This is a genomic window from Herbaspirillum sp. SJZ107 (assembly GCF_006715485.1).
Taxonomy (GTDB): Bacteria; Pseudomonadota; Gammaproteobacteria; order Burkholderiales; family Burkholderiaceae_D; genus Telluria.
Genome location: NZ_VFNH01000002.1, coordinates 914,999 through 972,669, shown reverse-complemented (window position 1 = coordinate 972,669; position 57,671 = coordinate 914,999). Strand labels below are relative to the sequence as shown.

Genomic DNA, 57,671 nt, shown 5'->3' with positions numbered 1-57,671 from the left:
GGATTAACTCTCTATCTTTACGTCGTTGACGGCAAAATCCGCCAAAACTTTACGATCAGGCCAGCGAATGCTTGATGATGCGCGACAGCTTGGCCGCGTACTGGGGGTCGGTCGCATAGCCGGCGCGCTGCAGTCCATGGGCGAACGTGGTGGCGTCGCCGCCGTGGTTCAGCACTTTTTCGTAGCGCGGGTTATTGCTGAGCATCTTGGCGTAATCCTTGAACGCGTCGGCATGGCTGTCGTAGGCGCGGAACTTCTCGACGCGCTGGTGCGGCTTGCCGTGCACGTATTCGGTGGTGACCGCGGTGGCAACCTTGCCTTTCCAGCCAGGGCCGGCCTTGATGCCGAACAGGTTGTTGCTCGAGCTGCCATCCTGGTTGCGGATCACGCGCCGGCCCCAGCCGGTTTCCAGTGCGGCCTGGCCCATCATGAACTTGGCCGGCACGCCGGTTGCCGCTTCGGCTTCCTCGGCCGCGTCGGCCATCTTGTCCTGGAAGGCGCGCACGTGGGCCGGCTTGCCGGCGTTCGTGCTGCTGGCGGCGCTGCCGACGCCGGATGCCGCGCTGGTGGCCGGACGGTCGGTCGACAGCGTGTCGGCCGAGCGGCCGCTGCGCAGCGCTTCCAGGCTGCTCATGATGCTGTCGGCGCTGCTGGTGGCAGCCTGACCGCCGCCGATGGCCAGCGCCTGCTGGCTCATCGGATCACTGAGCTGCTGGGCCAGTGCCGCCTGGCCCTGGGCCTGGGTGTTCAGCTGGCGCACCAGCACGTCGGCCAGGCCGACGCCGCGCTTGGCCAGCTTCTGGCTCATCTGCTGGTCGAGCATCGAGGTGAAGGTTTTGGTCTCCTGGCTGTCCATCGGCCCGTCCTGGGGCGTGGCTGCGCGCATGCTCTTCATCATCATGTTGATGAACATGGATTCGAATTGCGTCGCCGCGCCCTTCAGGGCTTCGGGCGAGCCGGTCTTGGCCGACTGTTTGAGGTCGCCGAGGCCCTTGGTATCGAGCGCGAACTTGCCGGACAGGTCTTGGGTGGAACCGAGCATGGAGGCCGTATCCTTCTAACTTAGATGATCTCGAGTTCGGCGCGCAGCGAGCCTGCGGCCTTGAGTGCCTGCAGGATCGCCAGCAGGTCTTGCGGGGTCGCGCCGATCGCGTTCATGGCTTTCACCACTTCGGCCAGCGAGGCGCCGCCGTTCAGCATGATGACCTTGCCGGCATCCTTCTTCACCGAGACCGACGGGTTCTGGGTGATGGCGGTGGCGCCGCGCGAACCGGCCGGAGGCTGGCTGACCTGCGTATCGGCGCCGATCGACACCGACAGGTTGCCGTGCGAGATGGCGCAGGTTTCCAGCGTCACCGCGCGGTTCATGACGATCGAACCGGTGCGCGCGTTCAGGATCACCTTGGCCGCGGCTTCGGACGGCTTGACGTCCATGTTTTCCAGGATGCCGAGGAAGGCCACGCGCTGGTCGCTCGACGACGGCACGCGCACGCGGATCACGCGGCCATCGAGGGCGGTAGCGATGCCGGGGCCGAACTTGTCGTTGACCGCTTCGACCACGCGGCTGGCGGTGGCGAAGTCGGTGGTGTTCAGTTCGAGCTTGACCTGGCTGTCGGCGCCCAGGTTGGAGGCGACCGCGCGTTCCACGGTGGCGCCGGCCGAGATGCGGCCGACCGCCAGCTGGTTGACCTGGGTCGAGGCGCCGCCGCCGGATGCGCCGGCGCCGCCGACCAGCACGTTGCCCTGGGCCATGGCATACACCTGGCCGTCGGCGCCGTGCAGCGGCGTCATGATCAGGGTGCCGCCGCGCAGGCTTTTGGCGTTACCCATCGACGACACCGTGATGTCCAGGGTCTGGCCCGGCTGGGCGAAGGCCGGCAGCGAAGCGGTGACCATCACCGCCGCCACGTTCTTCAGCTGCAGCTGGGTGCCCTGCGGCAGGCTGACGCCCTTCTGCTGCAGCATCGCGGCGATCGACTGCACGGTGAACGGGGTCTGGGTGGTCTGGTCGCCGGTACCGTCCAGGCCGACGACGATGCCGTAGCCGGACAACTGGTTTTGACGGACGCCGCCGATGCTGGCGAGGTCCTTCAGGCGTTCGGCGTGGGCCGGGGTCGCAACGACGGGGCCCAGCAGGGCGGCACACAGGGCGATCAGTTTCAGGTTCATGGTAGTCGGAAGATCAGAACGGCAGCATCGATTGGAAGAAACGCGACATCATCGAGGTGAACTCGGCCTTGTCGATCTGGCTGTTGGTGCGGTATTCGACGCGCGCATCGGCCACCAGGGTCGACTGCACGATATTGCCGGCCTGGATGCTGTCCGGATTCACCATGCCCGAGAAGCGGATGAACTCGATACCCTTGTTCATCGCGATCTGCTTCTCGCCGACCACCACCAGGTTGCCGTTCGAGAGCACCTCCGAGACGGTCACGCCGATCGTGCCGGTAAACGCGTTCGAGGCGGTCTGGGTGTCGCCGTCGGCGTACTTGGTCGCGCCGCTGGTGCTGACGCTGGCGCCGATCTTGCTCGCCAGCGGGCCAGGCACGCCGAAACTGGCGCTGCCCGACTTGTTGCCGGTGCTGGCGCCGCTCTTGTTGGCGGCGGTCTTCTCGACGATGTTGACCGTCAGGATGTCGCCGATGTGGCGCGCGCGGCGGTCTTCGAACATCGGGCGGAAGGTGTTGGCGTTGTAGATCGCGCCTTCGCTCGGGGTGCCGGCATCGGCCAGCATCGGGCGCACGCTGGTCGGGCTCTTGACGATCGAGGTCGGGGTCGCAGCACAACCCGTCAGCATCGCCAGCATCGCCCCTGCGAAGGCAGGGGTCCAATTTCGCTTGAACATGTTCATCACAGTTGTGCCAGTTTCTGCAGCATCTGGTCGGAGGTGGTGATCGCCTTGCTGTTGATCTCGTAGGCGCGCTGGGTCTCGATCATGTTGACCATTTCCTCGACCACGTTGACGTTCGAGGTCTCGACGAAGCCCTGCATGATGTAGCCGCTACCGTTGGTGCCCGGCACGTTGGCCTGGGCGGTGCCCGAGGCGCTGGTCTCGACGTACAGGTTCTCGCCGCGCGACTCGAGGCCGGCCGGGTTGATGAAGTTCGAGACCTGCAGCGCGCCGATCTGGGTGGTGGCGGTGGTGCCCGGGGTGGTCACGGACACGGTGCCGTCGCGGCCGACGGTGATCGACACCGCATTGTTCGGCACCGTGATCGGCGGCTGGATGACGTAGCCGCTGGAAGTGACCAGCTGGCCCTGGTTATCGGTCTGGAAGGAACCGTCGCGGGTGTAGGCCTGGGTACCGTCCGGCAGCAGCACCGAGAAGAAGCCGTCGCCATTGATCATGACGTCCTTGGCATTGCCGGTCTGCTGCGGATTGCCCTGGGTGTGGATGCGCTCGGTGGCGACGGTGCGCACACCGGTACCGATCTGCAGGCCCGACGGCAGCTGGGTCTGTTGGGAGGATTGGGCGCCGGGCTGGCGCACGTTCTGGTACAGCAGGTCCTCGAACACGGCACGCGACTTCTTGAAGCCGTTGGTGCTGACGTTGGCGAGGTTGTTGCTGATGACGTCGAGGTTGGTCTGCTGGGCTTCGAGGCCGGTTTTGGCGATATGCAGCGAACGGATCATGGTGTTCTCCTAACGGTAACGAGAACATCCCGTCACCCACCATGAAATTATGTCCCAGCGGCAATCAATTCAAAGCAAGGATCTGGGCGGCTTTCGCCGCGTTATTCTCCGCGTTCTTCAACAGACTCATCTGTGTCTCGAAGGAACGTGCCAGACTGATCATGTTGACCATCGAGTCTACCGCCGACACGTTGGAGCCTTCGAGCGCGCCGCCGACCAGGCCCACCGCCGGGTCGGACGGGGCGCTGCTACCATCCTTGAGGCGGAACAGGCCATCGTCGCCGCGCACCAGGTCGGCATCGTTCGGACTGACCAGCTTGATGCGGCCGAGCACGGTCGAGGTGGCCGGCACGGTCGTGGTCGACAATGCGGAAATGCTGCCGTCGCGGCCCACCGAGACCCGGGAATCGGGCGGAATCGTGATCGGACCGTTCTCGCCGGCGATGCTCAAGCCGTTTGCCGTCTGCAGGATGCCGTTGGCGCTGACTTCGAGCGCACCGTTGCGCGTGTACGACTCGGTGCCGTCCGCCATCTGCACCGCGATCCAGCCCTTTCCTTTCACGGCGACGTCGAGGTCGCGCCCGGTGACCTGCAGCGCGCCGGCCGAGAAATCGCTGCCGACCGTGTTGTCGACCACGAAGGCACGGGTCGGCAAGCCCTCGCTCTGGACCGGCACCGCCCGGAAACTGTCGAGCTGGGCACGAAAACCCGTGGTGCTGACGTTGGCCAGGTTGTTCGACGTGGTGGCCTGCTGCTCCAGGATGTGCTTGGTGCCGCTGGCGACTGTGTAGATTAGGCGATCCATTTTTGTTTCCTAAAGTTGACTGGACACCACCGGGGCCCGCGTATCCTCACCGTCGCCCCTGCGAAGGCAGGGGTCCAAGTTGGAGGCGAGTCGTTAGCGCAAACAGTACTTGGGTCCCTGCCTTCGCAGGGACGACGTTGATAACCTGCGCGGCGACTCACATGTTACTTAAACTTATTAACGCAGGTTCACCAGCGTCTGCAGCACCGAATCCTGGGTCTTGATGGTCTGCGCATTCGCCTGGTACACGCGCTGGGCCGTGATCATGTTGACCAGTTCCGCGGTCAGGTCGACGTTCGAGCTTTCCGTGGCCGAGGATTGCAGCACGCCCATGCTGCCGGTGTCGGGCGCGCCGACCACCGGGTTGCCGGAGGACGAGGTTTCGGCCCAGGCGTTGTTGCCCAGCGGCTCGAGACCGTTCGGGTTGGTGAAGTTGGCGAGCACGATCTGGCCCAGCGGCTTGGTCTGGCCGTTGCTGTACTGGCCCAGCAGGATGCCGTCCTGGCCGGCCGAGAAGCGCTGCAGGTGGCCGGCGGTGTAGCCGTCCTGGGTGGTTTTCTTTTCGCTGGTGTCGGCACCGTACTGGGTGCTGCCGTTGAAGCCGAGCTTGATCGGGATGGTTTCGCGGGCGCCGGTGGCCGGGTAGACCGGGAAGTTCACGGTCAGCGGCAGCGTCTGCGGGGCCATCAGCGAGGCCGACAGCGCGCCGTTCGAGTCGAAGCGCAGCGTGCCGACCGGGACCGACGGCACCTGGACCGCGGCGGCGATGTCGGCATCGACCTTTTCCGGGGTGTAGCCCGGCGTGCCGCCGGCGCTGGTGGCGGCGGCGCGGATGGCGTCGAGGGTGGCCTGGCTGGCGCCGGCGGCAGTGGCGGCGGCGACCACCGCGTCGGCGGACTTGCTGGCGTAGTCGGCCAGCGCGCTGCTGACGGCGGCGGCGTCGGCCGGCACCGCCTTGGTGGCGGCGGTCCAGCCGGCGCGCGCGGCGACCGCGGTCGGATCGGCCTGGCTGGCGCCGGCGACGTCGGTGTTGGTCATTTCGGTGCCGTCGCTGCCGACGTACACGTCCCAGCTGCCGGTTTCGGCGTTCTTGACGTAGTACATCGACATCACGTGGGCATTGCCCAGGGTGTCATAGACGTCGATCGGGACCTGCTTGTTGTAGGTGGTCGGGTCGGTCGCGCTGAACGGGAAGTTGGCCGGCGGGCTTTCGCGCGAATCGAGGTTGATCGAGGTGTCGACCTTGGTGGTGGCGACCGGCTTGATGTCGGCGGTGTTGATCTGCAGCGGCTGCGGGGTGCCGGCCAGGATCTGGCCGCCGTTGCCGACGCCATAGCCGGTCAGGTTGGCGCCCTGCGGGGTCACGATGAAGCCGTTCTTGTCGAGCGAGAACTGGCCGTTGCGGGTGTACTGGGTCAGGCCCGAGCTCTGGGTGCGGAAGAAGCCGGCGCCGTTGATGGCGATGTCGAGCGGGTTGTTCGAGGTCTCGATGTTACCCTGGGTGAACTGCTGGGCGATACCGGCCACGGCCACGCCGATGCCGGCCTGGTTGCCGCCGGCGCCGTTCAGCGAACGCGCATAGACGTCGGCGAACTGGGTGGTCGACCCCTTGAAGCCGACCGTGCTCGAGTTGGCGATGTTGTTACCGATGACGTCCAGCGATTTGGCTGCGCCGTTCAAGCCGCTCAGGCCCTGTTGGAAAGACATGCTTTACTCCTGGATATGCGTATGAAATAGGACGGATGCAAGCGTGCCGCTTACAGGACTTGCTTGACGTCGGCCATGGTGACCGCGCCCTTCGAAGGCAGGTTGAGCTTGACGCCGTCGGTGCCGCCGGTCGTCACGCTGGCAACGCTGTCGAACTGCAGGCCCTTGACGCCGGTCAGGGGCTGGCCGCCGGCGGTCGCCGTCACCGTGAACTTGTAGTTGCCGTCGGCCAGCGTCACCGGATTGCCGTTGCTGTCGAGGCTGGAGGCATCCGGCACGCCGTCCCAGGCCAGCGGCAGCACGCCCGCCTTTTGCGCGCCCAGGTCCATGGTCTGCACCGTGTTGCCCTTGCTGTCGGTAATCACCACCTGCACGGCATCGGCGTCGGTGTCGAGTTCCACGCCGAGGATGCCCTTGCTGCCGGACAGGGCCACGCCATCGCCTTCGACCAGCACGCCATGGCCGATCAGGTTGGTCGCCGAAATCGATTCCGAGCTCTGGTAGCTGGCCTTCAGCGATTCCAGCGTGTCGTTCAGCTTGTTCACGCCGGTGACGGTCTGCAGCTGGGCCAGCTGGCTGGTCATCTGCGAATTGTCCATCGGGTTCATCGGATCCTGGTTCTGCAGCTGGGTCACCAGCAGGGTCATGAACTTGTCGGTGTCGGCCTTGACGCTGTCGGTGCCGGCCGCGCCGGCCTTTTGCGCGTTCATGGTCGACATCAGGTTGTTGATGGTCGTCGGGGAGCCGGTGGTGGAATTTACGGTAGCCATGGAAAGAAGGATAAGTGTGGGATTACTGGCCGATGGTCAGGGTTTTCAACAGCATGGTCTTGGCTGCGTTCATGGTTTCGACGTTGTTCTGGTAGGAACGCGAAGCCGACAGCATGTTGACCATCTCGTCGACCACGTTCACGTTGGGCATCGATACATAGCCCTTGTCGTCTGCCAGCGGATTCTTGGGGTCGTACATCTGTTTCAGCGGCGACGGGTCCTCGATCACTTCGCGCACCTTGACGGCGGTGGCGCCGGCGGCGACCGGCACCGCCTCGAACACGACCTGCTTGGCGCGGTAGGCTTCGCCGCTGGCGCTGGTGGCACTGTCGGCGTTGGCCAGGTTGCTGGCGGTGGTGTTCAGGCGCTGCGACTGGGCCGTCATCGCCGAACCGGCGACGTTGAAGACATTAAAGAGCGACATTACTGGCCTCCCTGGATCGCCGCCATCAGGTCGCGGATCTGGTGGTTGATCATGCTGATGCCGGCCTCGTAGCGCAGGCCGTTGTCGGCAAACTGGGTGCGTTCGGTATCCATCTCGACCGTGTTGCCGTCGACCGCGCCCTGGGTCACGGTGCGGTACAGGACCGGGGTGCCGTCCGTCAGCGTCTTGCCGTCCGCCGCGGCGCCGATGTGGGCGGCATTGGTGGTTGCCAGCGCGTTGCCGCCCTTGCCATCGCCGCCGGCGCGGGCAAGAGCGCCCTGCAGCGCGCTCGAAAAGTCGATGTCGCGTGCTTTATAGTTGGGCGTGTCCGCGTTGGCGATGTTCGACGCCAGCAATTCCTGGCGCTGGGCACGCAGGCTCAGCGCGGTTTCATTGAAACGCAGATAGTCGTCGAGTTTGCCGATCATGTGTGACTCCTTGGCTTACCTTAGAGCAAGTTTTGTTGGAACAGGATGGATCATACGGACCTGTACGCTCTTTCAATCGGGCAATAAGGGGTCCCAAAACCGGGCTATTCCGAGTTTCACTGTAGAATCAACAGGCCTAAGATGGCAGCCTTGAAGAAATCCACTTGTCCCTGGATCCCATGAAACGCATTCTTGTTAGTGTTGCGCTGGTGCTGGTGTCCCAGCTGGCCCAGTCCCAGCAGGCGCAGGCGCCGGCGGCGGGCCGCCAGAACCTGGCGGCCCTGCGCACGGTCGCCGAACAGTTCCTGAAGACCGAAACCGCCGGCCTGCCCGGCGAGGTCAGCGTCAAGGTCGGCGCGATCGACGCACGCACCGCGCTGGCTGCCTGCCCGGCCCCGGAAGCCTTCCTGCAGCCGGGCGCGCGCGCCTGGGGCAAGACCACGGTCGGCATCCGCTGCATCGCACCGTCGAACTGGACCCTCTTCGTACAGGCCCAGGTCAACGTCAAGGCCGAGTACGTGGCGGCCGCGCTGCCGCTGGCGCAGGGCCAGCCGATCGAACAGGGCCAGCTGGTGTTGGTGAAAGGCGACATCGCCGCCATGCCGAACGGCATCGTCACCGACATGGCGCAGGCGATCGGGCGCACCCCGACGGTGTCGCTGGCGGCCGGCACGCCGCTGCGCCTGGACAGCCTGCGCAGCCGGCCGGTGGTGCAGCAGGGCCAGGCAGTACGGCTGGTATCGAACGGCAGCGGTTTTTCGGTGTCGGGCGAAGGCAAGGCGATCGGCAACGCCGGCGAAGGCCAGGTGGTGCAGGTGCGTACGGCGGGCGGTTCGGTGGTCAGCGGTACCGCGAAAGCCGGGGGCATGGTCGAAGTGGCATTTTGATTTAACAATCGCAGCGTATCTGGCCTAAAGTTTTCGGCCAGGCCTCCGATAACGACAGCAGATCCCGGACGTTCGGCTCCGACCTGAGAAGGATGATGCTGTGAAAATCAACGATACACTCAAAGGCAATGCAGGCATTCCGGCCCCCACCACGCCGGCCACGAATGCCAGGACCAGCGACACCGCGGCTGCGGCCACGGGCGCAACCGGCGCTGCCGCCACCGAGACCGTGCGCCTGTCTTCGCAAGGACAGGCGCTGGCGGCGACCGGCAGTGCAAACCAGGTGTTTGACACCAAGAAAGTAGAACGCATCAAGGCGGCCATCGCGGATGGCCAATTTCAAGTGAACTCGGAGAAAGTGGCGGACGGCCTGCTGGAAACGGTGCGCGGCCTGCTGCACTCCCGCAAACAATAGCTCATTTACTAAATTTAACCATGGCCATCGCATCTCCAAGCGCTACCCTGCGCGACGAACAGCAACTGATCGCTTCCATCGTGGAAGTCATGAAACAGGAACAGCAGCTGCTGGTCAGTGCGGATGCCGATGGCCTGGCCACCCTCACCCCCGAAAAACTGAAGCTGGCGCAGCAACTGGGCGAACGCTCGCTGCTGCGCCACAAGGCGCTGGCCGCCGCCGGTTTCGCGGCCGGCGAAGCCGGCATGGAGCCCTGGCTGGCCGTCGGCGGCAACGGCGGCGCGCGTGCCGACTGGGATCGCCTGCTGGACCTGACGCGCCAGGCCAAGGAACTGAACCGGGTGAACGGGATGCTGCTCAACAAGCAGCTGGCGAATACGACCGGCGTGCTGAATGCCCTGCGCGGGAACAGCGGTGCCGGTACCGGCGGCGTATATGGGGCCAGCGGGCAGACGCTGGCGACCGGGCCGTCGCGGCGCTTCGTGGTCGGTTAAGTACGCTGGAATGCATCTTCCGCCATCATCGCCTCCAGTTGCGCCGGCCACACCGGCGGGCTGAAATAATATCCCTGGATCTCGTCGCAGCCGTTATCGCGCAGGAATGCCGCCTGCTCGGCCGTCTCCACTCCTTCCGCCACCGCTTCCAGGTTGAGGCCGTGCGCCAGCGCGATGATCGCGCGCGTGATCGCGGCCCCGTTCGGGTCCTCGGTGACGTCCTTGACGAACGACCGGTCGATCTTCAGCACGTCGATCGGGAAGCGCTTCAGGTAGCTCAGCGACGAGTACCCGGTGCCGAAGTCGTCGATCGACAGCGCCACCCCGAGTGCCTTCAGCGAATGCAGCACCTCGGCCGCTTCCTCGGTATCGCGCATCACCGTGCTTTCCGTGATCTCGAGTTCGAGGCAGGCCGGGTGCAGGCCGCTGTCTTCCAGCACCGTGCGCACCCGCTGCGCCAGGCCGACCTGCTGGAACTGGCGCGCCGACAGGTTCACCGAGACCCGCCCCGGATCCAGGCCATCGGCGCGCCAGCGCGCGGCGCGGCTGCAGGCTTCGCGCAGCACCCACATGTCGAGTTCCACGATCAGGCCGGTCTCCTCGGCCAGCGGAATGAAGTAGGCCGGCGGCACCAGGCCCAGCGTCGGATGGCGCCAGCGCACCAGCGCCTCGATGCCGGCCATGCGCGTGGCGGCTGCCGGATCCGCGAGGCTGATGCGCGGCTGGTACTGCAGGGTCAGCTCGCCGCGCGCGATCGCATGGCGCAGCAGCGCCTCCAGCTCGACACGTTCGCGGATCACGCGCGCCATCTCGGCGGTGTGGAAACGCAGGCGCCCCGGACCGTCGGCGCGGGCGCCGCTCATCGCCAGCTGGGCCGACTGCAACAGCTCGGCCGACGACAACGGTGCTGAATCCGCCGGTAGCAGTGCGATGCCGGCGCTGGCCGACAGGAACACGTGCTGGCCACCCAGCACGAAGGGGTCGCGCATGCAGCCGAGCAGGCGCTCGCCCAGCGCCAGCGCCGCCGCGCGCCCCGACTGCTTCTGCACCACGATGAATTCGTTGCCGCCCTGGCGCGCCAGGGTGTCGCCGGCGCGCAGCTGGCGCGACAGGCGCGCCACGCATTCGCGCAGCACTTCGTCGCCGCCGGACCAGCCGTAGCCGCTGTTGATCTTGCGGAAGGCGTTCAGGTCGAACACCAGCACCGCCAGCGTGCGCCCGTCCTGGCGCGCCGCAAGCGTGGCCTCGTCCAGGGTCTCCAGGATGCGGCGCCGGTTCGGCAGCCCGGTCAGGGCGTCGTAGGTCAGCTGCTGCAGCAGCGCGCGCTCCAGGCCGCGGCGTTCGGACACGTCGCGCACGATGGCGATGTGCTGGCCGGCCGGGGTGGCGCCGCGGCGCACCTCGGCCGGGAACGGCGCGCCGTGCAGGCGCCGGCATTCGGTCTCGCCGTCCCCCGCGCTACCCGTCGGCACCAGCACCTCGAGCGCCATGCCGGCGGCCTCCGCGCGCGCGACCCCGAACAGCTCTTCGGCGCGCGCGTTCATCATGGCGATGCGCCCGTCCGGAGTAGCCAGCAGGATCGCGTCCGGCGCGCATTCCATCAGGCTGCGGAACTTGTTCTCGCTCTCCAGCAGCGAGCGCTCCGAGCGCATCAGGCGCAGATACGGCGCCTGCACCGCGCCCACGTGGACCGCGCCGTACAGGAACAGGTAGGCGGCCAGTTTATAGACGTGGCCGCTCACCGACAGTACGTCGTTGTGCTGCCCATACAAGACAAAGCCGCAGCCGCCCAGGGCCATTGCCGCGGCCGCCACCGCCAGGTAGCGGTCGGTGCGCAGCCGGCTGTCGCGCGCGCGCGCCGCGAGCAGCAAGGCGGCCACCAGATTGATGGCGATGAGGACAGATTCCCAGCCGATCTTGAATGGCGTCGGTCCCTGTCCCGGTACCCGCACCGCGCGCAGCAACCACGGCGCATCGAGCGCCAGCCAGTACCCGGCGGCCGTCGCAACCAGCCCGGCCAGCAGCGCCAGCGTACGCGCCTGCCGCTCGACCACGCGCTCGCGCGGCACCAGCGCGGCCGTGAACAGCGCCAGCGTGGCGTGGGTCCGCGACAGCAGCGAAAACACGGTGGCGCCGGCCTCCGTTGCGGCATCGGGCATTCCAGGCAGGCCGCGCGCCAGCAGCAGGTGGCCGACGTCGAACAGGCCGATCGCCAGCGCCACCGGTGCCAGCAGTGCCACCCGTACCGGGACCTGGCGGCCGGTGCCGTGCCAGCCGGTGGAAAAGGCCAGCACCGTGACCACCACCGAAAACACTTCGAGCACGGTATGCACCGGCCCGTACCAGCGCGGCGCCCACGGCAGCAGCGCGCCGCCGCCGAGCACCAGCCAGGCCATGACGGCGGCCAGCAGGCAGACCAGCAGCGCCGGCGGTCCCAGCGGCAGGCGCAGGTCCGGCCTCATGCCGCCGCGTCCTCCAGCTGGGCGTGCAGCATGGACTCGAGTGCGGGTGCGGCCAGCGGCCGGCTGAAGCGGTAGCCCTGCATCCGGTGGCAGCCGTGGGCGCCGAGGAAGGCTTGCTGGCCGGCGGTTTCGACGCCTTCGGCGATCACGTCCAGCTTTATCGAGCGTGCCAGCGCGATCACGGCGGTGACGATGGCGGCATTGTCGAGATGGGCGTCATCGCCGCCGATGCCGGCGACGAAGGAGCGGTCGATCTTGAGGCTGTGGATCGGGAAGCGGCGCAGCGAGGACAGGCTCGAATAGCCGGTACCGAAATCGTCGATCGCCAGCTGCACGCCCATCGCCGCCAGGCGCGCCATGGTCTCGGCGGCGGCCGGATTGTCCATCAGCACGCTTTCGGTGATCTCCAGCGTCAGGCAGGACGCTTCGCAGCCGGCCTCCGCCAGCAGGCGCGCGACCCGGCCGGCCAGATCCGGCTGGCGGAACTGGCGCGCCGACATGTTGACGCTCATGCGCAGCGGCGCAAAGCCGCGCCGCGCCAGCAATGCCTGCTGGCGCAGCGCCGTCATCAATACCCACTCCCCGATCGGCACGATCAGCCCGGTCTCCTCGGCCAGCGCGATGAAGTCGGACGGCGCCACCAGCGCCCCGCCCTGCGGCTGCCAGCGCAGCAGCGCTTCCAGGCCGACGATGCGGCCGCTGGCGGTGTCCACCTGCGGCTGGTAATGCAGCACGAACTCGTCGTTCAGCAGGGCGCGCTGCAGCCCGGTCTCGAGACGCAGGTGGGCCTGGGTCTGGATGCCCATGTCGGCGGCATAGAAGTGATAGTGGTTGCCGCCGATCGCCTTGGCGCGGTACATCGCGCTGTCGGCTGCCTTCAGCAGCGCGGCGCTGTCCTCGCCGTCGTGCGGGTACATGGCGATGCCGATGCTCCCGGTCGGGAACACTTCCTGGCCGCACAGCACCAGCGGCTGGAACAGGCGGTCGAGCACCTTCTGGGCCACCAGCGCGGCGTCTTCCGGCGCCGCCAGGTCGTCCAGCACCACCACGAACTCGTCGCCGCCCTGGCGCGCCACGGTGTCGCTCTCGCGCAGGCTGCCGGACAGGCGGCGCGCGATCTCGATGATCAGCTGGTCGCCGGCCTCGTGCCCGAGGCTGTCGTTGATGTGCTTGAAGCGGTCGAGGTCGATGAACATCACGCCCACCTGGCGGCGCATTTCTCCCGAACTTTTACGCTGGGCCTTGCACAATGCATGGGCCAGGCGGTCCTGCAGCAGCGCGCGGTTGGGCAGCCCGGTCAGCGCGTCGTGGTTGGCCATGCGCAGCAGCGCCGCCTCGGCTTCCTTGCGGCGCGAGATGTCCTCGACCGCCAGGATCAGGCGCAGCTGGCCGGACGCCGCATCGCGCATCGTCGACGCGCTCAGCGCCACCCACACGATGCACCCGTCCTTGCGCACGTAGCGCGTCTCGCGCTGGAAGTCGCCGATCTCGCCGGCCGCCAGGGTGGCCATGATGGCGCTGTCCTCGTGCAGGTCGTCGGCATGCGTGACCTGGTGGAAGAAGCGCTGAAACAGTTCGATCTCGCTGTAGCCGACGATGTCGGACAGCTTGCGGTTCACGCGCAGGAAGCGCCCCTCGCGCGACAGCAGCGCGATGCCGATCGCGGCCTGGCTGAAGGTCAGCCGGAAAAACGCTTCGCTTTCCTGCAGGCGCATGCGCGCCTGGCGGCGGAAGGTCACGTCCTGGCCGATCAGCAGCAGCAGGTCGCCGCTGGCCTGGCGCGTGCGCCGGATATTGAATTCGAACCAGCGTGGCCGGCCGCCGTCGCGTGCCGCGCCGTCGAGCGCGACCGGCACGCCGTCCTGCGGCTCGCCGGTGGCCAGCGCGGTTGCCATGCGCAGCATCAGCTCGGTGCTCGGGACCAGCGTTTCCAGCGCCGGATGGGCGGCGATGACCGCATCCGGCACGCCCAGCATCTCGCTCATGGTGCGGTTGATCGAGAGCACACGGCGTGCGGCGTCGACCACGATCAGGCCGGCCGGCATGCCACCAATCACTTGTTCAAGGTAGTTCTGGTATTGCAGCACCGTGTCGGCCATGGTGTGGGCCACCGCTGTACTGATACCGCTGGCCGGCTCATGGCCGCCTTGTGCATCGTTATTCAAAATCGTAACCAGGTTGGCGCCGCGCCAGCACGGCGGCAGGGTCATGTCGTCGAGCGTTGTGCGCTCGGAGGGGCGAATCCGGAAGTCGAAGCCTGGCAACGGTGGCGCCTGCGTGCTTGGCCAGGCGCGATGCTCATGGAAACCGAAGAATTCTTATGCGAAAGATTTGTTAGCGTTCTGCATCTTTGCATTCTATCCATTTATTGCATTTGCATCGAGCAATCTTTACAACCAACAGTCGGGAGTGTTGTGGCTGTGCAGCACTAACAGCATTGCCACACCGGCCAGGCGCGATGATTATTGCGATCAGGCAATACAACGGCGTCGGATTCCTTCTACAACGGGGATTCATTCATCACGCGACAGGAGGTCGACATGGTCGGCAAACAAATGGCTGCGGCCGCATTGGCCGCCGTGGCTGCGCTGGCATCGATGGCGGAGGCGGCGCCGGCAGCACCGGCAGCACCGGCGGCGGGTGGCGTGCGGGTGACCGTGACGCCCGAGCGCACCAGCCTGGGCAAGAGCGACGAAGTGGCGGTGGTGGTGACCATCACCAATACGTCCGGCGCCACCGCCTACCTGCTGAAGTGGCAGACGCCCTTCGGCGCGGTCGAGGCGCCACTGTTCGAGGTCACGCGCGACGGCCAGCCGGTGCCTTACCTGGGACGCATGGTCAAGCGCGCCCCACCCGCGCCGGACGACTACATCGCGCTGGCGCCGGGGGCCTCGCGCAGCGTGCGGGTCGAGCTGTCGGCGCTGTACCGGATGGACGTCACCGGCGCCTACAGCATCCGCTACCGCGACGGCGTGCTGCAGCTGTTCGGCAAGCCGTCGTCGAGCTATGCCCCGGCGCATGCGCTGGCCGAGCCGGCCCTTCCGGCGGCTTCGGTGTACATCGCCGGGCGCCTGCCGCGCGGCATGGCGGCGCCGGAACCGCTGCCGCAGGGTGGCGCCGCTCTCGGCTTCAGCCAGTGCTCGAACCCGCAGCAGCAGTCGGTCACCGAGGCGTTCAAGGCGGCCCAAACGATGGCGCAGGATGCCGGCGCCTACCTGCAGGGCACGCAGGGGCCGCGCTACAGCGGCTGGTTCGGCGCGGTCGACGCGGCGCGCACGGCCACCGTCGCGCGCCACTTCACCGCAATCGGGGAAGCGTTCGCGGGCAAGCCGGTGACGGTCGACTGCGGCTGCCGCGAGGATTACTACGCCTATGTCTACCCGAACCAGCCGTACAAGATCCACGTGTGCAACGCATTCTGGAGCGCACCCATGACCGGCACCGATTCCAAGGGCGGCACGCTGGTGCACGAGATGAGCCACTTCACGGTGGTGGCCGGCACCGGCGACTGGGCCTACGGGCACGAGGCGGCGGCGGCGCTGGCGGCGGGCAATCCGGAGCGGGCGATCGACAACGCCGATTCGCACGAGTACTTCGGCGAGAACACGCCGCACCAGGACTTGCGCTAGAGGCCGTCCCGGCTATTGTTCTGCCCTGGCCGGGGCGGCGTGGCTGAAGCGCACCGCCTCGGTCTGCAGCGGGCTGGTCGCCTCCAGCTGCTTGACGTCGCCCAGCGCCTCGCCCGCATAACGAATCTCGTAGCTGTGCTGCCCCGGCTTGAAGTCGTAGAACGGCGTGATGTCGATGGTATGGGTGTGCGCCGAATGCGGCGCCAGCTCGAAGAAGTCGGCCGCCGTCGGCGGGCCGCGCTTGACCCACGGCCCGATGTAGGGCACCTCTTCGCCACCGGGCAGCGCATGCAGCTCGAACAGCTGGCCGGTCAGGCCGTCGGCCGACGCGATCGTGCGCGGCAGCCCCACGCGGCGCTCGCCGCGGTTCTCGATCTTGAAGGTCACCAGCACCTTCTCGTGCCTGGCGTCCACGCTCAGGCTGGTATGCACATTCATCGTTTCTTCTCCATAGACCGTGCTCGCGGCCATCGCGGCCGACAGCATGGCGGCAATCATCATGGTCCGTCGTCGCATCATCAGCTCCTGTCGGGTTGGAACGATTTTGCCACGGCCGGTGCCGATGTGCCGCCCGCCACGCCGGTCCCGGCCTCGACGTTCATGCCGACCCATTTGCGCACGCTGCCGTCGATGTTGAACAGCGGTTCGGCACGTACCCGGGTCCAGCGCCAGCCGCCTTCCGGCCGGGACAGCCGGAACACGGCATCCACCACGCCGCGCCGCGCCACGGCGTCGCGCCACTGGCGGCCGGCCCGCTCGCGGTCTTCGGGGTGGACCGCATCCAGCCAGCCCTCACCCAGCCATGCCTCGGGCGTTTGCCCGGTATAGGCGCGCCAGCTCGGCGAATCTTCCACGATCATGCCGTCCGCATCCGCTTCCCACAGCGCCAGCGCCAGGCTGCCGATCAGGCTGCGCAGGCGGGCTTCGTTCTCGCGCAAGGTCGCTTCGGTGCGTTTCAGGGCATCGATGTCGGCGATGACGACGGTCGCCTCGCCGGTGCAGCGTCCGGTATCGTCGCTGACCGGCGCCGAGGCGACCTGGGTCCAGATCTCGCGGCCATCGTCCAGCCGGTACAGCATCTCGATACCGGGCACCACGCGTTCGCCGCGCAGCGCCCGGGCGCCGGGAAAGTCCGCGAATTCGAGGGGCCGCCCATCGGCGTGCCAGGCACGCCAGCGGTCGCCGCGCTCGCGGTCGCGCGAGGGCATGATGCCGGTCGGCAGGTAGCGGTGCATGGCCCGGTTCGACATCAGCATCACGCCGTCCGCCGCCATCACGCAGGCCCCCAGCGGCAGGCTGTCGAATACGGAGGACAGGCGCGCTTCGCTGGCGCGCAAGGCGTCCTCGGCGGCGCGGCGGCTGGTGATGTCGAAGAAGCTCATCACCGCGCCCTCGATGCGGTCGGAAGTGGTGCGGTACGGGTGCACGCGCACGATGTAGTCGCGTCCGTCCTTGCTGCGCACCTCGCGCTCGAGTGCCTGCAGGGTGTCGAACACCGCCGCCGCATCCTCGGCCAGGCGCGGGTAGTCGAGCCGGTTGGTGATGTGCAGCAGCGGCCGGCCGACGTCGGACGGCAGCACGTTGAAGAAATCGGCGATGCGCGGCGTGTAGCGCAGGATGCGCATGTCGCGGTCGAGGAAGATGGTGGCGACGCCGCTGGAGGCGACCAGGTTGGCCAGGTCGTCGTGCGCCTTGCTGCTCTCCTGGGCACGCAGGCGCTGCTCCCGGTTGTCGGCCGCCAGTTCCTGGTTGGCCGACAGCAGCTCCGCGCGGCCGTGCTCGAGCAACGCGGCGCCGGCGCGCAGTTCCTCGATCGTGGTCTGCATTTCCTCGGCCTCGATGCGCATCTCGCCGCTCGACACCTCGGCCTGCTCGATCGTGTCCCGCAGCTGCCGGCGCGCGTGGCGCAGCTCCTCGTCGAGCTGGCGCAGCAGGGCACCGTCTTCGAGCGGCACATGCGCCGCGGGCACATCCGCCATGTCCGCCCCGTCCGGCGGCGGCTCGTGGAATTCGACCAGCAGCAGTTCGCCCTCGGCATGCGGATCGCGGAACGGCAGCACCTGCATGTCGACCGCATGGATGCCGTCCCCGCCCTCGTAGCTCACCGGCCCGCTGGCGGCCTGGCGTCCGCTGCGGCGCGCCTGGAACAGCGCGGCGCGCAGTGCCAGCTGCAGCGGCGGCAGCACCAGCGCCGCCAGTTCGCGGGTCGGCTCGCCGCCGCCGGGGCGCAGGAAGCGCGCAGCGCGTTCCGAGACGTGCACGATGTCGGCGTCCGCGTTCAGCAGGATGCTGGGCGGCGCCCGTTCGGCCGCCTTGTGCAGGTGGATCTCGGCAAACGAGAACAGGCGCCCGCGCCGCTGCACCCGCGCCGGCGCGCCGCCGTCCGCCTCCAGGGCGACCGGCCCGTCCGGTCCCGGCGCCGCCTGCGCCGCCCATGCCGTCCGCGCCGCGCGTGCGAACGGCCCGGCCGGCGTGTGCGCCGCCGCCGGCCGCGCGCGGTAGATCCGCTGCGCCGCATCGACCGGCTCGAACAGGTCGGCGGCCGCGTCGGCCGACTCGGCGCTGCCCAGCATCAGGATACCGCCCGGGTTCAGCGCGAAGTGGAACTGCTTCAGCAGGTGGCGGTGCATTTCCAGGTTCAGGTAGATCAGGAAGTTGCGGCAGCTGATCAGGTCGAGCCGCGAAAATGCCGGCTCGTGCAGCAGGTTGTGGCGCGTGAACAGCACCTGGTCGCGCAGCGCCTTGCGCACCTTGTACTCCCCGGCTTCCAGCGTGAAGTGGCGCTGCAGCTGCGCCACCGGGACCGATTCGGCGATCGCGAGCGGATAGGTGGCGGCGCGCGCGACGTCGATCGCGTGCTCGTCGAGGTCGGACCCGAATACCTGCCAGGTCTGCCCTTCCCCGCTGCGCGCGGACTGGTCGGCCAGCAGCATCGCCACCGTCCAGGCTTCCTCGCCGCTCGAGCAGGCCGCCACCCAGGCGCGCGGCGCCGCCCGGCCGGGCTGGAACAGCGCCGGCAGCGCCAGCCGGTCGAGCGCCTCGAAAGCTTCGGGGTCGCGGTAGAAACTGGTCACGCCGATCAGTAGGTCCTTCAGCAGCGCGCGCGGCTCGCTGGAATCGCGCCGCAGCACCTCGCGGTAGGCGGCCAGGTCGGGCATGCCGCGCACCTGCAGGCGCCGCTCCAGCCGGCGCAGCAGCGTGGGCCGCCGGTAGTGGGTGAAATCGTGGCCGGTACGCTCGCGCAGTACCTCCAGCACCTCGCCCAGCGTGTGTTCGGGCCACGGCCCGAGGTCGAGCGGGACGCCGTCCAGTACCTGACCGTGCAGGGCACGGTCGCGGATGACGTTGGCGAGGTCGCGCAGCTCGGCCAGCCTGGCCGGGATGGCGCTGGCCGCCAGCACGAAATCGGCCATGCCGGCCTCGATGGCCGAGCGCGGCATGCTGCCGTATTCGGCATCGCTCGGCAGCTGGACGATCGTGGCGCCACCCATCTCCCTGATGCAGGCCAGGCCGGCGGTGCCGTCCGAGCCCATGCCGGACAACACCACGCCGACCGCGCGCTCCTTGTGCGCCGTCGCCAGCGTGCGCAGGAACAGGTCGATCGCCACCGGCCGTCCGCGGCTGCGCTCGAGCTGGTCGAGCACCAGGTGGCCGTCGTGCATGGCAAGGCTGCGGTCGGGCGGGATCACATAGACGTGGTCGGGCAGGATCGGCATGGTATGGGTCACCTGCACCACCGGCATGCCGGTCCCGCGCTGCAGCACCTTGTCGGCCGCGCTCGGCTCGTCCGCTGCCAGGTGCAGGATCACCACCAGCGCGATGCCGGGGCTGGGCGGCATGTTCTGCAGCAGCGTCATCAGGGCCGCGTAACCGCCAGCCGAAGCGCCGATGCCGACCACCGGGAAAGGCAGGCCGGCCTCGACAGCGGAGGACGGCCCGGCCTGGCTTTGTTTTTCTGGATCCATGAGGGTGCGATGCGTGCGCAGGTCACTGCACATTAACGCAAGCGCAGGGCCGCAGGCGCACCGCTCTGCGGGAACGGATTATTCGATGGTGCTGCCCGCCAGGATCGTCACCGCCACCCGCCGGTTGCGCGCCCGTCCGAGCGCGTCGTCGTTGGAGGCCAGCGGCCGGTTGGCGCCGCGCCCCACCGCCGCCAGGCGGCGCTCGGCCACGCCGTTGTCGACGAACAGGCGCACCACGGTACTGGCGCGCACCGCCGACAGCTCCCAGTTGGATGGAAAGGCGGCGTTCGCGATCGGCGCGTCGTCGGTGTGGCCCTCGACCTCGATCGCGTGCGGATCGTCCTTGAGCAATTGCGCCACCGCCTGCAGGGTCTCGCGCGCGCGGCCGGTCAGGCCGGCGTCGCCTTCCATGAACAGGATGCTGGCGTTGATGTCGATGGTGATGCCGCGCGCGTTGCGGGTCACGCGCACCTTGCCGCTGCGGACCAGCGGTTCCAGCACGCTGTCGAGCTTGCGCGCCAGCAGGTCGAGGCGCTCGCGGTCGCGCTTGGCCGCTTCGGCACGCTTGTGGGCGATGATGTTCGACAGCGGCAGCGCCTCGAGCTCGACCTGGGTGTTGGGGCGGGTCGCAGCGCCGCGGCCGCCGAAGGCGTCGCCCAGCGCTTCCGACAGCACCGTGTACTTGCCGACGTTGACCACCGAGACCGCATACATCACGACGAAGAAGGCGAACAGCAGCGTGATGAAGTCGGCGTAGGAAATCAGCCAGCGCTCGTGGTTCTCGTCGTCTTCCTGGTAGCGTTTGCGGCGCGGCATGGTCGGTGCGGCGCTCAGTGCTCGGCCAGCAGGCAGGCCACGCGCTCTTCGATCACGCGCGTGTAGTCGCCGGTGGCCATGTCGTGGAAGACATCGGTCAGGATCTCGTACTCGGCCACGCGCTCGGTGACGATGCCCTTGATCTTGTTGCCGACCGGGTAGAAGAACAGGTTGGCCAGGCCGACGCCGTACACGGTGGACACGAAGGCGACCGCGATGCCGGCGCCCAGGCGCGACGGGTCGCTCAGGTTTTCCATCACGTGGATCAGGCCGAGCACGGCGCCCAGGATGCCGACCGTTGGCGCATAGCCGGCCGCCGACTCCCAGATGCGCGCGGCCTGCCGTTCGCGGAATTCATAGTTGTTGATCTCGGTGTACATCAGGCTGCGCAGTTTATCCGGCTGGATGCCGTCGACCACCAGCCGCAGGCCCTTCTGGATGAAGGGATCGGCCTTGGCCATGTACTGTTCCAGCGACAGCAGGCCGTCACGCCGCGCGGACAGGCTCCACAGGTGGATCTCGCGCGCCAGCTGCGGCCGGCGGTCGGCCGGCGGCACGAACACCCAGCGCAGCATGCGCACGCCGCGCATGAAGGCCTTGCGCTTGGATTGCAGCAGCACCGCGCCGAAGGTGCCGACCACCACGATCGCGAACGCGGCCGGCTGCACCAGCGAGGACATCTTGCCGCCATCGAGCGAATGGCCGACGAAGATGCCGGCCAGCGCCAGCGCCAGACCGAGCAGGCTGCTCAGGTCCACGCCAGCTCCTTCAGGTAGGCACGCATGCGCGCCACGGCCTGGGTATGCAGCTGCGAGACGCGCGATTCCGACACGCCCATCACGGCGCCGATTTCCTTCAGGTTCAGCTCTTCCTCGTAGTACAGGCCCATCAGCATCTTCTCGCGCGGCGGCAGGTTGTCGATGGCGTCGATCACGGCCTGGCGGAAGTCGGTGTCGAGCAGCGCGCGCAGCGGATCGGCGTCGTCGACGGCATAGCGGTCGAGGAAGCTGTCGCTGCCCTCGTCGCCGTCGCCGCTATGGAAATCCTCGTAATACAGCAGCTGGTGGCCGCCGGAATCGCCCAGCATGTCCTGGTAATCGGCCAGCGACAGCTTGAGCGACTTCGCGACTTCCGACTCGCTCGGCGGGCGGCCCAGCTGCTGCTGCAGCGCATTCATCGCGGCCTCGACCTTGCGCATGTTCTGGCGCGTCGAACGCGGCATCCAGTCGCTGCTGCGCAGTTCGTCCAGCATGGCGCCGCGGATGCGCAGCACCGCATAGGTCTCGAACTGGGCGCCGTGGTTTTCTTCGTAGCGCTGAATCGCGTCCAGCAGGCCGATCATGCCGGCCTGGATCAGGTCATCGACCTCGACGGACGGCGGCAGCTTGGCCTTCATCTGGTGGGCGAGACGCTTCACCAACGGCATGTGCTCCGTCAGCAAAGTATTCTTGTCCGCTTTCCCTTTGACCGTGTACATTGAATTCGATGATAGATTGATCCGCCGCTCACGCGGCCCTGCCCTGCACGCCCATGCCCGCGCCGGCACCCGATCCTGCGAAGCGTCCGGCCAGGCGCCGGAACGCCACCGACGCACCCGCCAGCGGGAAGGCGTCGACCACGGCGCGGCCGAGACGCGCCGCGCGCTGCAGGTATTCGTCGGCCGGCACCGAGCCCATCGAGCTTAAGGTTACTGCCAGGTAACGAGTTGCTGCAGATGCCATATTATCGTATACCACTTTCGCCTCGGCTTCGGTTGCGCCGGTGACAAGGATACCGAAGGGACGCCTTCCCAGGTGTTGCGACAGGCGCTTGACCAGTGCGTAGGCATTCGTGATCGACGCCGCGCTGGTCGACACCTGCACCACGATCTCCGACGACGCCATGACCGGCACCGGAAATTCGCCGTCCGCCGCGAACTCGCCGTCGACGATGATGATGCTGCCGGCCGACTGCTTGACCAGCACGTCGAAGGTGTTGGCCAGGCGCCGCGCGTCCCCGTGGGTCCGCGGCGCACCGCCCATCGATACCACCGAAAACCCCTGCGGCACCGCATGGATCACCTGGTTCAGCGCGCATTCCTGGCGCGCCACCTGCAGCAGGCTGGCGCCGTGGTCGACGCCGAGGCGCCGGGCCACGCCGTAGTCGCGCTCGCAGGCGTCGACGATCATCACGTCGTTGCCGGACTGTGCCAGCGAAGCGCCGAGGTTGACCAGCATGGCGCCCTTGTCGTCCTGCGGCGTGGCGGAAAGGAAAGTCACGATACGCGGCTTGGGGCCAGCCAGCATCCGGCGCAGGCCTTCGGCCTGGTCAAAGTCGAAACTAGCCAACATACACCTCGCGCAGCGAACGGTCGTTGTTCAGGTTGCCCAGGCCGGACATCAGCGGCGCCAGGTCGGCATCAAGCAGTTGCGAAGCGGCGTCGCGCTTGCTGCGGAAGGCGCGGTCGACCAGCAGCGCGCGGTCGGCCAGGTGCAGGTCTTCCGGCACGCGCTGGCCGTTCGAGATGTAGTGCAGGTTCAGCTTGTTGCGGATGATCGCGTCCAGCACGTTGCCGATCGAGGCGGCTTCGTCCATCTTGGTCATGATGCAGCCGGCCAGGCCGCTGCCCTGGTAGGCGCGCACCACTTCGTTCAGGGTTTCGTTGGTCGCGGTCGCGTTCAGGCACAGCAGGCGCTGCACGTTGGCGCCGCTGTCGGTCAGCATCGCCACCTGCTCGGTCACCATCTGGTCGCGCTGCGACATGCCGATGGTGTCGATCAGCACGGTGTGCTTGTTGCGCAGTTCTTTCAAGGCGATGCGCAGGTCGGCCTCGTCCTTCACCGAGTGCACCATCACGCCCAGGATCTTGCCGTAGATGCGCAGCTGCTCGTGGCCGCCGATACGGTAGGCGTCGGTGGTGATCAGGGCCAGCTTGTCGGCGCCGTGGCGCATCACGCAGCGCGCGGCCAGCTTGGCGGTGGTGGTGGTCTTGCCGACGCCGGTCGGGCCGACCAGGGCGAACACGCCGCCACGGTCCAGGATCGCGTCTTCGTTGGCCACCGTGGTCAGGTTGCGGGCCAGTACGGTCTTAATCCAGCGCATCGATTCAGCGGCATCCTTACCGACCGGCATCTTGTCGATCAGGTAGCGCGACAGGTTGGCCGAGAAGCCGGCGCCCAGCATCTCGCGCAGGACCATGGCCTTGTTCGGCTCGCGCTGCTGGGTGCTGCCCCAGGACAGTTCCGACAGCTGGGTCTCCATCATGCCGCGCATGGCGCGCAGCTCGCTCATCATGCCGTGCATTTCGGCGGCGGCGGACTCCTTGGCCTGGGCGATGGCGGCGGCCATCATGGCGCTCATGGCTGCCATGTCGATGGCCGGGGCGGCCGGCGCTGCCGGTGTCGGCGCGGCGCGGCGGTCGGCGTAGGTGTGGGCTGCCGCGGCATCGTCGAAGGCCGGTTCCGGCTGGAATGCGCGGGCGGCGGGCGCCGGCTGGTACGGACGCAGGTCCGCCATGTCGTCGAACGGACGCCCTGCCGGGGCGCTATCGAACGAACGCGCTGCCGGCGCAGTGTCGAAAGGATGCGCTGCCGGCGCATCGGCGAAGCGGCGCGCCGGCGTGGCGCGCGGGGCCGGTTCGGCCGGGGTGTCCACCTGCAGCTGCGGACGCGGCGCATCCATTTCCGATGCTGCGGACGGCGACGCCAGCGAGGCGACGTCGTCGTTGTCCAGGGCCAGGATCTCGACCACGCCATCGACCGGGCGGTTCGACAAGATGACCGCGTCCGGGCCGAGGGCTTCGCGCACTTTGCGCAAGGCTTCCCGGGAAGTCGGTGCAGTAAATTTCTTCACGTTCATCTTGATGTTCTCCGCTCGGCAGGCAGTGGTATTGGGTCAGTGACAATCTTGCTCGATGAACTCGTTGCTCATCATGGCTAGATTATTGACGATGCCGGGAGGAAACGATCTGGAGAAAAGGACGGGGAAAAACCCTTATTTCGATGCGAGGAGGAAATTCGAGATAGGTGCACAGAGGTGGCGCGAGCTTACGCCGGGAGATGGCGGCGCCGGGCGAGCGTCCGGCGGCGCCGACGGACCCTTGACGGGCCCGTCGGAAATTGCAGCGCTGCGCATGTGCAGCGCTTTTCGTTCTTACATCCAGTAGCCGCGGTGCTGGCGCGCCAGTTCCTTTTCGCGCAACCATTCCTCTGCATGCTCGATGTTGGAAGTGGGAATATTGCCTTCTTCAAGGGCCGCGCGCACCTTCCACTCCGACTGTCGCGCCAGCAGCGCACGGAAGGCTTCGCGACTGTACAACGATGTTTCTGTACCGGCTGCGTGATCTGGCGTGTAATCGACGCTGCCACCGCTGATATTGAATTGAAACATCGTTGTTCTCCCTATATTTATAGTGTCAAGGCCTGATGCTAACACTTACAAATTCGTGACAATTGTTCGGTAACACACTAAAGCGATAATAAATAAACAATAGTCATGATCATGATCAAAACTATTTTCCATATATTGTGGTAGTAAATTACGCCATACCGACCAGGCTGGTGACCCGGATCGTCTTGGTCTCCGGAATCTCGGAGTGCGACAGCACCTTCAGCTGCGGCAGCGCCCGGCGCAGGAAGCGCGACAGCAGCGTGCGCAGCGGTCCCGGCACCAGCAGCACCGGCGTCAAGCCCATCGCTTCCTGCTGCTGGGTCGCATTCGCGGCCTGCTGGACGATGGTGTCGGCCAGGCCCGGCTCGATGCCGGTGCCGTCGCCGCCGGCGCTCAGGGCCTGCACCAGCAGGCGTTCCAGGCGGTTGTCCAGGGTCATCACCGACAGCTCGTTGGTGCCCGGGAACAGCTGCTGGACGATGGCGCGGCCGAGGGCCACGCGCACCAGCGCGGTCAGGTCGTTCGGATCGCCCACGCCGGCGTTTTCCGACAGGGTTTCGATGATGGTGCGCATGTCGCGGATGTGTACGCCTTCCGTCAGCAGGTTCTGCAGCACTTTCTGCAGGGTCGACAGCGACACGACTTTCGGCACCAGGTCCTCGACCAGCTTCGGCGCATCCTTGGCCAGGTGGTCCAGCAGCGCCTGGACTTCCATGCGCCCCAGCAGGTCCGACGCATGGGTCGTGATCAGGTGGTTCAGGTGGGTGGCGATCACGGTACCGGCATCGACCACGGTATAGCCCATGCTCTGCGCGTCGTCCTTGAGGCCGGCGTCGATCCAGATCGCCGGCAGGCCGAAGGCCGGATCGGTGGTCACCAGGCCCGGCAGCGTGCCGCTGGCCATGCCCGGGTTGATCGCCAGGAACTGGCCGTTCATCGCTTCGCCGCTGCCCACTTCCACCCCCTTCAGGGTGATGCGGTAGGAAGTTGGTTTCAGTTCCAGGTTGTCGCGGATGTGCACCGGCGGCGCCAGGAAGCCGACTTCCTGGGCAAACTTCTTGCGGATACCCTTGATGCGCTTCAGCAGTTCGCCGTTCTGACCCTTGTCGACCAGCGGGATCAGGCGGTAACCCACTTCCAGGCCGAGGGTATCGACCGGCATCACGTCCTGCCAGCTGGCTTCTTCTTGTTCAGTAGGCGCTGCTGGAGCACCACCACCAGGTGCTGCCCCAGCAGCACTGGCCGCACCTGCAGCACCGCCGGCGGCGCGGGCCGCACCGGCTTCCTGCGGCGGCGCGTTCTTGAGCCGCTTTTCGATCAGGTAGCCGCCACCCATCAGGGCGCTGCCCAGCAGCAGGAACACCAGGTTCGGCATGCCCGGGATCATGCCCATGCCGCCGATGATGCCGCCGGTGATGTACAGCACCATCGGACGGCCGAACAGCTGGCCGACCACCTGCTCGCCGACGTCCTTGTCGCTGGCCACGCGCGAGACCACCATACCGGCCGCGATCGAGATGATCAGCGACGGCAGCTGGGCTACCAGGCCGTCGCCGATGGCCAGCAGCGTATAGTTGGTGACGGCGTCGCCGAAGGCCATGTTGTGCTGGACCATGCCGACGATCAGGCCGCCGATGATGTTGATGACGGTGACCAGGATACCGGCGACCGCGTCGCCATGGACGTATTTCGAGGCACCGTCCATCGAACCGTAGAACTCCGCTTCCATGCCGACTTCGGCACGGCGCTTCTTGGCTTCCTCCTCGCCGATCAGGCCGGCGTTCAGGTCGGCGTCGATCGCCATCTGCTTGCCGGGCATCGCGTCCAGGGCGAAGCGCGCGCCGACCTCGGCAATACGGCCGGCACCCTTGGTGACGACGGTGAAGTTGATGATGGTAAGGATGATGAAGACCACCAGGCCGACGGTGTAGTTACCGCCGATCAGGAAGTGGCCGAAGGCCTCGATGACCTTGCCGGCCGCGGCGCCGCCGGTGTGGCCCTCGGTCAGCACCACGCGGGTCGAGGCCACGTTCAGCGCCAGGCGCAGCATGGTGGTGACCAGCAGCACTGCCGGGAAGGCCATGAAGTCGAGCGGCTTGACCGTGTACAGCGCGGTCAGCAGCACGATCACCGACAGCGCGATATTGAAGCTGAAGAACAGGTCCAGGGCAAAGGCCGGCAGCGGCAGGATCATCATTGCCAGCAGCAGGATGATCAGGATCGGCGCCGCCAGCGCATTGCCGCGCGCCGCAATGCCGCTCAACCAGCCTGGCAGTCTGAAACCGTTCATTCGTACCCCGTCGATCAGTGATGTTGTTGGTGCCTGCAAGCATTAAGCTTACCCATAAACAACATTATTACTGATGCCCAGTGGAAACCATGGGCTGAGCAGACGGGAAAAACCGCCCTATTTCATCGCTGCGTCACTGCAGGCTGCCCGGTGGCGGCTTGCTAGCGCCCTGCTCGTTGGCGCGCTGCGAAGCCGGGTTGAACGGGTCGAGCTCCGGCGGCACCGGCAGTTTTTGCGGACGGTCCGGATACTGGTCGGTCGTGCCCTTGGTGTAGGCGCGCAGCTGGTAGACATAGGCCAGCACCTCGGCCACCGCCGAGTACAGCGCTTCCGGGATCTCGTCGTCGATGTCGGTGTGTTTATAGAGCGCACGCGCCAGCGCCGGGGCTTCCAGCAGCGCCACCTTGTTCTCTTTCGCGATCTCGCGGATCTTTGCCGCGACCTCGTCGGTACCCTTGGCCACCACGCGCGGTGCGCCGCGCTGCCCTTCCCCGTACTTCAGCGCCACCGCGAAGTGGGTCGGGTTGGTCACGACCACGTCCGCGGTCGGCACGTTCGACATCATGCGCTTGCGCGCCATCTCGCGCTGCAACTGGCGGATCTTGCCCTTGATTTGCGGATTGCCGTCCGATTCCTTGGATTCCTGGATGACTTCCTGGCGCGTCATCTTCAGTTTGTTGGCGTAATGCCAGAGTTGATAGGGACCGTCCAGGATCGCGATCGCACCGAGTGCACCGACCATGGTGAGAAAGGCCTTGGCGATCAGGCTGCCCAGGTGCGGCGCGGCGGTGCCGAAGGGCTCGGCCGCCAGGCCGATCACGGCATCCTTCTGGCTGATCACGATATACCAGGCCACGGCGCCGACCAGCAGCGCCTTGGCAACCGCCTTCAGCAGTTCCACCAGCGAATGGGTCGACACCATGTTGCCCAGCCCGCGCATGGGGTTGAGCTTGCCGAAATTCGGCATGAAGGACTTGGCGCTGAAATTCCAGCCGCCGATCAGCATCGGCGAGGCCAGCATCACCAGGATGATGGCGCCGGCCAGCGGCAGGCAGGCCAGCAGGATGCTGATGAAATCGGCGGTCACGCGCTCGATCAGCACGGCCGGGTTGTAGATCTGTTCGCGGTCGAGCGACAGCCCATGCTCCACCACGGCGGAAAGCTTCGCGACCAGGCTGTCGCCCGTCACCCAAAGCCCGGCGCCTGCCGTCATCAGCACGGTGAACGTGCCGATCTCGCGCGAACGCGGTATGTCGCCTTCCTTGCGCGCCTGGTCGAGGCGCCGTTGTGACGCTGGTTCGGTCTTTTCTGCGTTGCTGGCTTCCGCCATCCTGGACTCCTGCGAAACCGGCGGACTACCGGTTCTTGATCAGAATGGGATTATTCCAGATGGGCCTGCACATCCATCGCCATAAAAGGGCGTGAATTCCCGCCCTTTTATGCCAATCACTGCAATACCACGCACTTTCCGCTGTCGACGACCTGCTGGACGGTGGCGGCAATCACCTGGTGTCCGGCTTCGTTCGGGTGGATACCGTCCCCGGAGTCGTACTGCGGCAGAAGCAATCCGCCCGCCGTCGACAGCTTGCTGTAAATGTCGACATAGCAGGGGCCGACCGCAGCCGACAGGCGCGCGTGAATATTCAGCAACTGCGCGCGTTGCGCATCGTTGACTTGCCGCGGCTGTATCGAAAGGACCAGAACCGCCACCTGATTCGCCTTGGCCGCGGAACGGATGGCGAGGAGGTTGTTGACGACTTCATCATTGCTGTAGCCGGACAGGACGTCGTTGCTCGGATAAGCCAGAAACAGTGCGACCGGCTTGCGTGACAAGGCCTGGTCGATATTCCGCGCCGGATCCGGTGCCGGACGGCCGGCGGGCGGCGTCGATGCACTGCTGAGGCCCTGGTAGGTCACCGAACCGGGGGTCGCCAGGTTGGCGATCTCGGTCAGGCGGTTTGCATACGCCGTACCCACGACGTTCACCCATCCCTTGCCTTCCGGTGCCCCCTTCCCCGACGCGGTCGAAGATCCCATGACCACCCAGACGCCCTTGGCGATCGATTGCGGCGGCGCGGCCGGCACGGTCGGAGCGGGCGCCGCCGGCGCGGTGCCGGCACTGCCGCCTCCGCCACATGCAGCCAGGGCAGCGCCGATGGCGAGTAATGCGAATTTTCCGAAACAGGCTTTGATTACCGACTTCTGATAATTTTTATACAAGTTTGAATATTTACTATTGGAGTTCATCGGACAATTCGAATCAGTTTCAGCGCTACATATTCAGTGCTTGTTCAGCAATACCGTATTGACATTACCTAAAGGGTTAAAAAAAGGCAAGGAAGAAATACCGGAAGATACAAAAAAGTGGATTTTTGTGAATATTACAGTGGAAATTAAAGCAAAAAGATTCACTCTTATTCCATTACTACAAACTTTGGTCGTATTTTCACCACAGATTTTTACATATAGCATGCAAGTTAACCTTCCATCAATTTTCCGTGAGGAAATTTATTGCTACAATTAACTTTTATCGATCGCAAATATCATCTACACCGATGAAAGACAGTAAAAACTTTTGGGCACTCGACTGGTTGCGCTTTTTTCTCGCGGTCTACCTGGTGGTCTTTCATACACAATCCGAGTACTTCGCGCCAAACAGCCTGATCGGTTCCATCCTCGACCTCGGCAATATGGTAACGGGCACCTTCTTCGTACTGTCCGGCTTTCTGCTGACGCACGTGTACTTCGGCACGCAGAGCAAGCAGCAGGGTTTCAAAAAGAAATCGTTCTGGATTGCGCGTTTTTCGACACTCTATCCGCTGCATATGGTCGGATTTGTCGTTGCCTTTTCGATCAGTCTTGTGCAGATCTACAAGACCGGCAGCATTCTGGTACCGGCAGGCTTGTTCGATCCTGCGGAACGCCCTCTGGAAACCAACGAGCTGGTTGCCGGTATCGCGTCGCATCTCTTGCTGCTGCATGCATGGAATCCCTTTTATCAGATCCTGAACGGCCCCTCCTGGTCGCTGTCGGCGCTGATGTTTTTCTATATCGTTTTCCCCTATCTGGGCATATCCCTGTACAAGTTCAGGCAACCGCTTGTCCTGCTGGCCGGCCTCTGGGTATTGTTTTCCTTGCCCGGCATCCTGGCACAGCTATTCGACGACAACAGCGTACTGATCGACGGCCTGCTGCATCGCAACCCGATTCTCCGACTGCCATTGTTCCTGGCGGGGATTCCGCTGTACGCGGCCTATGCCAGGCGCAGCAACGGCGCCGGCGTGCTCGGTGCCGCGGAAAAGCAGGGATGCCTGCTCCTGATCGTGGCGACCGCCGCCGCTGCCGTCTACCTGAAGCTGCAATATCCTGGCCAGCAGCTCCACATTCTCAGGAACGGCTTCTATTTCCCTGCGGCCCTGGCAATCGTCTGGCTGGCGGCATTCGCCGGGCCGGCCGCTTCGGCCCTGAATACGCGCTGGTCGGCACGCCTTGGCAAAGCCTCGCTGTCGATTTTCATCCTGCACGCCTCGGCCTTCCATGTACTCGAAAAAATCGAACAGGTCGTCCGGGCCGCGTTCGCTGGACAGGCAGGCACGCAAGGGATCGGCAGTATTATTTCGGCAAGCAGGGATATCGAGCCCGTGCTCTATCTCTACCCTGTGTATGTCGCGCTGATCGTGGTCGGCGCACTCATCGTGCAGGAGCGGCTCGTCACGCCGGTACAGGCCAGGTGCAGGAGCATGCTGACCCAATGGTTGGGGAACGGCCAGGCACACAAGGAGCCGGCGCCAACTGTCCAGAAGTCCTACCGGATGCAGTCGGCCTGGAGCGACGAGGTCAACGTCGAAGAAGTGGCGCGCTAGCACTTGCGCGGGTCCCGATACGGCTGGCTTGCGACTGCCGCGGGACTTTAAAAAAAACGAAAATCTACAACAGTTTCAGAACAAGCTGCCACCGTTATTACAAATCGGGATTATTTAAAACTATTTACTGTACACTAATGTGTTGCGGACAAGTGGAATCTTCGTCACACTTGCCGTCGAGGCTGCCGCTTGGCTGCCCTACAGTGTGCTACGGCAACATTAACTTGCTATAATGATTTAGCAACGTGATATTGCTGCAGATACCCCTCAATTGAAACAAAGGATCCAAAGATGAAAAAACTTCTCGTTACCGGCGCAATCCTGAGCCTGCTGTCGGCACAAGTGTTCGCACAAGAAGCTGCCAATACCGCTGCTGGTCAAACCGGCACCGCTGCTACCGGCACCACCGGTACCGCTGCTGCTGGCACCGCATCGAGCGGCGGCTTCTTCGGTGGCACCACCGTTGCTGGCCTGTCGACCGGCGCCGCTGTTGCTATCGGCGTGGCCGTGGCTGCCGTCGCTGTTGCTGCTTCGGACAGCGACTCGACCACCAACCACTCGACCACCACCCACCACTAATCGTTCGACGGGCATCCCTGCCCGTGATCGAGGTAAAAAAATTGGCCGCAATCGCGGCCAATTTTTTTTGCGCTTCCCAGGCGCTCAGGCGATCAGTAAGTGCCCGTCCATGCGACGCTGATCTGCTTGGGCGACGGGGTGATGGCGAAACTCGACGGCCGGTTGGTCCTCTGCGACTGCCACAGCCAGCTTCCCATCGCATAACCCACCAGGCCGCCGGCGACCACGTCGGATACCCAGTGCTGCCGGTTGGCGGTACGGCCCATGGCGCCGGCAGCGGCCAGTCCGTACAGCCACGGCGCGTCGTACTCCTGGGCGAACGGCGTCACCGCCGCGAAAGCGATCGTGCTGTGATTCGACGGGAACGATGAATCCGAACGTTTCGGCGCACGCTCCCATTGCCCCAGGTTTTCGTCCGGCCGTGCGCGTCCGACGATGCGTTTGGCCGTTTCCGACACGGCGATGGCGCCCGCAATCGACTCCAGCGAAATGATGCCGATATTCTGCATGCGCGCATCGCCGAACGCGACGGCGGCGCCCGATGCGCCGGCCAGTGCAACCGGCAGCGCCTTGCCGACGTTACCCCAGGCACGGGTGATGCCGGAACCGGCGTGCTTGCGCATGAAGCGGTCAACCGGTCGATCCAGCAATGCGCCTGCCGCCAGCGCGCCGCTGCCCAGCAACGCGCCGTTTGCCCATTGCGGCAGCGTCGGCGTGGTCGAAACGGATTGCTCGATCCGCTGGCGGAAGGCCGGCCACGGATTGGCCATCGGGCGGCTCGGGCGCACCACGGCGGGCAGGTTCTGCTCGTCGGCGCGCTCGGCAAAATTGCCCAGCCCATCGTAGCTGGTCATGTCGCGGCGCGGCTGTTCCATCATGTCGTACAAATCGCCCGGGCTGGCAACCATCTGGCCGACGTCGCGCGTCCATGGCGAGATCGACAGGCCGGCATTCGCCTGGCTGTCGAGCGGGAGCATGATGTTCAGCGGGATCGACAGGAACACACCGCGGTCGTTATAGGGTTTGGAAGGCGTGCCCGGCGTGGTGATGTCGTTGCCGTTGGTCTTCGTATACCAGGCCCCGATTTCCATGCCGGAAGCGAAACGGCGCTTGAACTCCATGCGCACGCCTTCATCGCGCGCCAGGAAGCGTCCTGCGCGGGCCGTCACGGTAATATCGTAAGGCAGCTTGTAATGCAGCGCCGCGATCGCGGTGACGGTCTGGTAATCGCGCTTGCCGAGCAGGCCCTTGAAGTCGCGCTGCTGCAAGGCATCGATCGACAAGTCGGTTGCCCAACGGCTGTCGCGCGGCAGATACAGCACCTGTCCCCCGACGCCGCGGTACATTTCCTCGTACAGGCCGCCGGACAGGCGCGCATAGACCCGTTCGTCCGGATTCAGATACTGGTTCAGCATCAGCCGGTTGACCTTGAAGCGGCTGCCGCGCTTGTACTCGGCAACGTCGGTACGCACGTGCGGCAGCAGACTGTTCGACTTCTGGGTCACGCCGGACACGTTTTCGAGCACGTCCAGCCACAGCACGCTGTTCATGTACAGGCCCGGCCGCAGGCGCTTGTCGTAGACGCCGGCAGCAGCCAGGTCGTAGCGCAGCGCGCCGCTCGGGTCGTTGAAGAAGAAGCCCATTTTCGGCATGATCTTCAGGCGGTTGCTCTCACGGTCCTCGGACAGCAGTTGCACCATTTCGCCGTCGCGGCCGACCTGGACCTTCATGCTGCCCTCTTCCCGGACCGCGGACAGCAGCTCTTGCCGGTCCGCGATCTTGTCGGCCGGCGTCGAATAACGTACCGACACCGTCGTCAGGAAATCGTCGCGGCTGCTCAACCCGGTCAGATAATCGGTCAGCTTGGTGGTGTCCAGGAATTCGTAGGTCGCGATCGGCTGTTCCAGCTTCGTGTAGGTGATCTGCAGGCTGCGCGTGCCTTCCGGCGCGAACGCCAGCGCGGTACGGGCGGCACGGCCGACCGCGCGTCCCAGGTTGGAGATCCGGGAATTGGTCAGCGCCAGACGCAGCGTCGTCCCGTCCAGCTCGACCCGGATATTCTTGAAATCCTGCTTGGCCAGCGCATCGACCAGTCCCGCGGTATGCGCCGGGCTCTGCTGCCATTCGGCTGCCGAGACCCGGGCCGGTGCCTGCTTCGGCTGGAAATAGGCGGGTTCGAACAGCTTCGGAATGAACTCCCGCTCGGAAAACGGAATGCTCATGAAGGCGTTGGCGCTGAAATGATCACGGTGGCGCGCCACCTGCGCGCCGAGCCAGCCCCAGCGGTACTCCAGCCCGATGGCAGGTCCCTTGCGGCGCGCGCCGGCCGCCGTCTTGGACGCCTGGAAATCCTTCGAATAGTCGTTGGCGTCGTACTCCAGTACCGCCGCCCAGCGCGGCGCCGACAGCGGTACCCAGCGCACGCCGGCAAACAGGCCATCCGGCCGCTTCTGGCCGTAGCCGATGCTGGCTTCGATATTGCGGGCGCTGCCGAATGTCTTGGTGGCAACAATGTAGTTACCCCGGAACAGTTCGGTACCGAAGATGTCGGTACGCCCGACGGCGATCTGCGGTGCCCATTTGCTCTCTTCCCAGAGCCTGAGCTTGCCGTCGATCACCTTGTCCTTGTAGCGGCCGTACTTGCCGCCGTAGGCGTTGGGGTCGCTGCTGAAGCCCGGAATGCCGTTGATGGACACGTAGCGGCCGGTCATCTGGAGGAAAGGCAGGACGGTACTGGTGACCCACAGCGAACCGTAGGGATTGTCGAAGCTGTAGCCAACGCTGAACGTCCCGTCGGGCTCCGTCCATGCGCTCGGCATGTTGATGTAGCCCGACTGTCCGTTCAGGCTCGGGGTCGACCCAAACGCCTGCGCCGCGCCCAGCATGAGGCAACTGAACTTGAGAGTGTGCTTGAAAACGTTGGTGAACACGTTGGAGAGGCCAGACAATTACTGGCGGATGAGAAAAAAAATATGGCCGCGGCATGCGCGGCCCCCAACGATATGCCGGTCCGGTCAGTCGAACAGGTCGGCTTCGCCCAGCGGCTTGCCGGCTGCATCCTTGGCAGCCAGCTGCGGGGCGAAATCGAACGGCCACTCGATGCCGACGGCAGGATCGTTCCAGAGCAGGCTGCGCTCGTGTTCCGGGAACCAGTAATCGGTGGTCTTGTACAGGAACTCGGCCGACTCGCTGAGCACCACGAAGCCGTGGGCAAAGCCCGGCGGCACCCACAATTGCTTGTGGTTGTCCTCGCTCAGCACCTCGCCGACCCACTTGCCGAAGGTCGGCGAGGATTTGCGCAGGTCGACCGCGACGTCGAACACGGTGCCCTGCACGACCCTGACCAGTTTGCCCTGAGGATGCTGGATCTGGTAATGCAGGCCACGCAATACACCATGCGCAGACTTGCTGTGGTTGTCCTGAACGAATTCCACGTCGAGGCCCGTCACCTGCGCGAAATCGCGCGCGTTGAAGCTTTCGAAGAAAAAGCCGCGCGCGTCGCCGAACACTTTCGGCGTCAGCACCAGGACTTCGGGGATGGCGGTGGGGGTTACGGTGTACGGCATACTCGGCATACCTTATTTCAGCAGATTCAACAGGTATTGGCCATACCCGTTCTTGGACAGCGGCGACGCCAGCCTTTGCAGCGCTGCGGCATCGATCCAGCCCTGGCGATAGGCGATCTCTTCCGGGCAAGCGACCTGCAGGCCCTGGCGTTTTTGCAGGGTCGCGATGAAGCTGGCCGCTTCCAGCAGGCTGTCATGGGTGCCGGTGTCCAGCCAGGCATAGCCGCGGCCCATGATTTCGACGTCCAGCTTTCCGCTTTGCAGATAGCACTTGTTGACGTCGGTGATCTCGAGCTCGCCGCGGGCGGACGGCTTGATGTCGGCGGCGATCGAGCAGACGTCGCTGTCGTAGAAATACAGGCCTGTCACGGCATAGTTCGACTTGGGCGTCTTCGGCTTTTCCTCGATGCTCAGCGCACGCTGGTTGGCGTCGAATTCGACCACGCCGTAGCGTTCCGGATCGTGCACGTGATAGGCGAACACGGTGGCGCCGTCGGTGCGTTCGTTGGCGCTGTGCAGCTGCTTGACCAGGTCGTGGCCATAGAAAATGTTATCGCCCAGGACCAGTGCGCTCGGCGCATTGCCGACGAAGTCCTTGCCGATCACGAAAGCCTGCGCCAGACCGTCCGGGCTCGGCTGCACCGCGTACTGGATGTTCATGCCCCACTGGCTGCCGTCGCCGAGCAGGTCCGCGAAACGCGGCGTATCTTGCGGGGTACTGATCACCAGGACTTCGCGGATACCGCTCAGCATCAGCGTGCTGAGCGGGTAATAAATCATGGGCTTGTCGTACACCGGCATGAGCTGCTTGCTCACCGCCTGCGTCACGGGATACAGCCGGGTGCCGGAGCCGCCAGCGAGAATGATCCCTTTGCGTTGAATATTGGCCATTTTATGAAAGGATTTGTTGGAGGACGTGGCGGACGCCGTCCTGCCATTCGGGCAGGATCAGGCCAAACGTGCTACGGAAACGTGTGGTGTCGAGACGCGAATTGGCCGGACGTTTCGCCGGCGTCGGATAGTCCGTGGTGCTCAGCGGGAAGACCTTGTCCGGCGTGGTCTTGAGCTGACGGCCGGCGGCCAGCGCTTCGGCAATGACGAAGCGCGCATAGTCGCACCAGCTGGTTTCGCCACCGGCGACGACGTGATAGGTACCGTAAGGGAAGGCATCGCCGCCCTTGTCCTGGTATTGCCGCACCAGGTGCGCCGTCAGGTCGGCCAGCAGTGCCGCCGAGGTCGGCGCCCCGAACTGGTCGGCAACCACGTTCAGCTGCTCGCGTTCCGCCGCCAGGCGCAGCATCGTCTTCGCGAAGTTGCCGCCGTGCGCGCCGACCACCCAGCTCGTGCGCAGGATCAAGTGGCGCGGGTTCGCGCCGGCCAGGGCGCGTTCGCCCTCGTACTTGGTCCGGCCGTACACGCTTTGCGGATCGGGCGTGTCGGTTTCGGCATAGGCGCCTTCCTTGCTGCCGTTGAACACGTAATCGGTCGAAAAGTGCACCACCAGCGCGCCCAGGCGCGCCGCTTCTTCGCCGAACACGCGCGGCGCCTCGGCATTGACCGCAAACGCCGTGCCCTGGTCGGCCTCGGCCTTGTCGACGGCGGTGTAGGCCGCCGGATTGACGATCACATCCGGCCCGATCCGGCGCACCAGCGCCCTGATCGCTTCAGCATCCGCCAGATCGCAGTCGGCCTGGTCGATCGCGACCACCTGGCCGAGCGGCGCCAGCGCCCGTTGCAGTTCGAAGCCGACCTGCCCGTTCTTTCCGGTGACGAGAATCTTCAATTCACGCTCCATACTGGACATCCAGCCAGTCGCGATAGGCGCCGCTGGTCACGTTGCCGACCCATTTCTGGTTGTCGAGATACCACTGCACCGTCTTGCGGATGCCGGTCTCGAAGGTTTCCGCCGGCTTCCAGCCGAGTTCGCGCTCGAGCTTGGTCGCATCGATGGCGTAGCGGCGGTCGTGGCCGGGACGATCGGTGACGAAGGTGATCTGGGTCCGGTAGGACTGGCCGTCGGTACGCGGGCTCAGTTCGTCGAGAATGTCGCACAGGGTATGCACCACGTCGAGGTTGGCCTTTTCGTTCCAGCCGCCGACGTTGTAGACCTCGCCGAGCTGGCCTGCCTCGAGCACGCGGCGGATCGCCGAGCAGTGGTCCTTGACGTACAGCCAGTCGCGGATCTGCTGGCCGTCGCCGTAGATCGGCAAGGGCTTGCCGGCCAGCGCATTGTGGATGCACAGCGGGATCAGCTTTTCCGGGAAGTGGTAAGGACCGTAGTTGTTGGAACAGTTCGTGGTCAGCACCGGAATGCCGTAGGTGTGATGGTAGGCGCGCACCAGGTGATCGCTGGCTGCCTTGCTGGCCGAATATGGGCTGTTCGGCTCGTAGCGATTGGTTTCACGGAAGGCCGGATCTTCCTTGCTCAGCGAACCGTACACTTCATCGGTCGACACGTGCAGGAAACGGAACGCAGCCTTGTCCTGCTCGTCCAGGCCATTCCAGTAGGCGCGTACGGCTTCCAGCAGGTGGAAGGTGCCGACCACGTTGGTCTGGATGAAGTCTTCCGGGCCGTGGATGCTGCGGTCGACGTGGCTTTCAGCCGCAAAATTGACGACCGCGCGCGGCTTGTGTTCGGCCAGCAGGCGCCCGACCAGTGCTGCATCGCCGATGTCGCCTTTCACGAATACATGGTTCGGATTGCCCTGCAGGCTCGCCAGGTTTTCGAGATTGCCCGCATAGGTCAACTTGTCCAGATTGATGACCGGCTCGTCCGCTGCGGCGAGCCAATCCAATACAAAATTCCCACCGATAAAACCCGCACCGCCCGTAACTAAAATCATAAAAGCTCCTAAATTCTCAAATCCAACCCGCAAGTGCCGATATCGCAAGTACCGAACGGTCACTGAGGCGTCGACGTCCGCCGGTGATGACAAGCCTGGACATTCGCAGCCGTCGGAGAACCGAATCCGGAGCGCTCAGGACTTTCTCAAAGTACACGATCTTAACATCTGTCCGTTCGCGGAGGTATATTTCGACGGCTGCCGCAATCTGGCGCCGATACCAGCCGTTCCGGATCAATTCGAGACGTTTCACGATCGAGCCGAAACTGCCTTTCGAACCGATTTCATTGTTCGCGTGCTGGCGATAACGCAGCCACGGTTGCTGGTCGAAATGCCAGCGTTTTCCCCACGCCCGTGCCAGCAGATAAATCAGCCAATCGTGGTAGTGGAACTTTTCGCTCAATGCGTGATTGGCACTGCAGAATCGCTGCACGTCGCGGAACAGTCCCGCCGTCATCACGAACGTGCATCCCTGGCCGGCACCTTCGAACAGGAAGTCCATGTCGCGCACCGCTGCGCTCTGGGACAGGATTTCCTCCTTGCCGTCTTCCCAGAATGCCGTGGTGGCGCAGGAATAGCCGTCGGCGCCGCTGCGGCGCAGCGCTTCCACCGCCACCGACAGCTTCCTGGCATGCCAGACGTCATCCTGGTCGGCCAGCGCCACATAATCAAAGGAATCGACGGAAACGGTCCTGAAAAGGCGGCGGAAATTCGCGCCCGCCGATCCGCTGCCTTTGTCCCAGGTCGTCACGCTGATGGCCGGATGATTGCCGAACTCCTCCTGAATGCGGGCCGCGGTCGCGTCGTTCGAGCGGTCGTCGGCGATCGCGATCGCCACGTCGACATCGTCCTGGGCCAGGATTGTCCGGATCTGTTCGCAAATCCAGGTCGCGCCGTTATAGGCGGCGAGGAGTACCAAAATTCTAGGTTTTATAGTCATGACTTCGTAAATCAGATCATGCGGCGGCGGCATGCGGTAATCCGGCTGGCCTCGCGGCTGGTTTCGGCACGGTCAGCGCATAAGCGGCGCCCAGCAGGAACAGATTGCCGTATTCGTAGCCGTAGGTCTGGAAAAGAACGTTGAGATAATATCCGGCGACCAGCACCCAGCGATAACGGCTGGACGAACTGCTGAATATGCAGGTCAGGCAGAACGTGCTGAAGGCAATGAAGTGAACCAGGCCATAGGCGCCGATCTGGTTCATGAAAAACATGTGGAAATTGTCGATGCCGATGGACTGTTTCAGCACATCGTTCAGGCCATTCACGCCGAATCCCGAAAAATAGAAATCTGAAAAATGATCGAAGAAATAGCGCCACAGTAAAAGACGTTCGCTGGCGCCGTCGCCCTTGCTGTCGAAGTTAAAGAAGGCCATCACGAACGCATACAGGATGGCGGCGCCGGCCGCGACGATCATCAAGGCCTGTTTCCGACTGACGCTCAGGAGCTTGTAGCAGACGTACAGCACGACCACGGCAATCAGGGCCTGGCGCGAAAAGAACACCAGCACCGACAGGAAGAACACCGCGAAATCGATCAGGGTGACTTTCCGCCCCACTCCCGCACACACGTACAGGAACAGCGCGAATGTCGACGCAACGAACATCGCGGTGATGTTTTTCGTCAGGTAGACGCTGGCGAGCGGCTCGGCGAAACCATACAGCTCGGAACTGGCCAGCTGTTCGCCGGACGTCATCGATACGATGATGGAGCTGAAATTCATGCCTTTGGCGGCATACACGGCAACCGAGATGACCAGCCAGGCCAAGGCGATCCTGCGCAGCGCGGTCGCGGTTTCGATGCCGAAGAAAATCGAACGGCGCGATGCGATGATGCAGACCGTGATCACGTTGACGACCATTTTGATGACGAGGTCGTAGCTGGGACTGTCCGCCAGCGTTTCGACCGCGGCGGCCGACGCGACGCTGAACAGCCCGCTCACGCACAGCAATCCCCAGCCGAACGACACGCTGCACCGGGTCGTCAGGAAACGCCACAGCATCACGCTCATGAAACCCAGCTGGGGCAACAGGTAAAGCGTGTGCGACAGTATCTGGAAAGGATATAAAAATATGCTTGCCAGAAACAGGTTACGAATGACGGCCGCCTCGAGCTGACTGCCTTCTGAATGATAAGTGGTCATTTGCCTCTCTTGGCGCAACCAGACGGTGACCACCGTGCCGGCATGGGATGGAATGTCGCCCGGTCGCAGCTGTTCCGCGTCACTGCCGTTTCGCCCGGGCTGCCGAATCGAAATCGGCAATCAGCAGGAACCAGTACATGCCCAGGGTCCGCAGCAGGCCCTGCTTCTTCAGGCGCAGGCTGGCGGCGCGCCACAGCCGCGCCACCGGCGAGGCTTGCGGCATGGTGCCGAGGCTGCGCGCCAGGCTTTGCTGGTCGCTGCCGAGCCTGGCGGCATAGGCCGCGGAAAATGCATCGGCCTGCACGATGATCGGACGCAGCGCATCGGCCGCTTTCTGGCGCGAAAACGCCTTGGGCACGGTCTGGGCAATCCGCCGGATTCCCCAGCCTTTCGCACCCAGCGTATTCGACGCGTGCTGGCGGTAACGGATGAACGGACGGTCGAGGAATTCGACGCGGCCGAATGCGGCCGCCACCAGGGCCAGCCACCAGTCGTGCATCACCGCCTGCGGTGCAACCGGCAGCGCCAGCCGGATCAGGGCACGGTTCACGATCACCGTACAGCCGGTGACGGAGTTCTGGCATAGGCAACCCGCCAGGCTGGACAGGTTCTTGTCGAGGTTCTGGTACTCGAACAGCGACGCGGAAATCTGGCGCAGCTGCTCGTCCACGACGCGCAGGTCGCTGTGCAGCAGCAGCGGCTTGCCGGCGCCGTGCTGCAGTTCCAGCTCGTCCATCCTTGCCGTCAGCGACTGGATCTTGTCGGCATCCCAGACGTCATCCTGGTCGCACAGCAGGACATAATCCGCAGTGCTGCACTCCAGTAGATTCGAGAAGTTGGCGGCCGCGCCGCGCTGGCCCGGTTTTTTCGGCACCACCCTGATCTTGCCCGGATAACGGCTGACGTACTGCGCGATCACGTCGAGGGTGGTGTCGGTCGAGCCGTCGTCGCACACCAGGATTTCGGAAAAATAGTCCTGCTGGGCAAGAATCGAATCGAGCTGCGCAGGCAGGAAGCGCGCCCCGTTGTAGGTGGCAAGAACGATTTGTACAGATTTGGATTGCATATTGATCGGTGTAACGGTTACTCGGCTGGCAGGTCCGGCGCTGCCGGGTCGAACGGATGCCCGGCCCCCGCGCGGCAGATGGCAGCGGACGCGGCTGCCGGTTCGGTCCCGCCTCTGCCCGCAGGCAGGCCCGGCCCGGACGAACCTAGCGCAGGGCCGCAGGAGGCGACAGCCTTATCAATAGGCACCGTCGCGGCGGAAGATGACCTTGAAGGTCCTGAGCAGGATGACGATATCGTTGAACAGCGACCAGTTCTTCACATACCAGGTGTCGAGATAGACGCGGGTGTCATACGTGATGTCGTTGCGGCCGCTGATTTGCCACAGTCCGGTGATGCCCGGCTTGGCTTCGAAATAATAGTCGACCTGGTTGCCATATCGCTCGAGTTCCGCCGTGATGACCGGACGCGGCCCCACCAGGCTCATGTCGCCCTTGAGGACGTTCCACAATTGCGGCAATTCGTCCATGCTGGTCTTCCTCAGGAATTTTCCGATCGGCGTGATCCGCGGATCGTTCTTGAGCTTGAAATCGCGTTCCCATTCTTCGCGCGCGGCCGGATCGTTTGCCAGCACATCCTGCAGCAGTTGCTCGGCATTCGGCGCCATCGTCCTGAACTTGTAGCAGGCAAAGGTCTTGTTATGCTGTCCCTGGCGCTTGTGCCCGAAGAAGATCGGACCGCCGGATGCCGCGACGCGGACTGCGATCCACAGCAGCAAGGGCGCGCCCAGGATCAGGGCGCATGTGGAAACGACGATGTCGAACGCGCGCTTGATCAGGCGAGGCAGGCGGCGTGCCAGGTTGTTGCGGACCGTCAGGAGCAGCACTTCATGGCCGAAGAAGTGATCCACTTCCATGCCGTACAGCGGCAGCCCGCGCATCGACGGCACGACCTGGATGCGCCGCTGGCGGCGGCCGAGATCCTGGATCAGGTCCTGGTAATGATCGACGCCGCCTTGCTCGAGGGCGAGCACGACGTGCGGATTGCCCAGGCTGTCCAGTACGGAATCCACTTTTTTCGACAGGCGGATCGACGGCACCTGGCGGCCGAAACGGTCGACCAGGGCCAGGTCGAGGCGCGGGCGGTCCTGCGGCACCAGAAAGGCCAGCAGCACGTATCCCATCAGGCGTTCGTCTTCGAAGGCGCGCGCGGTTTCGATCGCGTTTTCGCCCCAGCCGACCACGACCATGGGACGCAGCCAGGCGCCCATCCGGATCAGCGCCAGCTTGGTGATGGCGCGCAGCGCCAGCAACAGCATCGGCGCAAAGGTCCAGGTCAATGCCAGCGCGGCACGGGAAAACTGCCATTTGCCGAAGAATACCAGGGCCGCGTCGAGGAAGATCAGGATGACGCTGATCCCCAGCACTTCACGCACTTCGTTCGAGTACGGGCGACGGCGCGTGTAATGTCCTTTGCCCCAGAATGCGGCGATGGTCAGCAGCGCCAGGATGAAGAAACACTGGAGCCTGACCGGATCCTGGACTTGCCACCACGTTACGGCGTTATCCTCGATCGGGACATGGCGTATCGAAAACGATGCCATGGCACCGAGAACGAAAGCGGCAGCAAGCGCCACGAGATCGACCAGGATCAACAGGAACTTTTCAACGCCAGGACGGCTGAGCCAGGATGAACTGACCGGTCTGTCTATCAGAAAAGAATCAATTGGCTTCATGATGAGCGAATCCTATTGTGGATCATCGATTGCGCCGAAGGCCCAGATGCGATTTCAGTGCGGCCCACTGGCTGGCCGTCTCCGGCGACTCCAGGGCGCGTCGCTTGACTTCCTGGCCGAATGCCCACACGAGCGAAAAGAACAGCGCAAACAGGGTAGACAGCAATACGATCAATGCGCGTTTCGGTTTGAATTTGCGCTCCGGCTCGGCAGCCCGGTCGAGCACCTGGATCAGGGACGGGTCCTTGGCTTCGTCCAGGCGTGCCAGCTCATACTGCTTTGCCAGCAGCTCATACAGCATCTGATAATACTTCACGTCCCGCAGCAGACTGATGTTTTTCAGGCCGGCCTGGCTGATCGGCGCCTTGCCCTCCCCGGCGCCCGCGTCGTTGCGGCCATTCTCGAGCTTCGACAGCTCGCCACGCAGGCTGCTCAATTGTTCCTGCACCTGGCGCAGGGTCGGATTATCGTTGGTCAGGAAAGGACGCAAGGAATTCAGCTCGATCTCCTTGGCGGAGATCTGCGCGCGCAAGCGGCCGACGGTCTCGACGATCGTGCGGCTCTCGACATCCACGCTGATGACGCCGTTGGCATCCATGCCCTTCTTCAGCGTCGTCTCGGCTGCCGCCAGGTTGTTTTTCGCGGTTTCGAGTTCTCTCTGGTAGAACAGGCGCTGCTGCGCCGCCTGGCCGATCGCCAGCGTGCTGTTCAGGCGTTCGAGTTCGCTGACATAGGAATTCGCGAGGGCCGCAACCCGTTTGCGGTCGCGGTCCTCGACGTCGATCGTGATGATGCCATCCTTGCCAGCGGTGACCGAGGTATTGTCTTCCAGCTTCAGCCGCGCGCGCTCCGACAGCTCGGTGTCATAGACCTTCTTCAGGTCATACTGTGCAATCAGGCGATCCGCGATCGTGCGGCTCTTGAGCATGCCGACATAGAGGTCGCCGGGATTCTTGATCCCGGCCACGCCTGCCGCAAGGCCGGCGGCGCCGCCAAGCTGGGACAGGATGGCGGCCGCACCGGATTGGGCTTGCTGCGGCGGCAGCATCTTGACCGTCGCCCGATAGACGTCCGGCAAGGCCAGGCTCACGGCCAGGGAGATCGCGGCGGCGCCCAGGGTCATCCCGGCGATGAACTTCTTCCGCTTCGCGAGGACGATCAAAAGTCCGATGACACTGGTCTCGTTGCGTCCCGGCTGCGCTGCGGTATTGCTGTATTGATCCTGAACTTCGCTCATGCTCTAGTAATTATCTTAATGTAGGTCGTGCATGTAATTGCGTTAGTCACGCAAGGTCTTGACTGCTGCCGCGCCCAATCCGAGGTTTGCCAGGATCTGGGTCCATTCGCGCGCACCTTGCATGAACTTGCTCCATGCCGTCGCCTTGTCCAGCTTTTCCGGGACCACGATGGTGTCGCCCGGCATCACTTCCAGCCCGCCGATTTTTCCGAAGAACCAGCCTTGCGAATCCGAGGACACGACCGTGCCGTCCACGCGCATCACGAAGGTGTTGTCGACGTCGGCATCGGTGGTGGTGCCGGCCAGCTTGAGGTAATCCTTGACGCGGCTGTTCGGGCGCCACAGCGGCGAGGCCTCGACGTTGACGGAGCCGAACACATGGACGAACGCCGGCTTGGACGGCACCACCAGGCGATCGCCGTTTTGCAGCGATACCTGGGGCAGGCGCGCAAAGGAACGCTCGTTGAGATCCAGGCCGAAGGCGATGCGGCCGGTCGGCTGCAGCTTGCGGAAGCGGGCAATACGCTCTTCCGCCAGACGGCGCTGGGCTTCGAACTGGGCCGTCGAAGCGGCGGCCTCGGTGGGCGACATCGCCGCCAGGTTCGCCATCTGGGCCGACTGCTCGCTGCGGATCTGGGTCTCGAGGCGATCGGCGGCGCGCTGCAGGTTGACTTCCTGCTCCTTGCGCACTTCTTCGCGGTAGAAGCCGGTACCGAACAGGTAGGCGTTCGCGGTCGGACCGCCGGCCTTGGCGATCAGGGTCTGCAGCGTATCGCCGGCACTCAGCTGGTACACGCCAGGCACTTTCACTTCGCCTTCGACACGCGCGAAAATCTGGCGCTTGTCCATCGGCACGGCCACATCGTCCTGCGAGAAGATCGTGACCGTGTCGCCCGGCTGCAGCTGGACGTTGTCCGGACCATTCGGGTTGGTGAATACATTGCCCAGGTTGAACGGAATGAGCTTCACGGTCAGGTCGTTGCGATTCACGCGCTCGATCACCGCGTAATCCCAGTTGACCTGCTCGATCAGGTTACCGATGCGCGATGCGATCGATTCCGACTTTTGCTTCGTATATTGTTCGGTCTTCTTTTCTTTCCTGTCGAGCGTGCTCTTCTCGTTCTCGTCGTCGGCCAGCACGCTGTTCTGGTGCTGGGTCGATGCACGGCTGATCAGGTATTCGCGGTTCGGAATCAGGTCGCTCACCCGCATGCCGTTCTTGAACGGCGCACGCACCGGCTGGTCGACATTGCCGCGCAAGATCACCGCGTTCGAGAAATCGGGGGTAATGGACGTCACGTTCAGCACGTCGCCATTCTTGAGGGTGCGCTTGAGGCCCTGGCCTTCCAGTGCAAACTGCTCGACGCTACGCGGGTGGTTCGCGGTCGGGGCAATGCGCTCGAGGAAGGCACGGCGCGGGTCCGCCACCACCGGCAGGCCGCCGGCGACGTCGAGCAGGGATTCGACCGTATCGCTGCCGGTCTTCAACTCGAAGATGGCGGGCGAATTGACCTTGCCGGTCAGGGCCACGAAACCGCCTGCCGGCGGAATGAAGATGGTATCGCCGTCCTGCAGCTTGACGTCGCCGGACTTGTCGCCCTTGGCGACGAAGGCATACAGGTCCAGTTCGGCAGCCACCCTGCCGCCGCGCTTGACCTGGACATGGCGCATGCTGCCGTTGGCATTCGGACCGCCGCTGGCGAACAGCGCAGTCACCAGGGTGGACAGGCTGGATACCGTGTACGTCCCCGGACGCTTGGCCTGGCCGACCACATACACAGTGATGGCGCGCAGCTTGCCGAAACTGACGTTGACCGTCACGCCCTTGTACAGCCGGCCGACCGCCGCCCGGATCACGTTCTGGGCTTCGCTGGCCTTGACGCCGGCGAGTGCCACCGTACCGATGGTCGGGATCGAAATCGTACCGTTGCGATCGACGGTGGCGCGGTAATCGATGTCGATGGTACCCCAGCCACGGATGGTCAGCTCATCCCCCGGTCCAAGCGCATAGTCGGAAGGCACCGGGGCATTCGACACCGGGGCAAACGTCGAAGGCGTGTTCGCAAAAAAGCTCGTCCCGAAGATCGGCAGCAGCTTGCCGGTATTATCCGCGACAAACTTCTGGAATTCGCTCGCCTCTTTCTTGGCATTCCATTGGCGATTCGATAAATCGCCGTTCTGCATCCTGCTGCCGTCGAAACGGCTGTCCCTGTCCAGGCGACGCTGTTGTGGATCCCGCTCGCCGTTCCGTTCCCGCATCTGCATCTGATACTCGGAAAGCTCCGAAGTCATCTCATCGCGCATTGGCGGCGTGTCCAGTTCATTGCCCCGGGAATTCGTGATACTCACCCTGCGCGGCATCGTGGACGACATCATCGAGGATTCGCCCATGTTCGAGGAACTTGGCGAATTCGTCGTGCGCGGGGAATCCTGATTGAAGAAGTCGGAATTGTTGTTGCTCGTGTTCTGGGCAGAAGCAGAGATAGAAGCAACGGCGAGGGCCACAGCCGCGAAAGTCTTGGTGAACTTGAACATTGACGTTTTAGGGGGAATGAGGCATGGACGCTTGAGGATCAACAGTCTATTTTACCCGAGAGCAATCGAGCATGGGAAACGTTTTGTTGTTTGTGTGACCATAAACCAGGGTTGAAAACGGAGGAATTCAGCACATTTGCTACACCGGGTATCGCGGCACTTTCATGTCTGGAAAACCATAAATTTAATATCTGTATCTCGCAATTCCGTTCATTAAATTTACAACATAGTGTAATTTGCGTTACAAATTGAAACCGTTCTCTTTATCGCCAAGTGAATATGCGCCTGCCTGCAACAAAAGAGTCACACGGGTAACTAATATTATGAATGGACAGCGTATTCGATCGGATAAACCGGCATAAACAAATTACCCGTAAAACGCCGGCCGGCAGGCCGGAACACGGCCTGCAGCTGCCGTGGTTATGCGCGTACGGGCTGGCCCGGCGCCTGGATCGTCTTGATGATCCTTGCCGGTACTCCGCCGACCACGGAATACGGCGGCACGTCCCTGGTCACCACTGCATTCGCGCCGACGACAGCGCCCTCACCGACGGTCACGCCCGGCAAGATGCATGCGCCTTCGCCGATCCAGGCATTGCGCCCGATGATCACCGGCCCCTTGGACCAGACCAGGCGCTCGTTCGGCGGGGTCGCAATGTCGGCATAGTCGCCGACGCCATGGGAGTGATCGGTGATGTACACGCGGCTGCCGATCAGCACGTCATCGTGGATTTCGATGCGGTTGACGGCACCGATGTGGCAATCGTTTTCGAGAGAGACGTTATTCCCGAATACGATGGTCGGCTGATAACGGACACCGCCATGGAAACCGAACGCTTCGATCCGGTTGCGGTCCTGTGCGCGGAAATTGCCAAGGCAGGTGACGTACTCGAGCCCTTCCAGCACGCAGTCGCGGCCGATATAGACTTGGCCGCCGACGGCACGCATCTGCATCTTGATGAATTGGCTGCACAGCCGGCGCCAGCGGATGCGCACTGCGCGCTGTATGCGGTGATGAATCCTGGCCATGCCACCCAATAATTTGCGACTGCTCATCCTGTCCTTAATTCTCAACAACATCCATCAAAGCAGGGTCGGTATCGAGTGCCTCGACGCCGAATGTGCGTACCACATGCCAGTCCCGGCTATAAAACTTGGCCGTCGGGCGCTTGGCATCGTACAGCGGATTGCCGGCCAAGCCGTGTTCCTGGGCATCGTATTTATTCCAGAAGATATCGAGCACGTCCTTGTCGATCACGATGAAATAGTCGGCCAGCTGACGATAGTAGACAGCAAGGTCGACCTCGGTGCGTTCGCCGATGGCTTCCAGATAACCGCGGTGAATGTAGATTTCCGCAACGCGGTCTTCCGAGAACTTGCGCGGCGTGATGCGCTGGCGGCCATACTCTTCCGCCGTGAAACTGCGCGGATCGAGCGGCTGGCTCCACATGGTCAACATGTCGTCGATATGTCCGAACTGGAACATGTCGCACATCGAATAAGGGCGGTAGCGGCAGAGGCTGAGGCTGGGTTCGATGATGCGCTGGCGCTGGCGCGCGGGATCGACTGGCGGATATTCGGCCAGCAGCGCAAACAGATAGGGCAAGACGTTGTGCGCATGGAAACGCTGGTCCGAACGGCTCTTGATCACATATTCGCAACCGGCCTGCTTGGCGTGGCGGATACCGGCACAGGTCGACACCATCTGGAAGTTGACGTTGTTGCCGCCACGCGTGGACGGCGGATCGGACAGGACGACCTCGAAACCCTCCGCGCGCAACTTCTCCAGGGCGGCCGCAGGTTCGCTGCGCCAGGTCGACACCACGATCGATGCCTGGGGCATGATGCGCCGGTACAAACGCGCGGACTCGATCGTGAAGTCATCCTGATGCACCAGCGGTCCCTGGATCACGACCGCCGTCGGCGGCAGCGACAGGGCGGCGTGATTCACGCTGTCGAGGTGAATGCTGGCCTGCGCCTTGGGACGTGCGTGATAGGTGTAGAAGCGCGAACCCGATGTCCGGTTCAGCGACATCAGTGCCTGGTTGAGCAGCTTCGGAAAGCCGCGGAAGTCACGCAGGCCGGTGTCGAACAACCAGGCCAGGCTCTTTTTGACGAGATGTTTTTTCATTTATGGGCCATCGAGGACTGTGTGCTTGCGCGATTCACGTACAAGCCGGCGACGCACAGCAGGGCCGTGACGCCTCCGGCAAGCAGCAATTGGACCAGGGCCGGCAAGGCCAGTCCGCGCAGGCCGGCACCGGCACCAAGGACCAGCCCGGCCACCAGCACTGCCGGCAGCAGCTTCGGCAGGTAACTCGTGACACTGATACGGTAGGTACGAAACGCTTTCCAGAAATTATGCGGGTGGCAGGTCAGCGCTTGCGCGATCAGCAACGCCAGGGGCACCCCGATGAACCCGAAGTGTTGAATCAGCAAGGGCATCGTCGTCACGACCAGCAGGGCCGAGATGACGGTCACGGTTGCAAAGTTCATGTCGCCGGTGGCCATCGTGGCGGTGGTTGCCGTGGTCTGCTGCCATTCGAAGAACATCACAACAAAGTAAATTCCCAGGAATAAACCTTCGATCGGCACCGGATGGCCGACCCAGACGAGGAGAATCTGATCGATGCTGACCGCCACCAGCGCCAGGGCGGCTGCCGCGATCACGGCCGCATTCCCCAGGGTTCCGAGCAGCAATTCACGTGCGGCGCTCCGGTCTGCCCGGTAGGTGCCGGCCAGGCGCGGCGTGGTGACGACGATCGGCAGGCTGGCCATGAGCGAAATGCCGCCGATCAGCTGCTGGGTCAGGCCAAAAGCGACCGTGTACTGCGCAGGCAGGCGCGACGCGATGATGAACGGCGTTGCATTGAACACCAGCTGGCCCGGCAAGGCGATGAATACGTAGCGCAATGCGTCGCGCAGGGTCGCCATGACGCTGTCCCTGCGCAGATGCTGCATCCGCAGCCGGACCTGCCAACGCGTGCGCTGGCGGTAGAAGCCGACGCAGATCGACGTCACCCCGGCAGCGGCCCAGCCCAGCGGCATCGCCCACAGCAACAGCCCGCCGTACAAGCCCAGCGTGATCACGACGGTCATCACCAGAATGGAAACGACGCGCAGCGATTTGTCATAAAGATTATCGCCTTCGGCATACAGCAGGCTATGCATGACATTCGCGAGAATGCGGGCAGCGGACGCCAGTGCGATCGCGACCAGCAGCGATGCGGCATGCGTGCCGAGCACGCCGAGGCGCGTGCATGTCCATAACACGACGACGGCAATGACCAGCGCCCCGCTCAGTGCCAGGACAACCGTCGCCACGAAGTTGCTGGCAATCCTGCTGATGTCCTCGGACTCATATTTCACGGCGGCCAATTTGTGCGGCAGCACGATGTTGGCGCCGAGTTCGAACAGGGCCAGGAAGGGCATGGCCGCCAGCATCAGGAACCAGATCTTCAGGTCCTGCTCGTCGAAAAACTTGAACGCTTGCCGCGACAGAAAAATGCCGGCCAGGATCTGGCTGACACCTGCACCAAACGTGACAGCGTAGTTACCTAGACGCTTGATATCCGGGATCTTGGCCGTCATGCTTCAGCACGAAACCTTTCCTTCAGGCTTTCGTAATCGGCCGGCACGCCGCAATGCAGCGTCACGCCCGGTGCCAGCAATTCGAAACGGATGTCGCGGCCCTGTTCGATCAGGCGATTGTACAAAGGCGCGATGTAGATTTCGCCATTCACCGTCGCGCCCGAACGCAGCTGGGCTTCGTACACGTCGCGGAAATCGCGCACCGAGCCGAAACCGTACAGGCCATTGCTGCACAGCGAGGAGATACGCTGTTTTTCCGTCGTGCGCTTCACGCGTTCGGTACCCGGCACCGGCTCGACGAACGACCAGCCCTCCCCTTCGGCCTCGAACACTTCGAGGTAGCCGTCGGCAAAGGCTTGCGGCGAAGGCCATTCGTAACCGAGGCGGATGGTGTCGATATTGAAGACGACGAAGGGCAATGCCCGATCGTAATCGCGCAGGCCGAGATAGACGGATTCGGCCTGGCCGCGGGTCTCGAAGTCGAATTCGATGATCCTGAAATCGACGATGCCCAGCCGCGCCACTTCACGGGCAACGAATTCGCGCGCGTTGAAATCGTTACGGACCAGGAACACGAATGACTGGTCGCGGAAATGCCGCTCGAACGAGCGCACGGCTTTTGCAAACACGGTTTCCGTGCCGAGAGGCAGCTGGTACTTGGGCAGGCTGTAGCCATCGCGGAAAAAGCGGCTGCTTTTCCCCAACATAGGAATGATGATCACGGAACGCCTTTACATTACAGATCGAGATTGGAATAGAGCCGCAGGGCATTCGCCAGGAACGCGGCCTGCCGTTGCGGGCGGTCGGCATGGAGCGGCAACATCGAAATGAACAGCAGCACCACCATCGGCATCAGCTGGCGCGGCGTCACGCCGGGCAGCAGCTCCAGGTCGAGGAAGACGTCCTGGATATCCAGGGTGCGCTGGTCGGTATGGATGTCGAGCGTGAAGCGGTTCAGTGCGGGCGTCAAACCGATCTCCAGCTCGAATGCCCCGGCCACGATATGGTCGTAGAGGCCGACCACCGAATGGGCCAGCTTGGCGATGTCGTAGCGCAGGTCGCCGTCGCTCGTCAGGCGATGCTCGCTGTCGAGGCCGCGCGGATCGATCACCTTGATGCGGCCGCTGCGCGAATCGAACAGAATATTACTCAGGCAGAAATCGCCATGGATCAGGCCGGGGAGCGGCCGGGTTGCTTCCAGCAGGCGCAGGCAATGCTCGACGATCGCGCCGAGTGGTGGCAAGGCGATGCCATTGATCTCGTTCGGATTGGCCAGGTCGATGCCTTGTGCGTGCGCTTTGAACGCCTCGAGCCGCTCCCAGGTCTTGGCGCCGGCCAGCGCGTTGAAGTCGCGCACGGCCTTGTCGCGTGCCTCGGCATCCAGTGCCTGGGCGTGGCAACGCTGCATGAATTCCGCACAGCGCAGGAAGATATTGTCCCAATAGAAAATCGGATTGCGGCCATGCACGAAGACTTCGTTCAAGGGCGGAATCGGAAGATATTCCAGCGTGTAGCTGGCCTGCTCGCTGTCGCAATCGATCAATTGCGGCGTGAATACCCGCAAAGGCGGCGGCAGGCTGCGGAACCACTGCGCTTCAGCCAGGATCTTGCGCTGCGGCGTACCGGTCTTGCGCACGCAGCCATCGCTGATCATCAGGGAATTGAAGGCACGCTCCGTAGTCAGTCGTGCACGGCTGTGGAAGTAGGTATTGACGTGGCCAAAATCGAACCAGCCGGCAACTTCGACGCGTTCCAGCGGCCGCTGCGCCGAATACCCCCGCACGGCGGCAGTGAAACCCTGGCCGCTCTCCTTCAGCAGGGCGGCAAACAGTCCAGGGTCGGAGAAGCAGAAGTAGCCACACCAGACCGACTCGGCGGCGTGGTCTGCCTGCTCCACTTCCCATGCATAATCCTCGGTGGTACGCACGATGCCGATGACGTCGGCTTCCTGCGGCAGATCGGTCACCAGGGTATCGCCGTGCAGGATCCGTAGCGGCATGCCGCCCGGCGGCAACTGCGCCAGCGCCGCCGCGATTGCGCTGGCAAGGTCGAGCCGCTCATCGCTACGGATCGTTTGCACCCCATGACGGGCCAGGTAGCGCGCATCTTTCTCGGCCAGCTGGTAGGAATCCGGCAACGAAATCGCAAGTGCCGCATCGGGAAAATGCTTGCGCGCCGCTTCGATCTGGTGTTCGAACAGCCTGCGGTTCCCGACCGGCAGGAAGGCCGGCGGAAGCCGTCCGAATTCCGTCTGAAATTCGGCGTTCACATAGGCTGCGGAGGTAATCAGTATCATTTTTCTTGCTCGAGGAGAGTCGTGATTTCCTGCCGGTTCAGCTTGCGGAACTCGGACGGACGGATCGCGCGATCGTCGACATAAAAACCTTCGTGCCCGCACCATGGCTTGCCGACATAGATCTCGTCGAACGGAATCTCGTGCCTGCGCAGCCAGTCGATGATGAGCGGCAGGGTATGCGCCGCGATCTTGCCGACGTTGCCTTCGAACGTACGCATATTGCGACTGGTATGGATAACGATGTCGAAGCCGTCGCGTTTGTACTCATGCAGCTTCTGCACGACCTCCGGAATCGGTTCCGACTGCGCATAGTTGCCATCGGTCGTGCGGCAGATCGTATCGTCCAGGTCAATAATCAGTCGTTTCATTCGCAATGCCATTTCGATCAGGATGGTTTCGCGCCATCGTTGCCAGCGACACGGAGGATATCGCCTGGTCAGACGTGTCCTGATTGACCAAGCGGGAGGTTGTGCTCGGGACGCTGAACAGAAGTAGCAACAGATTTCAGGCCGCCAGAACGCTGGTGAGCTTGAACATCTGTCAACGAGGGCGCGGGGAACGCTTGTAAAGTAGCTCAGCATTTTACCCGACAGCAATGAGGTTGTGGAACCTGTGCGTTAACAGTGCGACCATGCCTTCCGTGACCGGGATGTTCGTTTCAGCATTTACGCCACAGTCGCCCAAAGCTGTTCCGCAATTAATAAATTACCTCAGGTTAATTGTCTTTATTGTTCGATATATTGTTCTCAAAGTGCATCCGAATCACGGTTTTAGTGAAAATCGAAACCAGCGGATATTCAAGCTAAATAGCCCGCATAAAAAGCGTGACTACAAATGCAAGGAAGGCGCTGTCGCAATAACCAGGCTTATGATTCGAAACTTATTGCATGCCATTCCGGTCAGCCTTTCCTTTGCATTGCAAATCGTTCTGCGCAAGCCGCCGATGACCTGATCCGGCCGATACGGTACGGCGCCAGCCTGCCCTAGGGCTCGAGGCGCTTGACGGTCTGCTCGATCGCGCCGAACACCGATTTCCCTGCTTCGTCCAGCATCTCGATCCGGACCGTGTCGCCGAAACGCATGAAGTTCGTCACCGGCTCGCCGTGCTCGATGGTTTCCAGGCAGCGCTGCTCGGCGATGCAGGAATAGCCCGTCGACGCATCCCGGTTCGACACCGTGCCCGAGCCGACGATGCTGCCGGCGCGCGCGTTGCGCGTCTTGCACAGGTGGGCGAGCAATTGCGGGAAATTGAAGGCCATGTCGACGCCGGCGTCGGGCTGGCCGACGAGGCGCCCGTTCCAGGCCGAGCGCAGCGGCAGGTGGACCTTGCCGCCGCGCCAGGCGTCGCCCAGCTCGTCCGGGGTCACGGCCACCGGCGAGAAGGCAGTCGCCGGCTTGGCTTGCAGGAAGCCGAAGCCTTTTGCCAGTTCGGGCGGGATCAGGTTGCGCAGCGAGACGTCGTTCGCCAGCATCACCAGCCGGATCTGGCCGTGGGCCTGGTCCGGCGTGGCGCCCATCGGCACGTCGCCGCTGATCACTGCCACCTCGGCCTCGAAATCGATGCCCCACTCCTCGTGGGCGAGCACGATGTCGTCCAGCGGACCGAGGAAATCGTCGCTGCCGCCCTGGTACATCAGCGGATCTTCATGAAACGAGGGCGGCATCGCGGCGCCGCGTGCCCTGCGCACCAGTTCCACATGGTTGAGGTAGGCCGAGCCGTCGACCCACTGGAAGGCGCGCGGCAGCGGCGCCATGCAGCGCGCCGGGTCGAACTCGAAGGGGCGCCGTGCGCGGCCCGCGTTCAGCTCGGCGTACAGGGCGTCGAGCTGCGGCGCGATGAAGGGCCAGTCGTCGAGCGCCGCCTGCAGGGTCGGGGCGATGCCGTCGGCGATGTGGGCGGTCTTGAGGTCGCGCGCGACCACGGCCAGCTGGCCGTCGCGCGATCCGTCCTTGAGGGTGGCAAGTTTCATGGGCGCCATTGTAGCGCCCTGTCCCGGCGCTTAGAAGGTGCCCAGCAGTCCGACGCCGACCACGTTCTGGTAGTAGTTGTAGTCGATCATGCTCTGGCCATAGCCCGAGAAGTATTGCGCATAGCCCTTGATGTGGCCGGCCAGCGGGAAGGCCCAGCTGAGCTGCACCGCGCCCTTCTCGGTCGAAAAATTGCGCCGCACCAGGGCCGAATAATCGTGGCCATTGTTGCGGTAGGTGACGACCACGTCGCCGCGGCCCATGTAGTCGACGATATCCGGATTGTTGTCGTCCTGGGCCGACTCGTTGACGCGCTTCCAGACGCGGCCGACGACGGTCCAGCCACCGCGCTCCAGGCCGACCTGGGCATAGCTCCGGTTCCAGCTGCGGGACAACGATCCTGCCTGTCCGTTCGACTGGTGAACCAGGCCCAGGTTAAAGAAGCTGGCATGCATGCCGAGTATATTGAAGTTCAGCGGCGTCACCGCCATCAGCTCGGGCTGGTAATTGGTTTCGCGGAAGGGACTGGACGCCTCGTGGTTGCCCGCCTGCCAGAAGCTGTTCTGGGTGTAGCCGAACCAGAGGTCGACCGGCTTCTTGAATGCGTTCTCGACCAGCTTCATCTTGAACCCGAGCTGGAACACCAGTTCCGAGTGCGACAGATTCGTGTCAGCCAGGGCGCCCAGGTCCTGGAACGGGCGGTAGGGTTCGTTGTTGGGGTGCGCTGTGCGCGTCGCCATCAGGTAATTGACATGGTGCGGCCGGAAATTGAAGACGCCGCGCTTGTGCGCCTGGTCCAGTTCCCAATGATCGGCCAGGCTGAAGCCGCGCGTCTTCTCGGGCGATAAATCGAGTGCCGCCTCGACTGCCGGATCGGTTTGCGCGACCGACGCGGTGGCCGGCGGAATGTCGGACTGGGCGGCGCCGGTTGCCGGCGCCATGACGGGCGCCGGATTGACAGAGGCGCCGATCTGCGCAGCCGGCGGCACGGCGCCGGCGAGGCGGTCGTAGCAGGCCAGGCGCTGGCCGGCTTCCATGATGCGGGCGCAACCGGCCAGGCCGCTATCGGCCTGCTGGGTCTGTTGCGTCTGCTGGGCTTGCTGCGCCAGTGCGGAATTCAGCACCAGCAGCGGCAGTAGAGGGAGAAGTCGTGTGTGTGTCGCAGCCATATCGTCATCGTGTTTGAGCAGGCTCTTGTCCACTTGAATGCAAGATTGACAAGAGATAGATGACGAGTGTCGCGGAAAAACGCCGAGGGCGTCGCACGCCAGTATCCAGGACGGATGCCGGCGTGGCAGGCGCGAGCGTGTGGCGCCTGGCCGTCCTTACTGGCCGTCCTTACTGGCCGTCCTTAATCAGGCACCAGTAGATCCAGCTGCGCCTGCTCCAGGAAACACCACTCGCCTTCCGCCAGGCCGAGCGATTCGAGGGTCAGGCCACCGATCTGGGAGCGATGCAGCGCCGCACAGTGGTTGCCGGCCGCGGCCAGCATGCGCTTGACCTGATGGTATTTGCCCTGCTCCAGCACGATTTCCAGCTGGTGCTCGCCGCGCTGCACGCAAGACAGGGCTTTCAGCGGTGCCGGCTCGTCGTGCAATTGGACGCCGGCCAGCAGCTGCTCGACCAGCGCCGGGGTCACCGGGTCCTGGGTCGTGGCCTGGTACACCTTCGAGATATGGCGCTTGGGCGAGGACTGCGCGTGGTTGAAAGGGCCGTCGTCGGAAATCAGCAACAGTCCGGTCGTGTCGTGGTCGAGCCTGCCGACCGGTTGCACGTCGCGCCAGGTGAACTGTTCCGGCAGCAGGGTCAGCACGCCGGGGCGGTGGCTCGGCTTGCGCGAGCATTCGAAATTGGCGGGCTTGTTCAGCGCAATATAGACGTGTTCGCGATACACCCATTCTTCATCGAATACGGTCAGCACCAGGCCATCCGTCTCGACCAGGGTCTTGTAGTTGTCGACGACGTCGCCATTGACGGCAACGTCGCCGTCCTCAATCAGTGCACGGCAGTACTTGCGCGTGCCAAAGCCCTGCGATTGCAGCACGCGGTCAAGGGATAATTTACTCATGGGCGAGACTGTAACAGAAGCGGGACGGCCAAGGCAGGCGCAAGCCGAAAAACCAAGGAACTCAACAGTATGGAAGGACAACAAGAACTCGTTTGACAAACATCAAGCGTGTTCAGAATCTCCTGGATACACTGAATCTACGTTAGGAATTGCCCTACACTCCTCGCGTAGAAGACTACGAAACCTAGGAATGTGAGACAGCTACCCGTCAGAAAATTAACCGAGAGATGAGGTAATAGTGCAGATCAAAAAAACCCAAGGATGCATCGATCCGCTTGCGACCGTTGCCACAAGCTGCGGTGCGACAGCGGCCCAATCCCATTCATCCCTGTTTCCTGCCCAGCTCGCGCTGGCGCGCTGGATGTATGGCGGGGATGTGCCTCACGTTCAATCGTGCACCCATCATATCGCACGGGCCGCCTGGTACGACGAAGCCCAGGTGCGCTTCCAGGCCTGGATCGAGGCTGGCGGTTTCCACCTGCACGATCCCGACCATACCGATAGCGCTACCCAGGACGCATCGCACGAGCATCGTCATGCCGCCGCGCCCGCCCCTGCTCCCGAGGCCACGCGTAACCCGGCCTGGTACGACATCACGCGCTGCCGCGTGGCCCAGGACATCGACTGCCCCAAATAAGACGCCTCCATCGACACTGCCGCACCAAATAAAAACGACGGCTTGCGCCGTCGTTTTTTCCCCTGAGGGATTCCAGCTTCGAGGAATGAAGATCTCTCTGAACCGCATGTCGCGGGTTGCAGCAGCGTCGAAGGGGCGGGACAGTTTGCCGATGGGATGGTTGACCGGCTGGCTGTTGGCCGACTTGCGAACACCCTACGTCTTCACTATAGCCCGCCTCGCATAATTTTCAAGGAAAATTGATCAACGCAGGCTCGGCACCGCCCCGCGATAGACCGATTTCACCGCGCCCGCCCCCACCGAAGCGCCGAATTTCTTCAGCACACGCTCCGGCAAGCCTTCATGCGCGGTGTAGTCGATGATGTCTTCCGCCTTCACGACATCGCGCGCCACGGTATCGACCGTGCCGAAACCGTCGGCCAGGCCCATCTCGACCGCCTTGGCGCCGGTCCAGTACAGGCCGGAAAAGATTTCCGGGTTTTCCTTCAGGCGCTTGCCGCGGCCGGCGCGC

Annotated in this window: 51 protein-coding genes (1 of these 51 cut by a window edge); 8 read left to right on the top strand and 43 right to left on the bottom strand. The window is 64.0% G+C overall.

What is annotated here, in order from left to right:
• Nucleotides 1–55: 55 nt before the first annotated feature.
• The 9 genes from flgJ to flgB all read right to left on the bottom strand — a co-directional run bounded on the left by flgJ (nt 56) and on the right by flgB (nt 7,767).
• Nucleotides 56–1,042, bottom strand: coding sequence for a flagellar assembly peptidoglycan hydrolase FlgJ (gene flgJ, locus FBX97_RS13960; RefSeq protein WP_141832548.1), 987 nt, complete (start codon nt 1,040–1,042; stop codon nt 56–58).
• A gap of 20 nt (nt 1,043–1,062) precedes the next feature.
• Nucleotides 1,063–2,169, bottom strand: coding sequence for a flagellar basal body P-ring protein FlgI (locus tag FBX97_RS13955; protein WP_141832546.1), 1,107 nt, complete (start codon nt 2,167–2,169; stop codon nt 1,063–1,065).
• A 13-nt stretch (nt 2,170–2,182) separates the two neighbouring features.
• Nucleotides 2,183–2,845, bottom strand: coding sequence for a flagellar basal body L-ring protein FlgH (locus tag FBX97_RS13950; protein ID WP_255517461.1), 663 nt, complete (start codon nt 2,843–2,845; stop codon nt 2,183–2,185).
• 5 nt (nt 2,846–2,850) lie between these two features.
• Nucleotides 2,851–3,633: a flagellar basal-body rod protein FlgG gene (flgG, locus tag FBX97_RS13945; RefSeq protein WP_141832544.1), complete on the bottom strand. Its 783-nt coding sequence runs from the start codon at nt 3,631–3,633 to the stop codon at nt 2,851–2,853.
• Nucleotides 3,634–3,697: 64 nt separating this feature from the next.
• Nucleotides 3,698–4,438, bottom strand: a complete 741-nt coding sequence (flgF, locus tag FBX97_RS13940) for a flagellar basal-body rod protein FlgF (protein WP_141832542.1) — start codon at nt 4,436–4,438, stop codon at nt 3,698–3,700.
• A 177-nt stretch (nt 4,439–4,615) separates the two neighbouring features.
• Nucleotides 4,616–6,145, bottom strand: coding sequence for a flagellar hook protein FlgE (locus FBX97_RS13935; RefSeq protein ID WP_141832540.1), 1,530 nt, complete (start codon nt 6,143–6,145; stop codon nt 4,616–4,618).
• 50 nt (nt 6,146–6,195) lie between these two features.
• Nucleotides 6,196–6,915, bottom strand: coding sequence for a flagellar hook assembly protein FlgD (locus FBX97_RS13930; protein ID WP_141832538.1), 720 nt, complete (start codon nt 6,913–6,915; stop codon nt 6,196–6,198).
• 22 nt (nt 6,916–6,937) lie between these two features.
• Entirely contained in the window at nt 6,938–7,339 is a 402-nt protein-coding gene (gene flgC / locus FBX97_RS13925; RefSeq protein WP_141832536.1) for a flagellar basal body rod protein FlgC, read from the bottom strand.
• Complete coding sequence (flgB, locus tag FBX97_RS13920; protein WP_141832534.1) at nt 7,339–7,767, bottom strand: flagellar basal body rod protein FlgB; 429 nt, start codon at nt 7,765–7,767, stop codon at nt 7,339–7,341. Before flgB ends, flgC begins: the two co-directional genes overlap by 1 nt.
• Before the next feature lie 179 nt (nt 7,768–7,946).
• On the opposite strand from flgB, the gene flgA reads away from it, so the two are divergent.
• From flgA to FBX97_RS13905, 3 genes are all read left to right on the top strand, one after another.
• Entirely contained in the window at nt 7,947–8,654 is a 708-nt protein-coding gene (gene flgA, locus FBX97_RS13915; protein WP_141832532.1) for a flagellar basal body P-ring formation chaperone FlgA, read from the top strand.
• 100 nt (nt 8,655–8,754) lie between these two features.
• Nucleotides 8,755–9,069, top strand: coding sequence for a flagellar biosynthesis anti-sigma factor FlgM (flgM, locus tag FBX97_RS13910; RefSeq protein ID WP_141832530.1), 315 nt, complete (start codon nt 8,755–8,757; stop codon nt 9,067–9,069).
• A gap of 20 nt (nt 9,070–9,089) precedes the next feature.
• Nucleotides 9,090–9,563 (top strand): flagella synthesis protein FlgN, encoded by a 474-nt coding sequence (locus tag FBX97_RS13905; protein WP_141832528.1) that lies wholly within the window; start codon nt 9,090–9,092, stop codon nt 9,561–9,563.
• Here FBX97_RS13905 and FBX97_RS30405 read toward each other — a convergent pair.
• Both FBX97_RS30405 and FBX97_RS13895 read right to left on the bottom strand, forming a co-directional pair.
• Nucleotides 9,560–12,025 carry a bifunctional diguanylate cyclase/phosphodiesterase gene (locus FBX97_RS30405; protein ID WP_141832526.1) on the bottom strand — a complete coding sequence of 822 codons (2,466 nt, stop codon included), beginning with the start codon at nt 12,023–12,025 and terminating at the stop codon, nt 9,560–9,562. The two genes, FBX97_RS13905 and FBX97_RS30405, sit on opposite strands and share 4 nt — an antisense overlap.
• Nucleotides 12,022–14,289, bottom strand: coding sequence for a bifunctional diguanylate cyclase/phosphodiesterase (locus tag FBX97_RS13895; protein ID WP_255517460.1), 2,268 nt, complete (start codon nt 14,287–14,289; stop codon nt 12,022–12,024). Before FBX97_RS13895 ends, FBX97_RS30405 begins: the two co-directional genes overlap by 4 nt.
• Nucleotides 14,290–14,565: 276 nt before the next feature.
• Here FBX97_RS13895 and FBX97_RS13890 point away from each other — a divergent pair, with 276 nt between their 5' ends.
• Nucleotides 14,566–15,654 (top strand): M35 family metallo-endopeptidase, encoded by a 1,089-nt coding sequence (locus FBX97_RS13890; protein ID WP_255517459.1) that lies wholly within the window; start codon nt 14,566–14,568, stop codon nt 15,652–15,654.
• A 12-nt stretch (nt 15,655–15,666) separates the two neighbouring features.
• Here the strand turns inward: FBX97_RS13890 and FBX97_RS13885 are convergent, their stop codons facing one another.
• From FBX97_RS13885 to FBX97_RS13835, 11 genes are all read right to left on the bottom strand, one after another.
• Nucleotides 15,667–16,173, bottom strand: a complete 507-nt coding sequence (locus FBX97_RS13885) for a hypothetical protein (RefSeq protein WP_141832524.1) — start codon at nt 16,171–16,173, stop codon at nt 15,667–15,669.
• Nucleotides 16,173–19,619 (bottom strand): chemotaxis protein CheB, encoded by a 3,447-nt coding sequence (locus tag FBX97_RS13880; protein WP_185748590.1) that lies wholly within the window; start codon nt 19,617–19,619, stop codon nt 16,173–16,175. Before FBX97_RS13880 ends, FBX97_RS13885 begins: the two co-directional genes overlap by 1 nt.
• A 78-nt stretch (nt 19,620–19,697) precedes the next feature.
• Nucleotides 19,698–20,435 carry a flagellar motor protein MotD gene (gene motD / locus FBX97_RS13875; protein WP_141832520.1) on the bottom strand — a complete coding sequence of 246 codons (738 nt, stop codon included), beginning with the start codon at nt 20,433–20,435 and terminating at the stop codon, nt 19,698–19,700.
• A gap of 14 nt (nt 20,436–20,449) precedes the next feature.
• A complete protein-coding gene (locus tag FBX97_RS13870; protein ID WP_141832518.1) occupies nt 20,450–21,193 on the bottom strand; it encodes a flagellar motor protein in 744 nt (247 codons plus the stop codon).
• Nucleotides 21,184–21,912 (bottom strand): RNA polymerase sigma factor FliA, encoded by a 729-nt coding sequence (locus FBX97_RS13865; protein ID WP_141832516.1) that lies wholly within the window; start codon nt 21,910–21,912, stop codon nt 21,184–21,186. The genes FBX97_RS13870 and FBX97_RS13865 overlap by 10 nt, the downstream gene beginning before the upstream one ends.
• 28 nt (nt 21,913–21,940) lie before the next feature.
• On the bottom strand, nt 21,941–22,762 hold the full coding sequence (locus tag FBX97_RS13860; RefSeq protein WP_141834466.1) for a MinD/ParA family protein: 822 nt from the start codon (nt 22,760–22,762) through the stop codon (nt 21,941–21,943).
• A complete protein-coding gene (flhF, locus tag FBX97_RS13855) occupies nt 22,755–24,272 on the bottom strand; it encodes a flagellar biosynthesis protein FlhF (RefSeq protein WP_141832514.1) in 1,518 nt (505 codons plus the stop codon). Before flhF ends, FBX97_RS13860 begins: the two co-directional genes overlap by 8 nt.
• A 294-nt stretch (nt 24,273–24,566) precedes the next feature.
• Nucleotides 24,567–24,803: a hypothetical protein gene (locus tag FBX97_RS13850; protein WP_141832512.1), complete on the bottom strand. Its 237-nt coding sequence runs from the start codon at nt 24,801–24,803 to the stop codon at nt 24,567–24,569.
• Nucleotides 24,804–24,951: 148 nt separating this feature from the next.
• Entirely contained in the window at nt 24,952–27,093 is a 2,142-nt protein-coding gene (gene flhA / locus FBX97_RS13845; protein ID WP_141832510.1) for a flagellar biosynthesis protein FlhA, read from the bottom strand.
• A gap of 133 nt (nt 27,094–27,226) precedes the next feature.
• Nucleotides 27,227–28,423, bottom strand: coding sequence for a flagellar biosynthesis protein FlhB (gene flhB / locus FBX97_RS13840; RefSeq protein WP_141832508.1), 1,197 nt, complete (start codon nt 28,421–28,423; stop codon nt 27,227–27,229).
• A gap of 116 nt (nt 28,424–28,539) precedes the next feature.
• Nucleotides 28,540–29,340: a GDSL-type esterase/lipase family protein gene (locus FBX97_RS13835; protein WP_141832506.1), complete on the bottom strand. Its 801-nt coding sequence runs from the start codon at nt 29,338–29,340 to the stop codon at nt 28,540–28,542.
• Nucleotides 29,341–29,648: 308 nt separating this feature from the next.
• Between FBX97_RS13835 and FBX97_RS13830 the strand changes: the two genes are divergently transcribed.
• Nucleotides 29,649–30,956, top strand: a complete 1,308-nt coding sequence (locus FBX97_RS13830; RefSeq protein ID WP_141832504.1) for an acyltransferase — start codon at nt 29,649–29,651, stop codon at nt 30,954–30,956.
• A 291-nt stretch (nt 30,957–31,247) separates the two neighbouring features.
• Nucleotides 31,248–31,535, top strand: coding sequence for a hypothetical protein (locus FBX97_RS13825; RefSeq protein ID WP_141832502.1), 288 nt, complete (start codon nt 31,248–31,250; stop codon nt 31,533–31,535).
• Nucleotides 31,536–31,627: 92 nt separating this feature from the next.
• Here the strand turns inward: FBX97_RS13825 and FBX97_RS13820 are convergent, their stop codons facing one another.
• The 17 genes from FBX97_RS13820 to FBX97_RS13740 form a co-directional block, all read right to left on the bottom strand.
• Nucleotides 31,628–34,465 carry a YjbH domain-containing protein gene (locus FBX97_RS13820; RefSeq protein WP_255517458.1) on the bottom strand — a complete coding sequence of 946 codons (2,838 nt, stop codon included), beginning with the start codon at nt 34,463–34,465 and terminating at the stop codon, nt 31,628–31,630.
• An 84-nt stretch (nt 34,466–34,549) separates the two neighbouring features.
• Nucleotides 34,550–35,101: a dTDP-4-dehydrorhamnose 3,5-epimerase gene (rfbC, locus tag FBX97_RS13815; RefSeq protein WP_141832500.1), complete on the bottom strand. Its 552-nt coding sequence runs from the start codon at nt 35,099–35,101 to the stop codon at nt 34,550–34,552.
• Between the two features lie 12 nt (nt 35,102–35,113).
• On the bottom strand, nt 35,114–35,983 hold the full coding sequence (gene rfbA, locus FBX97_RS13810; RefSeq protein ID WP_141834461.1) for a glucose-1-phosphate thymidylyltransferase RfbA: 870 nt from the start codon (nt 35,981–35,983) through the stop codon (nt 35,114–35,116).
• A gap of 10 nt (nt 35,984–35,993) precedes the next feature.
• Entirely contained in the window at nt 35,994–36,905 is a 912-nt protein-coding gene (gene rfbD / locus FBX97_RS13805) for a dTDP-4-dehydrorhamnose reductase (protein ID WP_370457239.1), read from the bottom strand.
• The gene (gene rfbB, locus FBX97_RS13800; protein WP_141832496.1) at nt 36,886–37,944 is read right to left on the bottom strand and encodes a dTDP-glucose 4,6-dehydratase; all 1,059 of its coding nucleotides are present in this window, start codon (nt 37,942–37,944) and stop codon (nt 36,886–36,888) included. Before rfbB ends, rfbD begins: the two co-directional genes overlap by 20 nt.
• Nucleotides 37,945–37,960: 16 nt before the next feature.
• Nucleotides 37,961–38,917: a glycosyltransferase gene (locus FBX97_RS13795; RefSeq protein WP_141832494.1), complete on the bottom strand. Its 957-nt coding sequence runs from the start codon at nt 38,915–38,917 to the stop codon at nt 37,961–37,963.
• The gene (locus tag FBX97_RS13790; protein ID WP_141832492.1) at nt 38,901–40,088 is read right to left on the bottom strand and encodes an O-antigen ligase family protein; all 1,188 of its coding nucleotides are present in this window, start codon (nt 40,086–40,088) and stop codon (nt 38,901–38,903) included. Before FBX97_RS13790 ends, FBX97_RS13795 begins: the two co-directional genes overlap by 17 nt.
• 79 nt (nt 40,089–40,167) lie before the next feature.
• Nucleotides 40,168–41,154, bottom strand: a complete 987-nt coding sequence (locus FBX97_RS13785) for a glycosyltransferase family 2 protein (RefSeq protein ID WP_141832490.1) — start codon at nt 41,152–41,154, stop codon at nt 40,168–40,170.
• A 177-nt stretch (nt 41,155–41,331) separates the two neighbouring features.
• Nucleotides 41,332–42,747: an undecaprenyl-phosphate galactose phosphotransferase WbaP gene (wbaP, locus tag FBX97_RS13780; protein ID WP_185748589.1), complete on the bottom strand. Its 1,416-nt coding sequence runs from the start codon at nt 42,745–42,747 to the stop codon at nt 41,332–41,334.
• A 103-nt stretch (nt 42,748–42,850) separates the two neighbouring features.
• Nucleotides 42,851–44,065 (bottom strand): GumC family protein, encoded by a 1,215-nt coding sequence (locus tag FBX97_RS13775; RefSeq protein ID WP_141832486.1) that lies wholly within the window; start codon nt 44,063–44,065, stop codon nt 42,851–42,853.
• A gap of 42 nt (nt 44,066–44,107) precedes the next feature.
• Nucleotides 44,108–46,324 carry an SLBB domain-containing protein gene (locus FBX97_RS13770; protein WP_255517457.1) on the bottom strand — a complete coding sequence of 739 codons (2,217 nt, stop codon included), beginning with the start codon at nt 46,322–46,324 and terminating at the stop codon, nt 44,108–44,110.
• Nucleotides 46,325–47,020: 696 nt separating this feature from the next.
• Nucleotides 47,021–47,656: a DapH/DapD/GlmU-related protein gene (locus FBX97_RS13765; protein ID WP_185748588.1), complete on the bottom strand. Its 636-nt coding sequence runs from the start codon at nt 47,654–47,656 to the stop codon at nt 47,021–47,023.
• A 7-nt stretch (nt 47,657–47,663) separates the two neighbouring features.
• Nucleotides 47,664–48,731: a WavE lipopolysaccharide synthesis family protein gene (locus tag FBX97_RS13760; protein WP_141832482.1), complete on the bottom strand. Its 1,068-nt coding sequence runs from the start codon at nt 48,729–48,731 to the stop codon at nt 47,664–47,666.
• On the bottom strand, nt 48,728–50,191 hold the full coding sequence (locus tag FBX97_RS13755) for a hypothetical protein (protein WP_141832480.1): 1,464 nt from the start codon (nt 50,189–50,191) through the stop codon (nt 48,728–48,730). Before FBX97_RS13755 ends, FBX97_RS13760 begins: the two co-directional genes overlap by 4 nt.
• Nucleotides 50,188–50,913, bottom strand: coding sequence for a capsular biosynthesis protein (locus FBX97_RS13750; protein WP_141832478.1), 726 nt, complete (start codon nt 50,911–50,913; stop codon nt 50,188–50,190). The genes FBX97_RS13755 and FBX97_RS13750 overlap by 4 nt, the downstream gene beginning before the upstream one ends.
• Nucleotides 50,914–50,927: 14 nt before the next feature.
• Complete coding sequence (locus FBX97_RS13745) at nt 50,928–52,460, bottom strand: phosphotransferase (protein WP_185748587.1); 1,533 nt, start codon at nt 52,458–52,460, stop codon at nt 50,928–50,930.
• Nucleotides 52,461–52,483: 23 nt separating this feature from the next.
• Complete coding sequence (locus tag FBX97_RS13740; RefSeq protein ID WP_141832474.1) at nt 52,484–52,855, bottom strand: capsular biosynthesis protein; 372 nt, start codon at nt 52,853–52,855, stop codon at nt 52,484–52,486.
• A 263-nt stretch (nt 52,856–53,118) separates the two neighbouring features.
• Here FBX97_RS13740 and FBX97_RS13735 point away from each other — a divergent pair, with 263 nt between their 5' ends.
• A complete protein-coding gene (locus FBX97_RS13735; RefSeq protein WP_141832472.1) occupies nt 53,119–53,439 on the top strand; it encodes a hypothetical protein in 321 nt (106 codons plus the stop codon).
• A 31-nt stretch (nt 53,440–53,470) separates the two neighbouring features.
• Here FBX97_RS13735 and FBX97_RS13730 read toward each other — a convergent pair whose 3' ends face one another.
• From FBX97_RS13730 to FBX97_RS13720, 3 genes are all read right to left on the bottom strand, one after another.
• Complete coding sequence (locus FBX97_RS13730; protein WP_141832470.1) at nt 53,471–54,457, bottom strand: fumarylacetoacetate hydrolase family protein; 987 nt, start codon at nt 54,455–54,457, stop codon at nt 53,471–53,473.
• Between the two features lie 30 nt (nt 54,458–54,487).
• On the bottom strand, nt 54,488–55,624 hold the full coding sequence (locus FBX97_RS13725) for a phospholipase A (RefSeq protein WP_141832468.1): 1,137 nt from the start codon (nt 55,622–55,624) through the stop codon (nt 54,488–54,490).
• Nucleotides 55,625–55,806: 182 nt separating this feature from the next.
• On the bottom strand, nt 55,807–56,523 hold the full coding sequence (locus tag FBX97_RS13720) for a pseudouridine synthase (protein WP_141832466.1): 717 nt from the start codon (nt 56,521–56,523) through the stop codon (nt 55,807–55,809).
• A 376-nt stretch (nt 56,524–56,899) separates the two neighbouring features.
• Between FBX97_RS13720 and FBX97_RS13715 the strand changes: the two genes are divergently transcribed.
• On the top strand, nt 56,900–57,160 hold the full coding sequence (locus FBX97_RS13715) for a hypothetical protein (protein WP_141832465.1): 261 nt from the start codon (nt 56,900–56,902) through the stop codon (nt 57,158–57,160).
• A 243-nt stretch (nt 57,161–57,403) separates the two neighbouring features.
• Here FBX97_RS13715 and FBX97_RS13710 read toward each other — a convergent pair whose 3' ends face one another.
• Nucleotides 57,404–57,671 carry the 3' portion of a S49 family peptidase gene (locus tag FBX97_RS13710; protein ID WP_141832463.1) on the bottom strand. It continues 734 nt past the right edge of the window, so 268 of the gene's 1,002 nt are visible here — the last part of the coding sequence; the start codon falls outside the window, past its right edge; the stop codon is at nt 57,404–57,406.

What these genes read in the sequence shown, in the direction of transcription:
- flgJ (WP_141832548.1), bottom strand. Translation starts at nt 1,042, where the DNA reads ATGCTCGGTTCCACCCAAGACCTGTCCGGCAAGTTCGCGCTCGATACC.
- FBX97_RS13770 (WP_255517457.1), bottom strand. Translation starts at nt 46,324, where the DNA reads ATGCGGGAACGGAACGGCGAGCGGGATCCACAACAGCGTCGCCTGGAC.
- FBX97_RS13730 (WP_141832470.1), bottom strand. Translation starts at nt 54,457, where the DNA reads ATGAAACTTGCCACCCTCAAGGACGGATCGCGCGACGGCCAGCTGGCC.
- FBX97_RS13790 (WP_141832492.1), bottom strand. Translation starts at nt 40,088, where the DNA reads ATGACCACTTATCATTCAGAAGGCAGTCAGCTCGAGGCGGCCGTCATT.
- FBX97_RS13725 (WP_141832468.1), bottom strand. Translation starts at nt 55,624, where the DNA reads ATGGCTGCGACACACACACGACTTCTCCCTCTACTGCCGCTGCTGGTG.
- flhA (WP_141832510.1), bottom strand. Translation starts at nt 27,093, where the DNA reads ATGAACGGTTTCAGACTGCCAGGCTGGTTGAGCGGCATTGCGGCGCGC.
- FBX97_RS13830 (WP_141832504.1), top strand. Translation starts at nt 29,649, where the DNA reads ATGAAAGACAGTAAAAACTTTTGGGCACTCGACTGGTTGCGCTTTTTT.
- flhF (WP_141832514.1), bottom strand. Translation starts at nt 24,272, where the DNA reads ATGAACGTGAAGAAATTTACTGCACCGACTTCCCGGGAAGCCTTGCGC.
- FBX97_RS13720 (WP_141832466.1), bottom strand. Translation starts at nt 56,523, where the DNA reads ATGAGTAAATTATCCCTTGACCGCGTGCTGCAATCGCAGGGCTTTGGC.
- FBX97_RS13955 (WP_141832546.1), bottom strand. Translation starts at nt 2,169, where the DNA reads ATGAACCTGAAACTGATCGCCCTGTGTGCCGCCCTGCTGGGCCCCGTC.
- FBX97_RS13865 (WP_141832516.1), bottom strand. Translation starts at nt 21,912, where the DNA reads ATGTACACGGTCAAAGGGAAAGCGGACAAGAATACTTTGCTGACGGAG.
- rfbC (WP_141832500.1), bottom strand. Translation starts at nt 35,101, where the DNA reads ATGCCGTACACCGTAACCCCCACCGCCATCCCCGAAGTCCTGGTGCTG.
- flgA (WP_141832532.1), top strand. Translation starts at nt 7,947, where the DNA reads ATGAAACGCATTCTTGTTAGTGTTGCGCTGGTGCTGGTGTCCCAGCTG.
- FBX97_RS13950 (WP_255517461.1), bottom strand. Translation starts at nt 2,845, where the DNA reads ATGTTCAAGCGAAATTGGACCCCTGCCTTCGCAGGGGCGATGCTGGCG.
- FBX97_RS13825 (WP_141832502.1), top strand. Translation starts at nt 31,248, where the DNA reads ATGAAAAAACTTCTCGTTACCGGCGCAATCCTGAGCCTGCTGTCGGCA.
- flgG (WP_141832544.1), bottom strand. Translation starts at nt 3,633, where the DNA reads ATGATCCGTTCGCTGCATATCGCCAAAACCGGCCTCGAAGCCCAGCAG.
- FBX97_RS13795 (WP_141832494.1), bottom strand. Translation starts at nt 38,917, where the DNA reads ATGCCGCCGCCGCATGATCTGATTTACGAAGTCATGACTATAAAACCT.
- FBX97_RS13935 (WP_141832540.1), bottom strand. Translation starts at nt 6,145, where the DNA reads ATGTCTTTCCAACAGGGCCTGAGCGGCTTGAACGGCGCAGCCAAATCG.
- FBX97_RS13890 (WP_255517459.1), top strand. Translation starts at nt 14,566, where the DNA reads ATGGTCGGCAAACAAATGGCTGCGGCCGCATTGGCCGCCGTGGCTGCG.
- FBX97_RS13740 (WP_141832474.1), bottom strand. Translation starts at nt 52,855, where the DNA reads ATGAAACGACTGATTATTGACCTGGACGATACGATCTGCCGCACGACC.
- FBX97_RS13755 (WP_141832480.1), bottom strand. Translation starts at nt 50,191, where the DNA reads ATGACGGCCAAGATCCCGGATATCAAGCGTCTAGGTAACTACGCTGTC.
- FBX97_RS13835 (WP_141832506.1), bottom strand. Translation starts at nt 29,340, where the DNA reads ATGAACTCCAATAGTAAATATTCAAACTTGTATAAAAATTATCAGAAG.
- FBX97_RS13775 (WP_141832486.1), bottom strand. Translation starts at nt 44,065, where the DNA reads ATGAGCGAAGTTCAGGATCAATACAGCAATACCGCAGCGCAGCCGGGA.
- FBX97_RS13765 (WP_185748588.1), bottom strand. Translation starts at nt 47,656, where the DNA reads ATGAGCAGTCGCAAATTATTGGGTGGCATGGCCAGGATTCATCACCGC.
- motD (WP_141832520.1), bottom strand. Translation starts at nt 20,435, where the DNA reads ATGCCGCGCCGCAAACGCTACCAGGAAGACGACGAGAACCACGAGCGC.
- FBX97_RS13850 (WP_141832512.1), bottom strand. Translation starts at nt 24,803, where the DNA reads ATGTTTCAATTCAATATCAGCGGTGGCAGCGTCGATTACACGCCAGAT.
- FBX97_RS13930 (WP_141832538.1), bottom strand. Translation starts at nt 6,915, where the DNA reads ATGGCTACCGTAAATTCCACCACCGGCTCCCCGACGACCATCAACAAC.
- flgC (WP_141832536.1), bottom strand. Translation starts at nt 7,339, where the DNA reads ATGTCGCTCTTTAATGTCTTCAACGTCGCCGGTTCGGCGATGACGGCC.
- flhB (WP_141832508.1), bottom strand. Translation starts at nt 28,423, where the DNA reads ATGGCGGAAGCCAGCAACGCAGAAAAGACCGAACCAGCGTCACAACGG.
- flgF (WP_141832542.1), bottom strand. Translation starts at nt 4,438, where the DNA reads ATGGATCGCCTAATCTACACAGTCGCCAGCGGCACCAAGCACATCCTG.
- FBX97_RS13735 (WP_141832472.1), top strand. Translation starts at nt 53,119, where the DNA reads ATGCCTTCCGTGACCGGGATGTTCGTTTCAGCATTTACGCCACAGTCG.
- FBX97_RS13785 (WP_141832490.1), bottom strand. Translation starts at nt 41,154, where the DNA reads ATGCAATCCAAATCTGTACAAATCGTTCTTGCCACCTACAACGGGGCG.
- FBX97_RS30405 (WP_141832526.1), bottom strand. Translation starts at nt 12,025, where the DNA reads ATGAGGCCGGACCTGCGCCTGCCGCTGGGACCGCCGGCGCTGCTGGTC.
- FBX97_RS13885 (WP_141832524.1), bottom strand. Translation starts at nt 16,173, where the DNA reads ATGATGCGACGACGGACCATGATGATTGCCGCCATGCTGTCGGCCGCG.
- flgB (WP_141832534.1), bottom strand. Translation starts at nt 7,767, where the DNA reads ATGATCGGCAAACTCGACGACTATCTGCGTTTCAATGAAACCGCGCTG.
- rfbB (WP_141832496.1), bottom strand. Translation starts at nt 37,944, where the DNA reads ATGATTTTAGTTACGGGCGGTGCGGGTTTTATCGGTGGGAATTTTGTA.
- FBX97_RS13880 (WP_185748590.1), bottom strand. Translation starts at nt 19,619, where the DNA reads ATGGATCCAGAAAAACAAAGCCAGGCCGGGCCGTCCTCCGCTGTCGAG.
- rfbD (WP_370457239.1), bottom strand. Translation starts at nt 36,905, where the DNA reads ATGTCCAGTATGGAGCGTGAATTGAAGATTCTCGTCACCGGAAAGAAC.
- FBX97_RS13760 (WP_141832482.1), bottom strand. Translation starts at nt 48,731, where the DNA reads ATGAAAAAACATCTCGTCAAAAAGAGCCTGGCCTGGTTGTTCGACACC.
- FBX97_RS13905 (WP_141832528.1), top strand. Translation starts at nt 9,090, where the DNA reads ATGGCCATCGCATCTCCAAGCGCTACCCTGCGCGACGAACAGCAACTG.